This is a genomic window from Tardiphaga sp. 37S4 (genome assembly GCF_021044645.1).
GTDB classification, from domain to species: domain Bacteria; phylum Pseudomonadota; class Alphaproteobacteria; order Rhizobiales; family Xanthobacteraceae; genus Tardiphaga; species Tardiphaga robiniae.
The window spans coordinates 862,430-919,552 of record NZ_CP088008.1 but is presented as its reverse complement, the minus strand read 5'-3'; the positions used below and the strand labels follow the sequence as shown (position 1 = coordinate 919,552).

Below are 57,123 nucleotides of genomic sequence, written 5' to 3'. Positions count from 1 at the left end.
TGGGTGATGGCGATGGCCAGCGCGTCGGCCGCATCGGCGGATTTCGGCTCAGCCTTCGGCAGCAGGATCTTCAGCATCACCTGGATCTGGTTCTTGTCGGCGTGGCCCGCGCCGACCACGGTCTTCTTCACCTGATTGGGCGCGTATTCGGCGACGGCAATGCCGAACATCGCCGGCGTCATCATGGCGATGCCGCGCGCCTGGCCGAGCTTCAGCGTCGCGACGCCGTCCTTGTTGACGAAGGTCTGCTCCACCGCAGCTTCGGCCGGTTGGAAGTCGCCGAGGATCTTGGCGAGACCTTCATGAATGCCGAGCAGCCGGCTTGCCAACGGCAGATTGTCCGGCGGTTCCACCGAACCGCAGCCGATATAGGTCAGCCGGTTGCCATCGATCTCGATCACGCCCCAGCCGGTGCGGCGCAGGCCCGGATCGATGCCGATGATACGGACAGGAGGGCGAATCGGAGGGTTTGTCATCCCACAGGGATAACGCCGGAGGGCAGGGAACGAAATAGAAACGCGAAGCCGTCCCAAAGGAAAGAGAGGGAAGCTGAGCCCCTGCTCAGCCGCCCATCTTGGCCATCAGCGCGTCGGACACCTCGAAGTTGGCATAGACGTTCTGCACGTCGTCATGCTCGTTCAACAGGTCCATCAGCTTGATCAGCTTTTCGCCGGTCTCGTCATCGACCGAGAGCGTGTTCTGCGGCTTCCAGATCACCGCCGCCTTGCGGGCTTCGCCGAATTTGGCTTCCAGTCCCTTGGCAACTTCGCGAAAGGTTTCCTGCGAGGCATAGACCTCATGGCCGCCCTCGCCCGACACGACGTCGTCGGCGCCAGCCTCGATGGCGGCTTCGAGCATGTCATCGGCCGAGGCCTTGTCGGCGTCATATTCGATCACGCCGACATGGTCGAACATGAAGGAAACTGAGCCGGTTTCGCCCAAATTGCCGCCGGATTTGGTGAAGTAGGAACGGATGTCGGAGGCGGCGCGATTGCGGTTGTCGGTCAGCGCCTCGACGATGACGGCGACGCCGCCGGGGCCGTAGCCCTCGTAGCGGATTTCATCGTAGTTCTCGCCGTCGCTACCGATCGCCTTCTTGATGGCGCGCTCGATGTTGTCGCGCGGCATGTTCTCCTGCCGGGCGGCTATCACGGCGGAGCGCAGCCGGGCATTCATCGACGGGTCGGGCGTCCCCATCTTGGCAGCGACGGTGATTTCGCGCGCCAACTTGCTGAACAGCTTGGACTTCTGGGCATCCTGCCGGCCCTTGCGATGCATGATGTTCTTGAATTGGGAATGTCCGGCCATGCGGTCTCTCTTGAAGCGTCAGGGTAGTTAGGGCTGCGGCGCGGGGTTATAGGCCGCGAAATCGGCAAAATCAAAAATTTGCAGCCGAATCCGGCAGATCTTCGCAATACCGCGACCGACCTTAACCATCACTTCACGCCGAGGTGCAAGGTTACCCGCATAGATTGTATTCATTGGGGTCACCGATGGCGTTTGGACTGTTCCGCAAGCGGCGGCCGGAAGCGGCTGAAGTGGTGATGATTGCTGAAAACACAGCACCTTCTGTGGCACCGCAGCATCCTGAACCAGATACCGCTCGGGACATCCTTGAGTTGCTGGAACTCGAGCTGGGCGCGCTTATCCGCCAGCTCGAGCGTGCCGCGACATCCGTCGCCGGCGGCGCCGAATCGACCGCCGCCACCCTCTCCGCCATCCGCGCCCGCACCGACGTGCTGGCCGACCGCAGCAGCGCCGCGCAATCCACCGCCACAACCTTTGCGCAGGCCGCCGACAAATTCACCCATTCGGCCGAGGGCATCGGCACCCAGGTGCGCGATGCCAGCCGGCTCGCGGACGAGGCCGGCGCCGCCGCCCATGAAGCCAGCGCCAATGTGGACCGCCTGCGCGACTCCTCCGCTGCAATCAGCAATGTGTTGGAGTTGATCGCGCAGATTGCCCGGCAGACAACGATGCTCGCGCTGAACGCGACCATCGAGGCGGCACGCGCCGGCGCTGCAGGCCGCGGTTTCTCGGTCGTCGCCACCGAGGTCAAGGCGCTGGCAGTGCAGACTCAGAACGCCACCGAAGAGATCAGGAAGAAGATCGACACCCTGCAGCGCGACGCAGCGAGTTCGGTCGATGCGGTGCATCGCATCTCCACCGCCATCGACGCGATCCGCCCGGTTTTTGCCAATGTCAACGGCGCGGTCGCCGAGCAGAACGCAACGACCAGCGAGATGTCGCACAACGCCACCACCGCCTCGCAATTCATCGTCTCGGTCGGCAACAGTGCCGCGGAAATCGATAGCGCTGCAAAGGAAGCGGCTGCCCATGGCGAGCATGTCGCGCAGGCCGGCCAGGCCGTCACGATGTTTGCCTCACGGCTGAAGTCGCGCTGCGCGGTACTGCTCAAACAAAGCGAGCGCGAAGACGAGCGACGACGCGAAAAGCTGCCATGTCACCTCAACGTCGATCTTCAGGCACGCGGCGGCCAGATCAGCGCGCCGGTCTATGAAATCTCGATGGACGGCATTCTCATCGGCGGACCGGACGCGAACCGGCTTCCGTTGCACGACATCGTTGCTGCTGAACTCAGCGAGGTCGGCCCCTGCCGCCTGCGCATTGCCGAACATTCCCCCGCCGGCGCACAGGCACTGTTCGTCGCGCCCGACGGGGCTCTCATCAGCCGGATCGAAGACCGACTATGGGCGATCCATGACGAGAACACCGAATTCGTCACCCGCGCCATCGACGCCGGCGCACTGCTCAACAAGATCTTTGCCGACGGTATTGCATCCGGTGCTATCAGTATCGACGACATGTTCGACGACAACTACGTCGAAATCCCTGGCTCCAGTCCGGTACAGTACCGGACAAAGATTCTCGGCTGGGCCGATCGCGCACTGCCCGAATTCCAGGACGCGTTTCTGGCCAAGGACACCCGCATGGCGTTCTGCGCCATGATCGACCGCAACGGCTATCTACCGGTGCATAACAGCATCTATTCGAAGCCGCAGCGCCCAGGCGATGCGAGCTGGAACACTGCCAACTGCCGCAACCGCCGCATCTTCAACGATCCGGCTGGATTGGCCGCCGGTCGCAATACACGTTCCTACCTGATCCAGAGTTATGCCCGCGACATGGGCAACGGTCAGACCGTGATGATGCGCGAGATCGACGTGCCTGTGCGCATACAGGGACGCCATTGGGGCGGCTTCCGCACGGCGTACAAGTTATGATGGGTTTGCACACGGCGCTGCGCTGCCACCTGAGACCTGGCGCAGCGCCGCATATTCCGTCTGCGAGTGGGTTAGCAGCCAAAACTGCCAAGCCCTCCTAGCCGCCGCTCGTTCGGCCTTCCGCATTGTCATCTCCGCCGTATGAACCGCCGCCATATCCATATGGCGCGCTGTATCCATATGAACCGGGGCCGGCACCAAATCCGCGATAGACCGTTACGGGGGCGCTTCCCTCATACCGCGCGTGAGAGGACATGATCCGTCGATGCTTGCTGGCAGCGCTATGCCCGTCTTTGGCCTGCGCGGTCCAGCTCGCAGTGCCGGCGATCAGTAAAGCGGCGCCCAACAGAATGAATTTATTCATCACATTTGTCCTTGGTCAACGAGCCCCGCGACCTCAGATGCGCACGCTTGGCTCTCAAGGTAGCGCCAATCACGCGTAGTTGAATTTCGGCTTGCGGTACCCCGTCCTGCATGGACAGCGGCGGCGAGACCCATTGGGGCCCATTTGCCCATTCGCCCCGGGCCTGGGAGGCAGTGTCACACCGCTGACATTTGCATCGGTCCATAACCGTGAACCCATTCGATACAAGCGGAGCTGCCATGACCGAACATTCCCTCGACGACGCGCAAGCAATCCACGACCGCATTCGTGCAGAGATGCTGGACGGCTTCGATGAAGAACTCGAGCTCGAGATCGACGACGATCGTCTCGACGCCCTGACCAACGAAATGTCCGACCACAGCCCGGCGGAGACCATCGAGCGACGCCTCTATTTCAAGGAACTGTTCCGCCTGCAGGGCGAATTGGTGAAGCTGCAGAGCTGGGTGCAGCAGAACAAGCTCAAGGTCGTGGTGATCTTCGAGGGTCGCGATTCCGCTGGCAAGGGTGGCGTTATCAAGCGGATCACCCAGCGGCTTAATCCGCGCGTCTGCCGCGTTGCCGCACTCCCCGCGCCGAATGAGCGCGAACGCACCCAATGGTACTTCCAGCGTTACGTCTCGCATCTCCCCGCCGGCGGCGAGATCGTGCTGTTCGATCGTAGCTGGTACAACCGCGCCGGCGTCGAGCGCGTGATGGGTTTCTGCACCGAAGATGACGTGGAGGAATTCTTCCGCTCGGTGCCGGAATTCGAACGCATGCTGGTGCGCTCGGGCATCATCCTGGTCAAATACTGGTTCTCGATCACCGACGAAGCGCAGCACTTGCGCTTCTCGATGCGTATCGCCGACCCGCTCAAACAGTGGAAGCTCAGCCCGATGGATGTCGAGGCGCGCACCCGCTGGGAGCAATACACCAAAGCCAAGGAAGCGATGCTCGAGCATACGCATATTCCGGAAGCCCCGTGGCATGTGGTGCAGGCCGTCGACAAGAAGAAGGCGCGCTTGAACTGCATCGCGCATCTGCTCGAACAGCTTCCCTATCAGGAGGTCGAGCATCCGCCCGTGGTCCTGCCTGCACGCGTGCGCAATCCCGACTATCACCGCACGCCGGTGCCAGCCGAAATGTATGTGCCGGAGCGGTACTAGCCCCACAGTCGGCAGATTGCGTAACGTTTTTCGGGCAGGCCGAGCCTAACGCAACCGCAATATTCTTTTGAATAAAAGTCATCCGACGCCCACGAAGAGGGCGTCGGATGACGTCGCGCAGATTTTACCGCGATTTATCCGACAGACACGCTCGCGCGACATACAAACCAATGTATAGTCCTGCTGCATCTTATTGCTGCTTTTGAAATGATGACCGTACGCCTATAGTACCGTCGTTGGTCGATGACGAACCATTCGCCATTGCATCATCGAGTCGAGCAAACGGGGGTCTCACTGTGGCAAATCTCAATATCAACGGCGAGCAGAAGTCCTTCGACGCACCAGACGACATGCCCCTGCTCTGGGTGCTGCGCGATATTCTCGGCATGACCGGCACAAAATTCGGCTGCGGCGTTGCGCTATGCGGGGCATGCACCGTGCATGTCGACGGCAAGGCCGTGCGCTCCTGTCTGCTGCCGGTCAGTGCGGTGAGCGGACGCGCCATCACCACAATCGAAGGCGTCGGCACCACACCGGTCGGCGCCAAGGTGCAGAAGGCCTGGCTCGATCTCGAAGTCATTCAATGCGGTTACTGCCAGTCCGGGCAGATCATGTCGGCGGCCGCGCTCCTCGCTTCTACGCCGACCCCAGACGATTCTGACATCGATGCCGCCATGGCCGGAAATATCTGTCGCTGCGGCACCTATGTCCGGGTGCGTGAAGCCATCAAGCATGCTGCCTCCGAACGGCAAACCTAGGAGTCGGTCATGAAACTTGCAGACAACATGCTTGTCGCGGCCAGTCCTGCAAACAAGCCTTCTGGCCTGTCACGGCGCAATCTGCTCGCTGGCGCCTTTGCCGGTGGCTTTATGTTTGCCTTCCAGCTTCCGGTCCGCGCGGCCAATGAGCCGACGCAACCTCCCGATACGACGGAGGGCAAATTCGCCCCCAACGCCTTCATCCGCATCGACACTACCGGCAAGACGACACTGGTGATGCCGCAAGTCGAGATGGGGCAAGGCATCTATACCGCCATCGCCATGATCCTCGCCGAAGAGCTCGACGCCGAATATGCGCAGATCACGCTGGAACATGCACCGCCCAGCGACAAGCTCTACGGCAATCCAATTTTCATCATCCAGGCGACCGGCGGATCGACTTCGGTGCGCGCATTCTGGAAACCGCTGCGCAATGCCGGGGCAACCGCGCGTGCGATGCTGGTGCAAGCCGCAGCCGAACAGTGGCAGGTCGAACCTGCGAGCTGCACGGCGTCGAATGGGCAAGTGATGCATACGGCCAGCGGGCGCAAATTGTCCTATGGCGAGTTGTGCGACGCCGCCGGCAAACTCACGCCGCCGAAGGACGTCGCGCTCAAGGACCCGAAAGACTTCTCGGTGATCGGCAAGCCGCTGAAGCGCTTCGACACGCCGGACAAGGTCAACGGCAAGACGATCTACGGTATCGACGCGATGGTGCCGGGCATGACATTCGCGACACTGGCACAATGCCCGGTGTTCGGCGGCAAAGTCGCCAAGGTCGATGACCGCGCGGCGAAGAAGATTCCGGGCGTGCGGCAGATCGTGGTGCTCGACGACCTCGTGGCCGTGGTCGGCGACCACATGTGGGCCGCCAAGTCTGGGCTCGAAGCACTCGACATCACCTGGGACGAAGGGCCCAACGCGAAGATCAGTTCGAAGGACATCTGGGCGCATTTGCGCACGGCCAGCGAGACGGACGGCGTAATCGCCAAATCCGTCGGCAACATCGCCAAGGGTCTCGCGACCGGCGAACGGATCGACGCGTCCTACGAGATGCCGTTCCTTGCGCACGCGACCATGGAGCCCTTGAATTGCACGGTGCACTTCAAGGGTGATTCCTGCGAGGTCTGGACGGGCACGCAGATCATGTCGCGGGTGCAATCCGAAGCCGCCAAGGCCGCGAGCCTACCGATCGACAAGGTCACAGTAAATCAGCACATGATTGGCGGCGGCTTCGGCCGGAGGCTTGAGCCCGACATGGTCGTGGCGGCGGTGCGCATCGCCAAACAGGTCAATGGACCGGTCAAGGTGGTGTGGACCCGCGAAGAGGACATCCAGCACGACATTTATCGCCCCGTCTATCGCGACAACATTTCGGCGACACTGTCCAACGGCAAAGTGGTCGGCTTCAAGTACAAGATCGCAGGCTCGGCCGTGATCGCGCGTTGGCTGCCGCCTGCGTTCCAGAAGGGCATTGACATCGACGCCATCGATAGTGCCGCGGACCAGCCCTACGACTTCCCGCATTTCCAGTGTGAATATGTCCGTGTCGAACCACCGGCGGTGCCGACCGGCTTCTGGCGCGGCGTCGGCCCGAACAATAACGTGTTCGCGATCGAGAGCTTCATGGATGAGCTCGCTCGCAAGGCCGGCAAGGATCCCGTCGTGTTCCGGCGTGAATTGCTCGGCAAGGCACCACGGATGCTGGCGGCCCTCAATCTCGCGGCGGAGAAGGCCAACTGGGGTCAGCCGCTGCCAGCGCGCGTCGGACGCGGCGTGAGCATCCAGCCCACCTTCGATACTTCGATCGCGACTGTGGTCGAAGCGGAGGTGGATTCTCAGGGCGAGATCCGTCTGCGTCAGGTCAACGTGGCGGTCGACACCGGCATCGCTGTCAATCCCGACACCATCGTGGCGCAGATCGAAGGCGGCATCGTGTTCGGCCTCACCGCCGCGCTCTATGGCGACATCACCATCGAGAAGGGGCGCGTGCAGCAGTCCAATTTCCACGACTATCGCATGCTTCGGATCGACCAGATGCCGAAAATCAATATCCACCTCATCAAGAGCGGCGAGGCGCCCGGCGGCATAGGCGAGTGCGGCGTGATCGGCGGACCGCCGGCACTGCGCAATGCGATCTATGCCGCGACTGGCGTTGCGCTGCGGAGGATGCCGATCGACCGCGATGCGATCGCCGAAAGGAAGAAGTCATGACGCCCGCCGCACGTCGCATTCTCGGCAGCGTCATTGTGATCGGTGTCGTGGCTGCAGCCAGCGCCGCGCTCTATGTTCGCGGTCCCGGACCGATGTCGTTCTCTGGTGGGCCGAAAGTAGCGCTGGCCGACTACAAGGGCGCCAATCCCACCGGCGTTCCCGCCATCATGACCAACGCCAGCCCGATCGAACGCGGTGAATATCTCGCGCGTGCGGCGGATTGCATGGTCTGCCACACTGCACCCGGCGGCAAGGAATATGCTGGCGGCTTCGCATTCAAACTGCCGTTCGGCACGCTGTATTCGACCAACATCACGCCGGACAAAGAGACAGGCATCGGCAACTACACCGATCAGCAGTTTCTCGACGCCGTTCGAAGCGGCAAGCGCCACGACGGCGCCCGGCTCTATCCGGCGATGCCCTATACGTCCTACACTTACATGACCGATGCGGACACGCTCGCGGTCAAGGCCTATCTGTTCAGCCTCGCACCGGTGCGCGCAGCGCCGCCTGAGAATACGCTTGCCTTTCCGTTCAATCAGCGCTGGGCAATGACGTTCTGGTCGGCATTGTTCAATTCCGATACGCGCTTCGAACCCGATACGTCGCAAAGCCCGGAATGGAACAGGGGCGCCTATCTCGTCGAAGCGCTGGCGCATTGCGGCGAATGCCATACCCCGCGCAATCTCGGCTTCGCACTCGACAACCGCAAGAAATTCGCTGGCGCCCTGACCGCCGGATGGCGGGCCTTCAATATCACCTCGGACAAAACGACAGGCCTTGGCAACTGGAGCGACGACGATGTCGTTTCCTATTTGTCGATCGGACATGCCAAAGGTCACGGCACCGCTTCCGGGCCGATGGGCGAAGCGGTGGACCACAGTTTCAGCAAGATGGCGCCGACGGATATCAAGGCGATGGTCGCATTCCTGCGCACAGTGCCGGCGCTGCCCTCACCTGATCTGCCCACGAAACTCGCGCCACCCGCACCGCCCTCGCACAGGGACGGCATGACAGCGAACGCGCTTGGCAAGACGGTCTTCCAGGGCGCCTGCGTGAGCTGCCATGGCTGGACAGGCGAGAGCGCACTCTCGCCCATGGCCACGCTGACTGGCGCGTGGGCCGTTAACGATCCCGGCGCGACGAACGTGGCGCAGATCGTGATCTCCGGCACCAAGCGGCATACGCCGCAAGGCGCACTCTCGATGCCAGCTTTCGGCAAGAGCCATTCAGACATGGAGATCGCGGCTGTCGCGAATTACGTGACCGCGCGCTTCGGCAGCAAGGGATCGCAGATCACGGCAAGCGATGTCGCGGATTTGCGCAAGCAGACGGAGCAGTAGGCTGAACTAGTTCAGCCAGAACTCGGGCACGGCCTGCGACAGCCGGCCACCGAGCCGCACCGGCGCAATGCGTGATGCGAGGCCGGTCTTGTCATCGGTTTCGACCGCAACGCCCGACAAGGTCGCCGGGCCGAAGGCGGGCTCGAAACGGCCGGAGGGAATGCCGGTCGTGAAGCGCCTGACAGGCTCCTCCTTCTGCATGCCGATCACGGAATCATAGTCGCCGGTCATGCCGGCATCGGTCATGTAGGCGGTGCCGCCTGCGAGGATCTGATGATCAGCGGTCGGCACATGCGTATGCGTGCCGACGACAAGGCTCACGCGGCCATCACAGAAGTAACCCATGCCCTGCTTTTCGCTCGAGGCTTCGCCGTGGAAATCCACCACGATGGCGTCCGCGGCTTCCACCAGCGGACAGGCATCGATCTCTTTGCCGACAGCGCTGAACGGATCGTTGAGTGGCTCCATGAAGACACGCCCCATGGCGTTGATTACAAGCGCACGCGCACCGTTCTTGGCGTCGATCAGCGCAGCGCCGCGGCCCGGCGTGTGGCGCGGGAAATTCAACGGACGGATCAGACGCGGCGCGCGTTCGATGAAGACCAGCGCCTCTTTCTGATTCCAGGCGTGATTGCCGAGCGTCACCGCATCGGCGCCGGCGTCGACAAGATCATTATAGATCGTCTCGGTGATACCGAAGCCGCCGGCGGCGTTCTCGCCATTGATGATGACAAGATCGAGCTTCCAGTCGCGGATCAGACCCGGCAGTTTTTCGAGGATCACCACGCGGCCGGTTTTGCCGACCACGTCGCCGATGAAGAGAATACGCAAGTCAGATGCTCCGAAAATCGATCGTCCGGGTTTCGGTTAGCACATAATCCAGCGCCACGTCGTGTGGTTGCATGGGAATGGCCTCGATTTCCTGGGTGTCGAAGGCCACGCCCACGGCGATAAATGGCTTGATGGCGTGCAGTTGCGCGAAGGTGCGATCGTAATGCCCCGCGCCATAGCCAATGCGGTGGCCGGCGCGGTCGAATGCCGCGAGTGGTACCAGCAGGATATCGGGGATCAGTGGCGGCGCGTCCGGTGCTGGTTCCGGAATGCCCAGTGAACCGCGCACCAACGCATCGTTCGGGCTCCAGATCCGGAACATCAGGGGCTCATCACGGGCGATGATCACCGGGAGCGCCAGTCGCGCCCCCTGGGCGGCGAGATGCTGCATCAGCGGAATTGGATCGATCTCGCTGCGGATGGGAGAATAGCCGGCGACGATGTCGCCGGCCCTGACCGGAAAAGGCAGCCCACGCGCTGCGATGGCTTGTGCGGCTGCCGACCGTTCGGCCTCGCTCAGCGCCGTGCGGCGTGCCAGCGCGGCGATGCGGAGCTCAATCTTTGTTGGAGTGGGCGGCGTGTCGGACATGCCATACGATATGCTGTCCGCAGGGCCTGCGGAAGCGCAGCACCGGTCTTCGCGATCATATTTGGCGATCGAGGCTAAGATTGCACGGCAAACGCCACGCAAGGCCACAGCCATCAAAAAAGTAAAAGTGCGAAGCCACGATGGCCGTTGAAGCACTCGATCCCGGAGCACCTACGAAAGTAGGTGGGCACCATGTGACCAGGTCCACGGACCTGGTCAGGGACAGTTCCCTGAAGGATCGATAAGGCCCCGGGGATATATGGCTCCTGACGCGCGACGCAGCCTCGCCTGAGCAATGTAGGGGTTATGAGACGGATGCGCCAGTGCCCGCTTGGCATCAAAGCCTGCGTTATCCAATAGCAACGCCGCCGCCGATGGTGCGGTTGAGCACCTGGGTGGTCTTCTCGATCCGCTCTGCCGCAGCATTCAGGGCCGCGGCAACCGCCGTCTGCGTCGCCCGTGCGCGATCTGCGGCGACAACGCGCACATCGCGCAATGCGGCGAGTTCTTCCTGCAGGGCACGGATCTGCTGATTGGCATCGACCAGTTCGTCGGCAATGGTCAGCGCCGCCATCACCGTCAACCGCGCATCACCGATCTCACCGAATTTGCCGCGCAGGTTTTCGACGCGGGATTCAAGACTTTCCGCCAGCCGCAGCAGGCGGGTCTCCTGCCCCTCCTCGCAGGCCATGCGATATTGCCGGCCATTGATCGTAACGTTGACGTGGCTCATCTCGCTTTACTCATGCGCGTTGTCAGTCGCCAGTACCGCGCGGATGGTGCCGATGGCGGTGTCGAGCTTGTCGGCGATGTCGCGGTTGGCACGCTCCAGCCGGCGCGATTTCACCAGCGTGCCATCAAGCTCATCCGCCAGCCGGGACCGGTCGGCGCCAAGCGCCTGAATGCGGGTGGCCAGCTCATCCTCGTCGCGATCCGCCTCACGGCGGCGCTCGACCGCACTTTCCAGAGCATCCAGCGCTGCCATCAACCGCCGCGTGGCAGAGTCGATCTCGGCCGCACCGCCATTAGCGGGATCGGAGGCTGTGAGATGGGCGGGTCGTTCGATCATACTGGGTTACGCGGGACCTTGGGTGTGATGCGACGGGAGCTCAAAAACCACGGCTCCGCAAGCCTTTAGGCCCTGAAACTTAGGTTGCAAGCGAGCCGGACGCAACAAAGCTTAAAAGCTATGCACCGCAAAGCCGACAAAAACCGCCGGTAGATATCCACAGACCAGAACTGTCCGGGAGACCTTGGACTCCCAGGAACCCAGATGCTATCCACCAGTTTCTCCTAAGCGATCCCAACATCTCGCTGCAGACCGCCCCTCTTGCGGACGCAGAATATTCCATTCCCTTCAATTTAGACGGAAACCGACATGGCGCAGGTTGATCACTCGAAAATGGCCAACGCGATTCGTGCCCTCGCCATGGACGGCGTGGAAAAGGCCAAATCCGGTCACCCTGGGCTGCCGATGGGCGCCGCCGACGTCGCCACCGTGCTGTTCACACAGTTCCTCAAATTTGACGCAGCCGATCCGAAGTGGCCGGATCGCGATCGCTTCATCCTCTCGGCCGGTCACGGCTCGATGCTGCTCTATGCCCTGCTCTATCTGACGGGCAACAAGGAGATGACGCTCGACCAGCTGAAGAACTTCCGCCAGCTGCATTCCAAAACTCCGGGTCATCCCGAGAATTTCCACACCTCAGGCGTCGAGACCACCACGGGTCCGCTCGGTCAGGGCATCGCCACCTCCGTTGGCTTCGCGCTCGCCGAGCGCATGCTGGCCGCCGAATATGGCGATATCGTCGATCACTACACTTACGTGCTGTGCTCCGACGGTGACCTGATGGAAGGTGTCAGCCACGAAGCTCTGGCCATGGCCGGTCATCTCAAGCTGTCGAAGCTGATCTTCCTCTATGACGACAACGGCATTTCCATCGACGGTCCGCTGTCGCTTGCCGACAGCGTCGATCAGGTCGCACGCTTCAAAGCCCATGGCTGGAATGCCGTGCATGTCGATGGCCACGACCAGGTCGCCATCGCCGCTGCGATCAAGCAAGCGCAGGCGTCCGACCGCCCATCGATGATCGCCTGCAAGACCAAGATTGGCTTTGGCGCACCAACCCGCGCCGGTACCTCGAAGGCCCACGGCGAACCGCTCGGCGCGGAAGAACTCGCAGGCGCCAAGAAGGCACTGGACTGGAATTACGGCCCGTTCGAGGTGCCCGATGATATCCTGCAGGCCTGGCGCAATGTCGGCAAGCAGGGCGCATCGGCGCACGCGGACTGGCAGAAGCGTTTTGATGCCCTTCCGGACGACAAGCGCAGCGAATTCACCCGCCGCAACGATCACGTTCGACCGACAGCCATGGCGGACGCGATCCTCACGCTGAAGAAGAAGCTGATCGCCGAGCCGCAGACCGTCGCGACTCGCAAGGCGAGCGAACTCGCGCTCGAAGCGCTGGTACAGGTCGTGCCGGAAATGGTGATCGGTTCGGCCGATCTCACGCCATCGAACAACACCCGCACCAAGGGCGCCATCGAAGTGAAGCCCGGCGAATTCAAGGGTCGCTACATTCACTACGGCATTCGCGAAATGGGCATGGCCGCAGCCATGAACGGCATCGCGCTGCATGGCGGCTTCATCCCGGCCGGCGCGACCTTCATGTGCTTCACCGACTATGCGCGACCGGCGATGCGCATCTCGGCGCTGGCGCAGATCCCGGTCATCTACATCATGACCCATGACTCGATCGGTCTCGGCGAAGACGGCCCGACCCACCAGCCGGTGGAGCATCTGGCCGCGATGCGCGCGATGCCGAACATGCGCGTGTTCCGCCCCGCGGACACCGTCGAGACCGCCGAATGCTGGCAGCTCGCCATGGAGAAGACCAACGGCCCAACCATGCTGGCCCTGTCGCGCCAGAACCTGACGCCGGTGCGCACCACCCATCACGACGACAATCTCTGCGCCGCCGGCGGCTATGAGTTGATCGCGGCCAAGGGCAAAGCCGCCGTGTCGATCTTCGCCTCGGGTTCGGAAGTCGAGATCGCAGTCGCTGCGCAGAAGCAACTGGCCGACAAGGGCATCGCGACGCGGGTCGTATCGGTCCCCTCGCTCGAACTACTGCTGGAGCAGCCTGAAGAGCGCCAGAAGGCGATCATTGGCGACGCGCCGATCAAGATCGCCGTCGAAGCCGCGGTCCGGTTCGGCTGGGATGCCGTGATCGGACACGATGGCACCTTCATCGGCATGAAGGGCTTCGGCTCGAGCGCGCCGGCCAAGGAGCTTTACAAGCTGTTCGGCATCACGGCCGAGGCCGTGGTCGAGGCTGCAACCAGCAAGCACAACGCGGCTTAACTCTATCGGAACGCTGGTAAATTTGACACATTGCACCAGCGTTCCATTCAGGGCATGAAACGCCCGTCACACGTCACTATATGAAGGCCCTCACGCGAGGTTTGAGCCTAATAAAAGGGAGAAGTTGAATGGCAGTCCGGGTTTCGATCAACGGTTTTGGCCGCATCGGCCGCAACGTCCTGCGGGCGATCTACGAGTCCAAGCGCACCGACATCGAAGTCGTCGCCATCAACGATCTGGGGCCGGTTGAAACCAACGCCCACCTGCTGCGCTTCGACAGCGTGCATGGCCGCTTCCCCGGCGACGTCACCGTCGACGGCGACAGCATCCAGCTTGGCAACGGCAACAAGATCAAGGTCACTGCGGTGCGCGATCCGAACACGCTGCCGTGGAAGGATCTCGGCATCGATATCGCGCTCGAATGCACCGGCATCTTCAGCGCCAAGGCGAAGGCGACGTCGCATCTGACCGCAGGCGCCAAGCGCGTGCTGGTTTCGGCTCCGTCCGATGGTGCTGATGCCACGATCGTCTACGGCGTCAACCACAAGACCCTGACCAAGGAGCATCTGGTCGTTTCCAACGGTTCGTGCACCACCAACTGCCTGGCGCCTGTCGCCAAGGTGCTGAACGAGACCGTCGGTATCGAAACCGGCTTCATGACCACGATCCACGCTTACACCGGCGACCAGCCGACGCTGGACACGCTGCATAGCGATCTCTATCGCGGCCGCGCCGCTGCGATGTCGATGATTCCGACCTCGACCGGCGCCGCGAAGGCCATCGGCCTTGTGATGCCCGAACTGGCCGGCAAGCTCGATGGCGTTTCGATCCGCGTGCCGACCCCGAACGTCTCGGTGGTCGATCTCAAGATCATCGCCAAGAGGAGCACCACCAAGGAAGAGATCAACGAAGCGATCAAGAAGGCTGCGGCCGGCGAGCTGAAGGGCGTGCTCGGCACCACTTCGCACCCGAACGTGTCGATCGACTTCAATCACGATCCGCATTCGTCGACCTTCGCCTTCGACCAGACCAAGGTGCAGAACGGCACGCTGGTGCGCGTGCTCTCCTGGTACGACAACGAGTGGGGCTTCTCCAACCGCATGGCCGATACCGCCGTCGCGATGGGCAAGCTGCTCTAAAATATACTTGGCAACGAACAGGAGACTGGAATGGCACTTCCGTGGTGGATTGTTATTCCAGTCGGCATCCTTTTCGTTGCCTTTATCGTTTTCGCGCTCCGCCAAGGCGCGACGGTGAATACTGACCCTGAAAGTACACCGCCGAGCTATCCGGGCGAGCAACCTTAAACTTCAAGAACGGCCCAATCTCGCATGGCAACATTTCGCACCCTCGACGACGTCGATGTGAAGTCCAAGCGCGTTCTCGTGCGCGTCGATCTCAACGTACCCATGGATGGTGGCAAGGTTACCGACGCAACGCGGCTTGAACGCATCGCGCCGACCATCACCGAAATTTCCGACAAGGGCGGCAAGGTCATCCTGCTCGCGCATTTCGGCCGCCCCAAGGGCCGCGACGACAAGAACTCACTGAAGCCCGTTGCTACGGCACTTGCCGATGTGATCAAGAAGCCGGTCGCCTTTGCCGACGACTGCGTCGGCGACGTCGCAGCCAAGGCCGTTGGCGCCATGAAGGACGGCGACATTCTCTGCCTCGAGAACACGCGCTTCCATTCCGCTGAGGAGAAGAACGATCCGGCTTTCGTCGCCGAACTCGCCAAGCTTGGCGATATCTGGGTCAATGATGCATTCTCGGCTGCACATCGCGCCCACGCCTCCACCGAAGGCCTCGGCCACAAGCTGCCCGCCTATGCCGGCCGCACCATGCAGGCCGAGTTGGACGCCCTCGGCAAGGCGCTGGACGCGCCGACCAAACCGGTGATCGCCATCGTCGGCGGCGCCAAGGTCTCGTCGAAGATCGATCTCCTCGAAAATCTCGTCACCAAGGTCGATGCGCTCGTGATCGGTGGCGGCATGGCCAACACCTTCCTGCATGCGCAGGGTGTCAAGGTCGGCAAGTCGCTGTGCGAGAAAGATCTTGCCGCCACCGCGCTGCGGATCATCGACAAAGCTGAAGCGTCGGGCTGCGCCATCATCCTGCCGGTGGACGCCATCGTCGCATTCCACTTCGCCGCCAATACCCCGTCTCACGCCTACGGCCTTGATGCGATCCCAGATGAGGGCATGATCCTCGACGTTGGTCCGCAGTCGATCGAACGCATCAACTCGGCCATCGACGATGCCGCCACGCTGGTCTGGAACGGTCCGGTCGGCGCGTTTGAAATGACGCCGTTCGATCGCGGCACGGTTGCCGGCGCCAAACACGCCGCGGCGCGCACCAAGGCGAAGAAGCTGATTTCAGTAGCCGGCGGCGGCGACACGGTGGCCGCGCTCAATCACGCCGGCGTCGCCGATGACTTCTCCTACATCTCGACCGCCGGCGGCGCCTTCCTCGAATGGATGGAAGGCAAGCCGCTGCCGGGCGTGGAAGTATTGAAGAAGTAGCAGCGGTACATTTTTGCCCGCAAGACTTGTGGGCGCCGCAATGTTTATGGTATGTTCTTTCTATGAGCGAGAATGTGCAAACAGCAATGTTCGAGATCCTGAAGAAAATTCAGGGTGATGTTGCTGCGTTTCGCGGGGCGGCCGATAAACGTTTCGAGCAAGTCGATAGCCGTCTGGAGCGCGTCGAGACGTTAGTGCGCAAACAACGCCGTGATGGCGCTGCGATGCTGGTCATGATGCGTTCAGCAGCCGGTGATTTCGAAGAGCGGCTTGCAGCCGTAGAGCAGCAGATCGCTTTGCTAGACGCCAGCGAGCACTGACGTTCGGAAATACTAACGCGTTGGGAATTCCATTAGCTGGAACGCTGGGCCATCGTGGCGATTAACGTCGGCTTGTATGCGCGACTGATGGCGTCTTGGATTCGCCGTCTCCTCGCGCTAAGAGCCATATATCCCTCGGCGCGGCGTTTGCGCCTGTCCCAATTTACAAGGAGCTTCCTGCATGGCCCGTATTACGTTGCGTCAACTGCTCGATCACGCGGCAGAACACGATTACGGAGTGCCGGCCTTCAATATCAACAATATGGAACAGGCGCTGGCGATCATGGACGCGGCCAACTCCGTCGATGCGCCGGTGATCATCCAGGCCTCCCGCGGCGCCCGCTCCTACGCCAATGACATCATGCTCAAGCACATGATGGACGCGGTCACCGAAATCTATCCGCACATTCCCGTCTGCGTGCATCTCGATCACGGCAACGAAGCAGCAACCTGCATGACCGCAATCCAGGCCGGCTTCACCTCGGTGATGATGGACGGTTCGCTGAAAGCGGACGGTAAGACGGCGGCGGACTGGGACTACAATGTCGGCGTGACCAAGACCGTCACTGATATGGCGCATCTCGGCGGCATCTCGGTGGAAGGCGAACTCGGCGTGCTCGGCTCGCTGGAGAGCGGCATGGGCGAGGCCGAAGACGGCCATGGCGCCGAAGGCCAACTCAGCCATGACCAGTTGCTGACCAATCCCGATGAGGCCGTGAAGTTCGTCAAAGAAACTCAGGTCGACGCGCTGGCGATTGCCATGGGCACTTCGCACGGCGCCTACAAGTTCACCCGCAAGCCGGACGGCGATATTCTCGCCATGAACGTGATCGAGGAAATCCACCGCAAGCTGCCGAACACCCATCTGGTGATGCACGGCTCATCCTCGGTCCCGCAGGACCTGCAGGATATCATCAACAAGTTCGGCGGCCAGATGAAGCCGACCTGGGGCGTCCCGGTGTCGGAAATCCAGCGCGGCATCAAGCACGGCGTGCGCAAGATCAACATCGACACCGACAACCGGATGGCCATGACCGGCCAGATCCGCAAGGTGCTGAGCGAGAACCCCAGCGAATTCGACCCGCGCAAATATCTGAAGCCGGCGATGGAAGCGATGGTCAAGCTCTGCAAGCAGCGCCTGCAGGAATTCAATACCGCCGGCCAGGCCAGCAAGATCAAAAAGGTGCTGACCACGGCCGAAATGGCCAAGCGTTACGCATCGGGCGAGCTGAACGCGAAGATCGCCTGAGCCCAAACTGCCAATTGACTGTGTTTCAGCCTGCCATACAGCCTATGGCAGGCTGAATTTTTGCCGGAATCGGATGCGGACGGGCTCATTGGCCAGCCAGATGCTCGGATTTTGCCCGAGAACGGTCTAGATTGACCTGCAGGACTAGCCCGCTCAGGACATGCCCATGAATCTCGCCGAACTCAACAAAATCGCCCGCGCCATGACCGCGCCGGGCAAGGGCTTGCTTGCCGCAGATGAATCGTCAGGCACGATCAAGAAGCGCTTCGATGCGATCAGCGTCGAGTCGACCGAGGACAACCGCCGCGATTACCGTGAAATGCTGTTTCGCTCGCGCGAGGCGATGAGCAGCTACATTTCCGGCGTGATCCTCTACGACGAGACCATCTGGCAAAACGCCAAGGATGGCACGCCGCTGGTGCGGCTTATCGAGGAAGCCGGCGCCATTCCCGGCATCAAGGTCGATGAGGGCACGCAGGCCTTGCCGAACTGTCCCGGTGAGCTCGTCACAGCGGGCCTCGACAAGCTCGCCGAGCGTCTTGCCAAATATTACGCGCGCGGCGCGCGCTTCGCAAAGTGGCGCGCGGTGATCGATATCGGTGCCGGGATTCCCTCGATGACCGCAATCTCCGTCAACGCGCACGCGCTCGCTCGCTATGCAGCACTATGCCAAGCAGCTCAGATCGTCCCGATCGTCGAGCCCGAAGTGCTGATGGACGGCGATCACGACATCGACCGCTGCGTTGAGGTGACGCAGCGCGTACTCAACAAGACGTTCCAGGAATTGCGGGTCCAGCGGGTCGCGCTGGAAGGCATGATCCTGAAGCCGAACATGGCCGTCTCTGGCAAGAAGTCGAAGACGCAGGCTGGTGTGGCTGAAGTGGCCGAGAAGACCGTGCGCATGCTGAAGAACTGCGTGCCCGCATCGGTGCCCGGCATCGCATTCCTCTCCGGCGGCCAATCTGACGAAGATGCGACCGCGCATCTCGACGCCATGAACAGGATCGGCAGCCTGCCCTGGCCACTGACATTCTCCTATGGCCGCGCGCTCCAGGCAGCGCCGCAAAGGGCATGGTCCGGCAAAGCCAACAATGTGCCCGCCGGTCAGCAGGCCTTCACCCATCGTGCACACATGAATTCACTCGCCAGCAAGGGCGAGTGGACGACTGATCAAGAACAGAAGGCACTATAATCTTGGCTTCCAAACCCGTCCCGCCACCGCCGATGCCGCGCCTCTATCTCGCGACGCCCGTCGTCGAGGATCCGTCAGTGCTGGCGGCGAACCTACCTGCTCTTCTTGAGAGAGCAGATGTCGCTGCCGTCCTGGTGCGACTGGCGACGACCGACCAGCGCACCATGATCACGCGCATCAAGGCGCTGGCGCCTGTCATCCAGACCAACGGCGCCGCGATGCTGGTCGAAGGCAATGTCGAGCTCGTCGCACGCGGCGGCGCCGATGGCGCGCATCTGCCCGGTCTCGCTCCCCTGCAGGATGCACTCCCCTCGCTGAAGCCTGATCGCATTGCAGGCTGCGGCGGATTGTCGACGCGCCATAATGCGATGGCAGCGGGCGAGGCCGGTGCCGATTACGTGCTATTCGGCGAACCCGACCCGAACGGCCAGCGCCCATCGGCTGACGCCATTGTCGAGCGCCTTCAGTGGTGGGCCGAATTGTTCGAACCGCCTTGCGTAGGCTTTGCCACAACGCTCGATGAGGCCAGGGAATTCGCAGCTGCCGGCGCTGACTTCGTGCTGGTCGGCGACGTCATCTGGAACGACGCGCGCGGTGCTGCTGCAGCCTTGATGGACGCAGAGAAGGCAATCCAGCAGGGATACGCGACGCTCGTCTCGGGGCAGTCCAAGGTCGAACAGGAATAACGCCGGAATGAAAATTCTGCGTTCCCTCACTGTAATTGCCGGCTGCCTGACCTGGGCAGCCAGCGCGACCGCGCAGATTTCGCTGACACCGCCGGGGGTGCAAACGCCACCACCGGCTGCAAGCAAGGCAGCTCCAAAAAAGGCGCCGGCACCGGCGAAAGCGCCAACAGCAGCGAAGAAAGCTCCTGCGCCGCCTGCTGAAAAGCCCGCGCAGCCTGCAGAAGCCGCACCAACCGACCCCAATGCCGACCTGGTCTATGGCGCCTATCAACGCGGTCAGTACAAGACCGCTTTCGACCTCGCGAGCAAACGCGCGCAGGAGAACAACGATCCGAAGGCGATGACCATGCTTGGCGAACTCTACGCCAATGCACTGGGGGTAAAACGCGACTATGCGAAAGCTGCAGAATGGTATCAGCGCGCGTCGGAACGCGGCGACCGCGAGGCCATGTTCGCACTGGCGATGCTGCGACTGTCGGATCGCGGCAATGTCGGCAAACGCGATGAGGCCGTGAAGCTGCTGGCATCCTCCGCCAAGCTCGGTAATCCGAAGGCCGCCTACAATCTGGCGCTGCTCTATCTCGACGGACAGACGCTGCCGCAGGACGTCAAGCGTTCGGCCGAATTGCTCCGCGTCGCCGCCGATGCCGGTAACCCCGAAGCGCAATACGCGCTGGCGACGTTCTACAAGGAAGGGACCGGGGTCGAGAAAAGCATCGACAAGGCGGTCCGTCTACTCCAGGCGGCATCCTTGGCCGACAATGTCGACGCCGAGGTCGAATATGCCATTGCGCTCTATAACGGCACGGGAACCCCCAAGAACGAGGCTGCGGCCATCGCCCTGCTTCGCAAGGCCTCCAAACAGAACAGCCCGATCGCCCAGAACCGCCTCGCCCGGGTGCTGGCGCTCCGCACCAATACAGACGACCGGCTGGAAGGTCTGAAATGGCACATCGTCGCCAAAACCGCCGGAAAGGGGGACCTGATGCTCGACGAGCTTCTGGCCCAGGCCACCCCCGAGGAAAAGACCAAGGCCCAGGAAGCCGCCAAGAAGTGGCTGGGCACGACCCAGAAATGACCCCTGTAGCGATCTTGCCTTGACGAGATGCCGCCCGCAGGGCACCCATCGCCTCAGCAACCCCCAATCAGACCTGCCGTCAGGTCGTCGTGAGACGAACGCATGATCAATTCAGCCCTTATGAACGTGATGGTGAAAGCCGCGCGCCGCGCCGGCCGTAGCCTGAAGCGCGACCTCGGCGAGATCGAGAACCTGCAGGTCTCGATGAAGGGCCCCGCCAATTTCGTCAGCCTCGCCGACAAGCGGGCCGAGGAGATGCTCTATACGGACCTCAACAAGGCCCGCCCGGGCTATGGCTTCCTCGGTGAGGAGGGTGGCAACCGTGACGGCACCGACAAGAGCCACACCTGGATTGTCGATCCGCTCGATGGCACCACCAACTTCCTGCACGGCATCCCGCAATTCGCAGTCTCGATCGGTCTGGCGCGCGAAGGTCAGGTGATTGCCGGCCTGATCTACAATCCGGCCAATGACGAACTCTATATGGCCGAGAAGGGCTCGGGCGCGTTCCTCAACGACACCCGCCTGCGCGTCGCCGGCCGCAAGCAACTCAACGAATGCGTCATCGCCTGCGGCCTGCCGCATATCGGCCGCGGCGACTTCGAATTGTCACGCAACGAAATGGCCGCGTTGCAGCCAAAGGTCGCGGGCCTGCGCCGCTTCGGCGCGGCCTCGCTCGATCTGGCTTTCGTGGCAGCCGGTCGCCTCGATGGCTATTGGGAGCGCAACCTGCAGCCTTGGGACATCGCTGCCGGCCTGATCCTGATCAAGGAAGCCGGCGGTACTGTTGGCGATATCAATGGCGGTGATGTGCTGACGACCGGCAACATCGTTGCCGGCAACGAGTTCGTCCACGGCGCTCTAACGAAGATCCTGCGGCCGCTGACGAAGTAAGATTGATCGCTCGAATACAAAAAGCCCGGATGGCGTTGCGCCATTCGGGCTTTTTGTATGATTGCCTTAGCTGTGCGACACGGACGGCGATGCGCTCGGCTCGTCCTGCTTTGCCTCTTCCGTCTTCGGCGCCTTGTCCGGCGAGAACAGCCTCTGCACCGACACGAAGAACACCGGCACCATCAGCAGCGCCAGGATCACCACCGCGATCATGCCGCCGGTGACCGATGTACCTAGCGCCTGCTGGCTGGCACCGCCGGCGCCCGATGCAACGACCATTGGCAACACACCGCAGATAAAGGCGAGACCGGTCATCACGATCGGCCGGAACCGCAGGAAGCACGCTTCCATCGTGGCATCCACCAGCGACTTGCCCTGCGCGCGCAGGTCCTTGGCGAATTCGATAATCAGAATCGCGTTCTTGGCCGCGAGACCGATGATCGTAATCAGACCCACCGTGAAATACACGTCGTTCGGCAGGCCCCGCAAATTCGCCGCCAGCACGGCGCCAACGATGCCGAGCGGCACCGTCATCAGCACGGCCACCGGGATCGTCCAGCTCTCATAAAGCGCTGCGAGCACCAGGAACACCACCAGCGCTGACAGCGCGAGCAGGAACGGCGCCTGCGAGCCGGACAGCTTCTCCTGCAGCGACTGGCCGGTCCACTCGAAGCCGAAACCGCGCGGCAACAGGCCAGCCAGACGCTCCATCTCCTTGATGGCGTCGCCCGAGGTGAAACCGGGCCGTGCCTCGCCGGAGATTCGCACCGCCGGATAGAAGTTGAAGCCGGCAATCTGGGTCGGACCCTTCGCCCATTCCACAGTGGCAAAGGACGAGAACGGCACCAGCTGCCCGCGGCTATTCTTGACATTGTAGTTCAGAATGTCGGCGGCGTTCATCCGGTTGGCGGCCTCGGACTGCACCACGACGCGCTGCATACGGCCGCGGTTCGGGAAGTCGTTGATGTAGTTCGAACCGAGATTGGTCGAGATCGTGCTGTTGATATCCTCGAAGGTGACGCCGAAGGCGCCTGCCTTTTCGCGGTCGATCATCAGATTGACCAATGGCGCTGGTGGCAGACCTTCGACGAACACCTTCTGCAACACCGGGCTGGCATTGGCGTCTGCAATCAGCTTGTCGGATGCAGCATTAAGCGCGACGAACCCCTTCTGGCCGCGGTCCTGGAGGCGGAAGCTGAAGCCTGAAGAGTTGCCGAGGTTATCGATCGGCGGCGGCTGCAAAGCGGAGATCTTGGCGTCGCGGATCGACGACAATTCCCGATTGATATCGTTGACAAGCGCCGCGGCGGAATCGCCGGGCGGGCGTTCAGCCCAGTCCTTCAGGGTGATAAAGGCCTGCGCGGTGTTCATACCCTGCCCGAGGAAGCTGAAGCCGGTGAGGAACACGACGCTCTCGATGCCGGAACGCTTCTTCAGATATGCCTCGACCTTCTCGATGGCGCCCTCGGTGCGAGCGAACGAGGAGTCCGACGGCGTCTGCACGTCAGTGGTGATGAAGCCCTGATCGTCGATCGGCAGAAAGCCGCCGGGCATCCGCATGAAGCCCCAGGTCAGTCCGACGAGCAGCGCGACATAGACGATCAGCAAGCGTCCGGTGCGCTGAATCGACCAGCCCACCGTCCTCGAATAGCCGTCGCGGGTAGCGTCGAGCTTGCGGTTGAACCAGCCGAACACGCCCTTCTTGGCATGGCCGCGTCCTTCCTTGATCGGCTTTAGGAAGGTTGCGCAAAGCGCCGGCGTCAGCGACAGCGCCAGCAGCGCGGAGAACGCAATCGAGGCGACCATGGTGACCGAGAACTGGCGGTAGATGATGCCCACTGAGCCGGGGAAGAACGCCATCGGCACGAACACGCCGATCATCACCAGCGTGACACCGATGATGGCGCCAGAGATCTGGCCCATCGCCTTCTTGGTGGCTTCCTTCGGCGGAAGCCCCTCCTCGCTCATAATGCGCTCGACGTTCTCGACCACGACGATGGCATCGTCGACGAGGATGCCGACAGCCAGCACCATGCCGAACATGGTCAGCATGTTGATCGAATAGCCGGCCAACAACAGCATCGTACAGGTGCCGAGCAGCGCGATGGGCACGACGATGGTCGGGATCAGCGTGTAGCGGAAATTCTGCAGGAAGATGAACATCACGATGAAGACGAGGACAACCGCCTCGATCAGCGTCATCACCACCTTCATGATCGATGCTTTGACCACCGGTGTGACATTGTACGGAATGTCATAGGCGATGTTCGCAGGGAAGAAGTTCGACAGCTCCTTCATCTTGGCTTCGATGGCGGAGGCCGTCGCCAGCGCGTTGCCCTTCGGGGACATCAGCACCGACAGACCGGCCGTCGGCTGGCCGTTCAGGCGCGTGGTGAACTGGTAGCTGAGGCCGCCGATCTCGATACGGGCGACGTCGCGGAGCCGCACGGTCGAGCCATCGGAATTGGCGCGTAGCACGATGGCGCCGAATTCTTCCGGCGTGGAGAGCTGGCCTTTGACGAGCACCAGCGACGACGTCTTGGTGGTCGCTGTCGACGGCTCGGCACCGACGCTGCCGGAGGCAACCTGGGCGTTCTGCGCCGTGATCGCCTTGTTCACGTCGTCGGAGGTCAGATTGTAGCCAACGAGTTTGGCGGGATCGACCCAGACGCGCAGCGAGCGCTCGGTGGAATACAGCGAGGCACGGCCGACGCCCGGAATACGACGAATTTCACCGAGGATGTTACGGATCATGAAGTCGCCGAGGCCGACTTCATCCAGGCCGTTATCGGTGGAGCGCAGCGTGATGATGTTCAGCACCGCGGCAGAAGCTTCCTCGACCAGGATGCCCTGCTGGATCACTGCACGCGGCAGACGCGCTTCCACGCGCTTCAGGCGGTTCTGCACTTCGACCGACGCCTGGCTGGTATCGGTGCCGGGCTGGAAGTTCGCGATGATTTCGACGGCACCCAGCGAGTCGCTGGTCGATTCGAAGTTCAGGATGCCCGCAGCGCCGTTGAGCTCCTCTTCAATCAGCCGCGTCACGCTGTTGTAGAGATTCTCCGGAGACGCACCGGGATAGCTGGTCGAGATCGAAATCGATGGCGGCGCTATGATCGGATACTGCGCAATCGGCAGCTGCGGAATCGCGATGGCGCCGAAAAGACAAATGAAAAGCGCGACGACCCAGGCAAAAATCGGCCTGTCGATGAAAAAACTAGCCATGTCGATTTACTCAGGGACGCGCTTGAGTGGTTTTCTGCCCCTCGGGCGGCAGACCCGCAGTGGCATTCGCATCAGTCCAGGCGGTCGCCTTGACCTTGTCGCCTGCAGCGAATTTCTGGAAGCCCTCAACCACGACGCGCTCGCCGCCCTTCAGGCCTTCAGTCACGAACCACTGACCGTCCTGCACGGCACCCGTTCGTACCATCTGGACCGCAACATGACCGTCATCCTTGACGACGAAAACTTCGGCGCCGCCACCGCCATTGCGCTGCACTGCCTGCTGCGGAACGGCAATGGCGTCGGTGTCGATACCCTGCTCAATCTGCACGCGGACATACATACCCGGTAACAGCTCACGCTTCGGGTTCGGAAATTCGCCGCGCAGCGTTACCTGACCCGTAAAGGTGTCGACCTTGGCTTCGGAGAACAGCAGCTTGCCCGGCAGCGAATAGAGCGTGCCGTCGTCAAGCATCAGTCTCACCTTGGCCGCGCCAGGCGCGATCCGCTCGAGATCGCCGGTCTCGAAAGAGCGGCGCAAGTTATTCAATTCGGACACCGACTGCGTGAAATCAGCATAGATCGGATCGAGCTGCTGAATGGTGGCGAGATTCGTATTGTCGTTCTGCGCGAGCAGCGCACCTTCGGTCACCAGAGCGGCTCCGACAATGCCGTCGATCGGCGCGCGGATGGTTGCATAGTCCAGATTGAGGCGCGCACGCGCGACGTCGGCTTTCTTGGATGCAATCTCGGCTTCAGCCTGACGCTGCGCACCGACTGCTTTCTCGGCTTCCGCTTCGGAGACTGCTTTTTGCAGTGCAAGACCCGACACGCGCTTGGCCTGCATCGATGCGAGGTCATAGGCAGCTTCCGCCTTGTGAAGCGACGCCTTTGCGGACTGCAATTCCACCTCGAACGGCTTCGGATCGATGCGATACAGCGTGTCACCCGCCTTCACCTCGGTGCCCTGATGAAACGCGCGCTCGATGATAATACCCGACACACGCGAACGCACATCGGCAACGCGCGTCGGCGCAATACGTCCGGGCAATTCGCGAACCAGCGCACGTCGCTGTTGCGTAACGGAAATGATGCTGACTTCAGGCTCACTCACCTGCGGCGGCGCTGACGCCACCGCGTCCTTGGGTTCGTTGCATCCTGCGAGCACGGGCGCGAGTCCCGCCAGCAGAAGCGCGAAGCCTGCAGAGCGTGCGTTCAACATCGTCATTTACTTTGATATCCCAAGTTGCGAATTCGAACATGCATCAACGGATACGCCGGACCGCTGTGGTCTTCATGCGCGTAGCCGGATTTATCGAACTTCTTTGATAGCCTAGAATAAAAACCGCGGTGCTGCGGCGCAATACATATCGAGGCGGCGCATTGCCACACGGCCTATCGTATTGAACTCACAAAGGCTTTCGAGGCTCACGCGAACGTGAATCGGATGGAACCAGCACACGTTTAGTTAACGGCGGCCATTCGATAGTGGCTCACGCCCCCATTTGCTTCCATCCGCATAGACAAACAAGCCCGCGGTTGCAGAAAGAACCAGCCAGCGCCGCATCCATATGTGGTGTTGCGTCCATAGACCGGACGTAGGATGCGTTCGATCTCGTCGCGATGGCGATCGAAATTGTCGAGCCAGTCATTCGCCATGCGTGCGTAGCGCGTGCCGCTCCAGCGCCACTCCCTCTCCACAAACGGCTCAACAAAAAGGTCTTTTCTAAATACGCGGCAGATCGCGCCGGGTCTCAACTGGAAGTTCCCGGTGACATCGCTGATTCCGGCGGTATCCGATCTTTTTTTGTCGCTGGGCTGTGCCATATTGCGCGTCGAACCTTTCCTCGCATGCAGATGATCAGCACATGGCGCCTGGCTCCTCCTCCCGCTCCGCGATGGAAATCGAACTGACCAAGCTCTCATCGCCGCGGATCTTCCTGGTCCGAATGCTGGTGTTTCTGGTGCTCTGCGGTCTGATCATGACCGTGCTCTACAAGCAGATCGTTCTCGCTTTCTTTGCCAATCCCGGGCTCAACGCGCTGATCGGCGCGGTATTGGCGATCGGCATTATCCTGTCGTTCCGGCAGGTCATCCGGCTCTATCCGGAAGTCTCGTGGGTCAACAGTTTCCGGATTTCCGATCCAGGCCTCGCACTGGACCGTCGCCCGACCCTGTTGGCCCCAATGGCCGCGATCCTTGGCGGCGAGCGCACCGGCCGCATGACCATCTCGCAGCAGACCATGCGGCATCTGCTCGATTCGATCGCGACGCGCCTCGACGAATCCCGTGACATCTCGCGCTATATGACCGGCCTCCTCGTATTTCTCGGGCTGCTCGGCACCTTCTGGGGCCTGATCGAGACCGTCGGCTCCGTCGGCAAGGTGATCGAAGGCCTCAAGGTCGGCGGCGATGCCGGCTCGCTGTTCGACACGCTGAAGGAAGGCCTCGCCGCGCCGCTCGCCGGCATGGGCATCTCGTTCTCGTCATCGCTGTTCGGCCTCGCCGGCTCACTGATCCTCGGCTTCCTCGACCTGCAATCCAGCCAGGCGCAGAACCGGTTCTATACGGATCTGGAAGACTGGCTCGCCTCCACCGTGAAGGAATATTCCGGCGAGACAGCCCCCGTTACCTCATCTGGCACCCCGGCCGAGTTACAGGATGCCATCGAGCGCCTGCGTCGCTCCATCGAGGACGGCAACAACAACCGTGGCACCACGACCGCCATGGCCAATCTCGCCGATGCGATCCAGAGCCTTGTGGCGCATATGCGCAGCGAGCAGGAGATGATCCGCGAATGGGCCGATGGCCAGGGCGAACAGAGCCGCGAGATCAAGAAGCTGCTGGAACACATCGCTCGCCAACCTGAGAAGAACTGATCCATGGCATTGGCACGCAATCGCCGCGGCTCTTCCGAATTCAACTACTGGCCGGGCTTCGTCGACGCGCTGTCGACGCTGGTGCTCGCAATCGTCTTCCTGCTGTCGATCTTCCTCGTCGTGCAATTCTACCTGTCGCAAGAAGTCACCGGCAAGGACAAGGCGCTGGAGCAACTCACCGCCAAACTGGCTCAGCTGAACGATCTGCTGTCGCTGGAGAAGCTCGGCAAACTCAATCTCGACGAGCAGCTATCTCAGATGCGCGCCGGGCTGTCCGCTGCGGAATCCGAGCGCGACCGGATCAAGGGCCTGTATGACGGCCTCGCCGGTGCCGGCTCCGATGCCGCAGGCCGCAACACCGAGCTCAACAAGGCGCTGGATTCCGAGAAGCAGCTTTCGGCCCGCGCGCTGGCGCAGGTCGAGGTGCTGAACCAGCAAATCTCGGCGCTGCGCCGCCAGCTCGCGGCACTCGAAGAAGCGCTGGAAGCGTCCGAGAAACGAGACAAGGAATCGCAGGGACGCATCGTCGATCTCGGCCAGCGCCTCAACGTCGCGCTCGCGCAGCGCGTTCAGGAGCTGTCGCGCTATCGTTCCGAATTCTTCGGACGCCTGCGCGCCATTCTCGGCAACCGCCCCGACATTCGCGTTGTCGGCGATCGCTTCGTGTTCCAGTCCGAAGTATTCTTCGATGTCGGCCAAGCGGCTTTGCTTCCCGAAGGCCGCGCCGAACTGGACAAGGTCGCCAGTGCCCTGATCGAACTCGACAAGCAAATCCCGGCCGAAATCGCCTGGGTGATGCGCGTCGACGGCCACACCGACTCGCGGCCGATCCTCAACAGCCCGCTGTTCAAATCGAACTGGGAACTGTCATCGGCGCGTGCAATCTCGGTGGTGCAGTATCTGATTTCGCTCGGCGTCCCCGCACAACGCCTCGTCGCCGCCGGCTTCGCCGAAAACCAGCCGCTGGATACGGCGCAGACTGAGGAAGCCTACAAGCGCAACCGTCGCATCGAACTCAAGCTCACCGAGCGCTGACGGCATGCCTGAGCCATTCGAGCTGCGCCCCTATCGCGAGAGCGATGAAGACGCGTCCATCACTTTGTGGCTGGAGACATGGCGACAGGCCTATCCCTCGATCAATTTCGACGCCCGCGTAAACTGGTGGCGCAACCGATGGCGCACCGAACTGGTACCCGTAGCGCAGATCGTAGTTGCGGAGCAGGACGGCGCACTGGTCGGCTTCGTCACCATCGACGGCACGGGTTATCTCGACCAGTTGGTGGTCAGCCCCGCTCAATGGGGATCAGATGTCAGCCGCGCGCTGGTCGATGAAACCAAACGACTATCGCCCACCGGCGTGACGCTGAAGGTCAATGCCGACAATATCCGCGCAATCAAATTCTATATGCGTAACGGCTTCGTCAAAACGGGCGATGAAGTGAACACGTCAGGCCGTGCCGTCGACCTGATGGAATGGAAGCCGTAGCAAGCCTCCCATCGTCAACACTCACACCCCGAACTGCAACCGCGCCAGCCTGGCATAAAGCCCGTTCGCGGCAACCAGCGACGCGTGGGTGCCCTGCTCGACGATGCGGCCATGATCCATGACGAGGATGCGATCGCAGGATAACACGGTGGCGAGCCGATGGGCGATCACCAGCGTGGTGCGGTGCTTCATCAGCTCTTCCAGTGCGGTCTGCACCAGCGTTTCGGATTCGGCATCCAGCGCAGACGTTGCTTCATCGAGTAGCAGCAGCGGTGCATCGCGCAGGATCGCGCGTGCGATGGCGATGCGCTGACGCTGGCCGCCCGAGAGCGTGACGCCCCGTTCGCCCAACTGCGCCTCGAATCCATCAGGCAGGCGGCGAATGAATTCCGTGGCATGCGCCAGTGATGCCGCATGCTCGACTTCAGCGTCCGTCGCATCGGGACGACCGAAGCGGATGTTCTCGCGGGCGGTTGTAGCGAACACGACGGAGTCTTGCGGCACCAGTGCGATACGCTTGCGGAGCTCGCGCGGATCGGCATCACGGATTGGCACGCCATCGACCGAGATGGCGCCGCCCTTAGGATCGTAAAAGCGCAGCAGCAAATGAAACAGCGTGCTCTTGCCGGCGCCGGACGGGCCGACGATGGCAACCTTTTCGCCAGCCTTCACCGATAGCGATACGCCAGCGGCCGACAGGATGTCCGGCCGGGTCGGATAGGCAAAGGAGACATTGTCGAACACGACGTCGCCGCGTGCGGGCTGCGGCAATGGCCGCGGCGATGCCGGGGCCACCACGGCGGACTTGACGTTGAGGATTTCGAACAGTCGTTCCGCCGCGCCTGACGCCGCCGAAATCTCGCCCCAGACTTCGCTGAGCTGGCCGAGGCTGGAGGCCGCGAAGGCCGCATAGAGCACGAACTGTCCGAGACGGCCGGGCGTCAACGAGCCTGTCAGAACATCGTGCGAGCCGACCCAGAGAATGCCCACGACACTGGAGAACACGATGAAGATGATGACCGCGGTCAGCACAGCGCGCGCGCGCGTAGAGCCACGTGCGGCGTCATAGGCCTGCTCGACCTCCTTGCCAAAGCGCGCATTCGCCAACTGCTCATTGGTATAGGCCTGCACCGTACGGATCGAACCGACGAGTTCGCCGGCATAGGCCGAGGCTTCCGCCAGCGTATCCTGCGCGTTGCGCGACAGACGCCGCACCCAACGCCCGAAGGCCACCAGCGGGATCACGATCAGCGGGATCGCCGCGAGCACGAAGCCGGAGAGCTTGGGGCTAGAAACCACCATCATGGCTGCCGCGCCGAGAAACAGCACAAGGTTGCGCAACGCGATGGATACGGACGCGCCGACCGCAGACTTGATCTGCGTAGTATCGGCCGTGAGCCGCGACACCAGTTCGCCGGAGCGCGACGTATCGAAGAACGACGGCGACAGCGCGGTGAGATGCTGGAACACGTCGCGGCGCAGATCGGCGACGATGCGCTCGCCGATGGTCATGACGAGGTAGTAACGAGCCGCGCTGGCCAGCGCGAGCACAACCACCACAGCGATCATGACGCTGAAATAGTTGTTGATCATCGCGATGCCTTCGGGGCTGAAGCCGAAGTCGATCATCCGCCGTGCCGCGACAGGGACGACGAGCGTGGTCACAGCCGCAACGGTCAACGACACCAGCGCCAGCAGGGCCCGGCCGCGATACCGCGCCACATAGGGCGCCAACGCCAGAAGCGGCCGCAATTTGGCTCGGCTGGGTGGTACCTGGGGCTCCACAACGGTATCCGCCAGCGACGGCTCCGGAAGCACCGGATCGGGCTGCGGAAGCGTCGGCTTGGCCGCGCGGGGGATCTCAAGCCGTTCGACTGCACTCATGATTTATAACCGTTCTTGCCGTTGCCCTGAGATAGGCCGGAGCGGGCCCCGAGGCAAATGACCTAGGTCAATTGCAGAGGCAATGATCCACGACGGGAGTCCTTGTCTCCCGCACGTTCCTGCGATATAGAGCGGCCAAATCCGCCATCGAAATCACAGAGATTCAGGCGCCGGCGCGCCGAAGGAACCGTCATGAAAGCCGAAATTCACCCGGATTATCATAACATTACGGTCGTTATGACCGATGGTACGGAGTATCAGACCCGTTCCACCTGGGGCAAGGAAGGCGACAAGCTGAACCTCGACATCGATCCGAGGTCGCACCCAGCCTGGACCGGTGGCACCACCCAGCTTCTCGACCGCGGTGGCCGCGTGTCGCGCTTCCAGAAGAAGTTCTCGGGCTTCCTCAAGAAGGAAGATTGATCTTCACAAGGAAGATCGGCCTTTCAGGCTTATCCGATTGCCTTTCAAAACGCCTCTGCAGCCAGCAGGGGCGTTTTTCGTTGCTGGCCGACATTGGCCATGGCGGTACCTTAAAACCGCCTCCGTTGCCCTCCCTATAAGGTGCGCCACATCATCTTGCGCGGGGGCGCAACGAGACCATGCCGACCAATACCGGGCACCACCGCAAGAAGCCGCGTCAGGCGCGCTCCGTTGCGACCGTGGGCATCCTCCTGGACGCCGCTGCCCTCGTGCTGGTGGACGAAGGATACGACCGGGCCACCACGAACCGGATTGCGGAGCGCGCCGGGGTCAGCATCGGATCGCTCTATCAATATTTTCCAAACCGGGACGCGCTGTTCGGGGCCCTCCATGGCCGGACGGAAGCCCAAATGTCCGAAAATATCTGGCAGACCATTTCAGGCTTCGAAGGGTTGGATCTGCGCGGATTCGTCCGCTCCGGTTTGAACACCGCGATCAGCCAGCATGCACGCGTGCTGCCGCTGCTGAAGGTCTTGATGGAGACCGCCTCCGGCCGTCCCCCTGTTCAGTGGCCATTCGACCGCTTTCCGCAGCGGCAAGGCCTCTTGCGTGGCATGTTTGACAGCCATGCCGACGAGCTACGCCCTGGCTTCAATCGCGAAGCCGGAAGTTTCTTCATTCCGAGAATGGTCGGCTCGGCACTCGATGCGGCGATCGCATTCCGTCCGGATGCCTTCGCCAATGGCGAGCTGGAACAGGAGCTGGATACGATGTTGTCGTACTATCTGATCGGGGAGCGCTAGAAGCGTGAGCTAGCGTGCGCCGTATTGGCCACGCTGTGCAATCGCACGTGCTATCGCACGCCGACGTCGAACGAATAGGCCACGCCGACGCCGTAGGTGACCTGATTGGTCGACCCACGGAATTTCACCAGCGGACTGTCGGCGATGCTGCCGAGCAGCTTGTCGTATTCGACATAGCCGCGCACTTCCCATTGCGGATCGAGCTTGTAGCGCAATTGCGCGCCCGCACCGACCGAACTCGAACCGCCCTTGGCGTCGTAAACCGGCAAACCTGACGCAAGCGCCTCGATATTGTTGACGCTGAAGTAAGTCTCCGCATATTTCGCATCCGTCACCCGGTAGCGTGGGCCGGCAGCAAAGGTCATCCGCTCGTTGATCGGCACAATCACGTCAGCCGAGAAATCCGCGACGATGCCTTCGTGGCCACCGAGACCGCGGCGCAGTTCGGAGCGTAGGCGCAGCCAGTCGAAGGCATAGTATTCGGCGAAACCACCGAGTTCGACCGCGAAATCGACGTCCCTCAAACCGCGCAGCTCGCTGTGATCAGCGGCCTTACGCGCTGCTTTATAGTTGCCAACGGGACCGGCGCGAAAGCCGCCCACGTCGATCAGGGCGAAGCTTGCATTGTCGCGCATGCTCTTGAAGCGGGCCGGCGTGCCGGCACGGCGAATCGAGATGATCGGCTTTGCCGCAAGTTCAGAACTCCCGGCGCCTTCATAGGATGGCTGCATCTCGCCGCCGATCCCGACGGTCACGGTCCAGCCACCGGAAGCCGAGGGCACGAAGGGCACCGATGGCAGCATCACCACGGGATCAGCCGCAACCGCAACCGCCGGACAAGCCAACACACCAATGAGACCGAACAGACGAGGAGACAAAGACATCAGATTCCTACTTGGATCGGCGCGGAATTTCGGTGTGGCCGCGCTTCAATGCCACATCGTTGCGATTGCTCCCGTGCGACATGGAGTCACCGCAACAATGCGAAGATAGCTGGCGCGACGCCTCCTCCAAACTCGCATTGGCTCGGCATCAGAAGTGTAGCTCTCTGGCGAGAAACCCTATTCAGGCAAGGCTTTGCGATAAATGACGCTATGCCTGCGGCGTCATCGCTCACATTTCCGGGCAGCGTGGCAGTAATATCTGAAAGAATGGATCGCCGCCGTCTGCGGCATCGCGCCGCACTACCGACTTGATAGCCCCGATGCCTACGCCTTCACCGGCGCGTCGCTTCTCCGCGGGATGAATCGCTGCGTGATCCAGTTGCGGCCGGGCATTTCGACGAAGCGATAGCTCGCTTCCGCCAGCGCCCAGATGATGGCGAAACAGACCAGCGATGCAGCGATATAGACAACCTCAGTCTGGCCTAAATGCCGCCAGGTCCTGATAGCGAAACTGACGAACAGCGGATGGATCAGATAGATCGAGTACGAGATGATGCCGAGCCGGTAGACCAGCGCGTTGCCGAACAGCAGTTGCGCCATCCGGCCATCACGCGAGAGCACCGCGACCAGCGGGATGTACAGCAGATACATCAAGCGATCGCTCGTATCGGCCAAACCGACGGCGATGATGGCGAGCGGAAGCGCGACGACCAGACCATCCTGCACGGTTGCCGACAGGCGATCGACGAGGCCACCAAAGCGAAAGATCGCAAGGCCCAGCGTGAAACCCGCCACCGCGCGCAGCAGCGGATAAAGCGAATTGCCGTTGACCACATCGAGCGGTCCGCCCGACCCGCGGCCACTGACGCTCACCGCATAGATGCCGAGCAACGCCACGATCACGGCGAGACCCGCGATCCACTTACTGCCGCGCTGAGTGAAGGGCATCAGGATCGGCAGCAGCAGATAGGAGCCCATTTCGGCGCTCGCCGCCCAGGCTACGCCGATGATCGGGAAAATGTAGAGACCCCAGCCGGTCATCATCAGCAGGTTGCCGGTCCAGTCCCAGGCCGAATACATCTCCAGCTTCTCGCCGGACAGACCGGCTGCGATCTTGGCCACATAGAACAGTCCGATAATGAAATAGGCCGGGTATAGCCGCGCGACCCGCTTCAGCATGAAATGCGCAAACGCCTTGCCGGTAAGACGCAGGAACGCGCCGCGATAGGTCAGCGCCATCACATAGCCTGACAGCATGAAGAACAGGTCGACGAGCAAATAGCCGTAGGGAATGCGGAAGAATGAGCCGGTGCCACCGGTTGCGAGCTGCACGTCACCGAAATGATACACGACGATGACAGCGGCTGCGACGCCGCGCACCCCGGTCAATGCCCTGATATCGTCTGCCATCGCAAATGCCCCCGCTGCGCCTAGCTCATGTTTAGCGCATGAGCGGCGAGCGAGGAACAGCGTTCAGGAATGTGAGGGACGCGCGATTAGCGTTCGAACGCAGCCTTCAGGCGATTGAGCTGCGGCACCAGCGGATTGCCGATCGGCGCATGCGTGGTGGTCGCGGCATGGATCGAGATGTCGAGGCGACGAACCTTGGTCTGCAGCACCATCGAACGCGTGATCAGGATCTGCAGCTGCTCGGGCAGCTTGAGCAGCATTTCTTCCGGACTCGGATCGGCGGCGCTGAGCTTGACCTTGGTCTTTTCACGATTGGCCTGGGTCAACGTCATCTCGCCTTCCTTCACCGCACGGTGCAGCAGCAACCATGAGGCAAGCTGCATGAGGCGGGTGGTGAGGCGCATGCTTTCGGTGGCGTAAGTCAGGCTGACGGAGCGATCCAGTGCCTTGGCCTCGCTACGGCCGACGCCGTCGAGATAGGCCGCGGTCTCTTCGACCAGATCCATCCCCTCGCGAAACAAGGCGCCGAAGGCAGCAGAATTGGTCAGCCGCTCGCTAAACTGAACGAGAGCGGGTTCGCTGTGCAAACGATCCGACATAGTTAACGCCTCACGCAAATGGTTTCGCAGCCAGCTCTGAACGGCGGGCTTATGATGAACAAATCATTACGCGTGCGTGCGTGAGAGTCCAGCGGCGTAAAATTAAAGAAGTATTTATGGTTTCCAACGCGATTTAACGATCGCTGACGCCCCAAAAGAAGACATGAGTACCAAAAAAAGAGCCGCCGTTTCCGGCGGCTTTAAAGTTGATAACAGGGAGGCGTCAAACAGAGTGGACAGGAGCCACTCGGTGTCCAAACAAGGACAATTTAAGTAATATGCGAGAAAGCTTAATTGCGCGTAAATACGCGGGCTTTCTTCACGATCCGTTTGCCATGCGACGCCTCGCAAACTGTATCGGAATGAGACAATGTCGGGATCGCGACTGAGGAAGCGTCGGCGGTATTGCACAGGCCTCTCGTCCGTCATTGCGAGCCGAGCGAAGCAATCCAGTTTTCTTCGCGTATGGCTTCTGGATTGCCGCGTTGCTTCGCTAAGAGGAAAGCTGCAGTACAGCTTTCCTTCACCTCGCAATGACGGCAGAGAGCCGGGAGAGCGCCGTTCAATTGCCCGTCACGATTTGAAAAAGCGATCCGCCGCATCGCGCGTCGCGCGCTTCAAGGTCATGCTCGATTGCAGCCGCGCGATCTCGCCATTGAGCAGCGCGATCCGCTCGGCGAGTTCCTCGACCGATAGCAGCGAGAGGTCCTGCCCGACCTCATGGCTGACCTTCTTCTTCGGTTTGTCGTCGTCGTCGATCGCCATTTGGGGCCCTCCCCGTCTCAAATTCGAATATGCACCGGATGTTGCCAGCATTGATCCGGCTGTTTAATCAGATGGCCAACCGACATCCCGTACGCCGCAAGGACAAATCATGGAAAAGCTGCCCACGCAAATGACCGTCGTTGGTATCAGCAAACCGGGTGGCCCCGAGGTGCTGATTCCCGAGACGCGCCCCGTTCCGAAGCCCGGTCCCGGCGAAATCCTGGTCAAGGTCGCTGCCGCCGGTGTGAACCGTCCGGACGTCGCGCAACGCTCCGGCGCCTATCCGCCGCCGCCTGGCGCCAGCGATCTGCCCGGCCTCGAAATCTCCGGTGAAGTCGTCGCCCTCGGCGAAGGCGCCACCAAACACAAGCTCGGTGACAAGGTGATGTCGCTGGTCGCCGGCGGCGGCTACGCGCAATATTGCATCGCACAGGATGCGCAGGCGATGACGGTCCCCGAAGGCTTCTCGATGACCGAGGCCGGCGCCACCGCCGAAACCCTGATGACCGTCTGGCATAACGTGTTTGAGCGTGGCGGATTGCAGCCCGGCGAGACCGTGCTGATCCATGGCGGCTCTTCCGGCATCGGCACCATGGCGATCCAGCTCGCCAAGGCGCTAGGTTCCAAGGTGATCGTCACCGTCGGCTCCCAAGACAAGGTCGATGCCTGCCTCAAGCTCGGCGCCGATCACGCCATCAACTACAAGACCGAGGACTTCGTCGAACGCGTCAAGGAAATCACCAAGACCGGCGTCGAGCTGATCCTCGATATGGTGGGCGCGGATTATGTGGAGAAAAACTTCGATGCCGCCGCCGTCGATGGCCGCATCGTGCAGATTGCGGTGCTGAACGGCCCGAAAGCCACCATCAACGCCGCCAAGATCATGGTGAAGCGGCTGCACTATACCGGCTCGACTCTGCGCCCCCGCACCAATGCCGACAAGGCCGCCATGGTCAGGGCAATCGAGGCCAATGTCCTGCCGCTACTCAAGTCTGGCAAGGTTAAGCCCCTGATGGACAGCACTTTCCCGCTGGAAAAGGCTGCGGACGCGCACAAACGCATGGAAACCAGCGCACATATTGGCAAAATTGTGTTGGTCGTTTAGGGCTGGAGAACAGCCGGAAACCCTTTGATTTATCTGGCTTTCATGTCATTTATCGCGCGTCGGGAAATGGCCCTGCTTCTGCGTGACGCAGGGTCGATGTTTTGTTGATCGCGGAGAATGACATTGCGTTTGATCAGGTGGCTCGCGCCGCTCGCGCTCGGCCTGATGATTGTTGCTGCCGCAGCACCGGCACAGGCTGTTGACGCCGTCAGCGTCCGCGGTGATGCGCCCGCAATCGATCTCACCGGCATCCTCGAATATCAGCATAGCGACACCGACCGCATCCAGGTCTCCACCGCGCCCGGCACCGACGGCATCGTTCGCCGCATCGAGGTGCGTGGCCGCGAAGCCGGTCAGAACTGGGTGGTGTTCGCGCTCGCCAACAACACCGACGATCAGCTCGATCGTCTGATCGTCGCGCCGCATTATCGCATCGTGTCGTCCGGCCTCTTGTGGCCCGATCTTGGCCTCTCGCGCATTGCGACCATCACGCCGTCAACCGGGGATCGCCCGGAACGTCAGGATAGTGCCACCGCAGATATCTTCCGCGTCACCCTCGACCCCGGCGCTGTCATCACCTTCGTCGCCGAACTGCGCACCAACAAGCTGCCGCAGCTCTATCTGTGGGAGCCGGAAGCCTACAAGGACAAGGTCAACTCCTTCACACTGTACCAAGGCATCGTCATCGGCATCTCCGGCCTACTGGCGCTGGTGCTGACGATCCTGTTCGTCGTGAAGGGCAGCATCATGTTCCCGGCCGCCGCGGCGCTGGCCTGGGCCGTGCTGGTCTATATCGGTGTCGACTTCGGCTTCTGGGGCAAGGTGCTCGACATGTCCCAAGGCGCCGAGCGCGTCTGGCGCGCCTCGGGCGAAGCGATACTGGCGGCGACGCTGCTGGTGTTCCTGTTTGCCTATCTCAATCTTAGTCGATGGCATGTGCGCTACTCGCACATCACGCTGGGCTGGCTGGCTTTCCTTGGCTCTCTCGTAGGTCTGGCGCTGTTCGATCCTGCCGTCGCCTCGGGCATCGCGCGCATCTCGCTGGTGCTGATCGCCTTCGCCGGCTTCGCACTGATCGTCTATCTCTCCACCCATGGCTTCGACCGCGCGGTGTTGCTGATCCCGACCTGGTTCCTGCTTGTGGTGTGGGTTGTTGCCGCCGGCATGACCGTCGCCGGCAGTGTCACCAATGACATCGTCGGGCCTGCGCTGCTCGGCGGCCTCGTGCTGATCGTAATGCTGATCGGCTTCACGGTCATGCAGCACGCTTTCGCGGGCGGCGGCGCCACCAATGGCATCGTGTCGGACGTCGAGCGCCGCGCGCTGGCACTGACCGGCTCCGGCGACCTGATCTGGGACTGGGACGTCTCCGCCGACAAAGTGTTCACCTCGCCCGAGACCGAAGCACTGCTCGGCCTCAAACGCGGCACGCTGGAAGGCCCCGCGGCAAGCTGGCTCGAAGTGCTCCACCCGCTCGATCAGGATCGCTTCCGGGCGGCGCTGGACAGCGTGCTCGACCAGCGTCGCGGCCGCCTCGTGCAGGACTTCCGCCTGCGCACCCCCGACGGTCACTTCATGTGGTTCGCGCTGAAAGCACGCCCGGTGGTTGGCTCCGACGGCGAAGTGTCACGCGTGGTCGGTACCCTCACCGACGTCACCGAGATCAAGAACGCCGAAGAACGCATGCTGCACGACTCGGTGCACGACAATCTCACCGGTCTGCCGAACCGCAAGCTGTTCATCGACCGCCTCAACGCCGTCGCGAATTTCTCCAAGACTGTGCCGACCATGCGGCCGACCATCATGGTGATCGATCTCGATCGCTTCAAACAGGTCAACGATTCCGTTGGCATCGCCGTCGGCGACTCGATCCTGCTGACGCTGGCCCGTCGTCTCACCCGCATCCTGAAGCCGCAGGACACGCTGGCCCGCCTCGCCGGCGACCAGTTCGGCCTGATCCTGATGTCCGAACAGGACGCCGCCAAGATCACGGCTTTCGCCGAAACCATTCGCAAGACCATCCGCGCCCCGATTGCCTTCAATGACCGCGAAATTTTCCTGACGGCATCGATAGGCCTGGCGCTTTCTGATCCAGCTGTGCCGCTGACCGACGAGCTCATCAAGGACGCCGAGCTCGCGATGTATCATTCGAAGCGGATCGGTGGCGACCGTATCGACGTCTACAAACCGGCAATGCGCGCCCGCAAAACGGATCGCCTGACGCTCGAATCCGAACTGCGCCGCGCCATCGAGCGCCAGGAAATCACCATCCTGTATCAGCCCATCGTGCGGCTGGAAGATCGCTCCATCGCCGGTTTCGAGGCGCTGGCGCGTTGGGACCATCCCAAGCTCGGCCGCATGTCGCCGTCGGAATTCATCGCGATCGCGGAAGAGATCGGCCTCATCATCGATCTCGGCATGTTCGTGATGGACCAGACGGCACGCCAGCTCGCGATCTGGCAGCGCGCGATGCGCTCGCGCGAACCGATCTTCGCCAGCGTCAACGTGTCCTCGCGGCAGCTGCTGCGCCACGACCTCCTGCATGACATCCGCACCGTGCTGTCACGCTCGTCAGTCGCGCGTGGCACGCTGAAGCTCGAACTCACGGAATCGCTGGTGATGGAAAATCCGGAACATGCAGCGCAGATGCTGCACCGGATCCGCGAACTCGGTACGGGTCTTTCGCTCGACGATTTCGGCACTGGCCACTCGTCGCTATCCTATCTGCAGCGCTTCCCGTTCGACACGCTGAAGATCGACCAGTCCTTCGTCCGCACCACCTCGCGCGGCACCCGCCCGGTAATCCTCAAATCCATCATCGCGATGGCCCACGATCTCGGCATGGACGTCGTCGCCGAAGGCGTCGAGACAGATTCGGATGCGGTGGAGATGTATCAGCTCGGCTGCGAATACGCCCAGGGCTTTGCCTTCGGCGAGCCGATGGATGCGGATGCGGCGATGCGCATGCTGACAGAAGAGCGATTGGAAGCGGCAAGCTGAGTAGGGCCGTCGCTGAAAGCTGGAAGTCTAGCGGACGCTTACGCGTGGCCGGCCTCGGCCGACAACATCCCCGGGGCGATCCCGATCTTCTGCAGCGCGCGAAGATACTTCTCCTCAACATCACCGCCGAAGATGAGATCCTCATCAGCTGCGCAATGCAGCCAGCCGTTGCCCTGGATTTCGTCTTCCAACTGGCCCGGCGCCCAGCCGGCATAGCCCAGCGCGAGAATCGCGTGCTTGGGTCCACCGCCATTGGCGATGGCGCGCAGGATATCCACGGTCGCGGTGAGGCAGACGCCATCATCGATCGGCAATGTCGCGTCCTTGATGAAGAAATCGCTGGAATGCAGCACGAAACCTCGGCCGGTCTCGACCGGACCGCCCTTCAGCACTTTCATGCTTTCGGCGCTTTCCGGGAGCTTGATGCTGTCGGACTTTTCAATGATGTCCAGTTGAACCAGCAATTCGGGAAAATCGATGCTCCCCGCAGGCCGATTGACGATGATGCCCATGGCACCTTCCGACGAATGCGCGCAGACGTAAATCACCGAACGGGCGAAGCGCTCGTCTTCCATCACAGGCATGGCGATCAGCAACTGCCCGTCGAGGTAGTTGCCAGTGTCGCCGGCGCCGGATTTCGCGCGGCTTTTCCGGGGGCGCTTGCGAGTGGGTTCCATCAGCAAACCGCTCTCATTTCGTTGCCTATCCTGATATTGGGTCTGGGTTCTGTCAATCAGCCTTCCGCAACGCATACGAAAACCGGATCACAAGCAGTTCAATAGCTTAAGACAGGTTTGGCTTTATGACAGGCCCACCCTGTAAGGACGCCCGATGACCGCATCTGTTCCGCACCACATTGTCGCTGTCTGCGCCGCGGGCCTGCTCCTCACCTGCAGCGCGCAGGCGGAGGACACCTCACCTTGGCAGATAGACAGTCATTCGCAGATCAGGCTTGTGGCAGGCTCGCGTAGCGGTCCTGTGATGCTGGGGGGTATAGCGATCCAGCTGCAGCCCGGCTGGCACACCTACTGGCGGAATCCCGGTGATTCCGGGGTGCCGCCCCGCTTCGATTTCTCCAAATCGGAGAACTTGGATACCGTCACTATCCTGTGGCCGGCGCCGAAAAAATTCGAGGATGGAGCTGGTGGCCTGTCGCTGGGCTATGTGAAACAGGTGGTGCTACCGATGCGGGTGATCGCCAAAGACCCCGGCAAGCCGGTGATTCTCCGTGCGGCGATCAATTACGCGGTCTGCGACAAGCTATGCATTCCGGTCGACGCCAATGCCGAACTCGCTTTTACCAGCGTGGCCAGCACTGAAGACGGCGCGCTGACCGCGGCGCTCGATACCGTGCCTAAGCCGGCAACCATGGGCGACACCAGTCCGCTGACGGTGCGCGACCTCAAGCGCGAGGGCAAGAATGTGTTCGTTGACGTCGTGGCGCCCGAAGGCAGCGAACCCAACCTGTTTGTCGAGGGCCCGACGCCGGAATGGGCACTGCCAATCCCCAAACTCGAGGCCAAGAGCCCACCGGGCGTGAAGCGCTTCAGCTTCGAACTCGACGGCGTGCCGCCCGGCGCCACGACCGATGGCGCGGCCCTGAAACTGACGCTGGTCGGTAGCGACCGCGCCTATGAATTCAACGTCAACCTGCCCTGATACCGCTGGCGCGTGACCTGTTGCGCGCAACCTGTACATCTCCGTCCAACCGGATGTTAACGACTGCTTGCTACGCCAGACCGCTGCCGCACGCCTGCGGCTGAGGACCTTGTCGTGGCCGCGATGGACGCAGACTCCGCACCCGCAAGCGAGCCCGCCGGCTTCAAGGCCAGGCTGCGCGCGCTGTTCACCGGCACAGGCGAAGCCTCGCTGACGCGCCGCCTCGCCGGCACCATCTTCCTCATCCGCGTGATCTCGGCCGGCCTCGCTTACTTCTCCCAGATCCTGCTGGCGCGCTGGATGGGCACGTCGGATTACGGCATCTATGTCTATGTCTGGACATGGGTACTGCTGCTCGGCTCGATGATGGATTTCGGCATCGCCGCTTCAGCCCAGAAGATCATCCCGGAGTATCGCGCCAGCGGCGACCACGCGCGGCTGCGCGGCTTCCTCTCCGGCAGCCGCTGGATGACCGGTATCGTCTCGGTGATGGTCTCGCTGCTGCTCGCTGGCCTCGTCAAGCTCATCTCGCCGTGGATCGACGCCGACACGGTGGTGCCGCTCTATCTCGGCTGCCTGACACTGCCGGCCTTCGTCGTCGCCAACACGCAGGATGGCATCGCGCGCTCCCATGACTGGATGCGCCTCGGCCTGATGCCGCAATTCATCATCCGCCAGGCGCTCATCATCGGCTTCACCGCCGGCGCCTTCGCACTGGGCTTTAAGCTGGGTGCGACCATCGCAATGCTGGCCAGCGTCGCAGCCGTCTGGGTTGCGATGATCGGCCAGATGATCGTACTCAATCGCCGGCTTCACACCCATATCGAGCCCGGCCCGAAGGCCTATGACTATCGCGGCTGGCTCGCAGTGTCGTTGCCGATCCTGCTGGTCGAGAGCTTCTATCTGCTGCTGTCCTACACCGACGTGCTGGTGCTACAACAGTTCGTCTCATCTGACGAAGTCGGTGTGTATTTCGCCGTCGTAAAAACCCTGGCGCTGGTGTCGTTCATTCATTACGCGATGTCGGCGACAACGGCGCATCGCTTCACCGAATATCACGCGGCCGGCGACAAGGATCGACTTTCCGCTTACGTCACCCACGCGATCAAGTGGACGTTCTGGCCGTCGCTCGCCGCTACGCTGATCCTGCTCGCTTTGGGCAAGCCGCTGCTATGGCTGTTCGGTCCGCAATTCACCAGCGGTTACGACATCATGTTCATCGCTGCCATCGGCCTCGTGGTCCGCGCTGCCATCGGCCCGGTGGAGCGCCTGCTCAACATGCTCGGCCACCAGCACATTTGCGCCGTGGCCTACGCGTCGGCTTTCGTGATGAACCTGGTGCTGTGTCTCGTGCTGGTGCCGAAATTCGGTGGCCATGGCGCCGCCGCGGCGACGTCGATCGCGCTTACATTCGAGACGATCCTGCTGTTCTGGATCGTGCGACAGCGGCTTGGACTGCACGTGCTCGCCTTCGGAAAGCAAGGCGCCTAGCAACCTCCCCCTGCAAAGCAGGAGGAGGTCAGGAAGCAAACTTATTCCGCCGTCCAACCGCCATCGATCGACAGATTGGTGCCGGTGATCTGCGCCGCATCGTCGCCGCACAGAAACAGCGCCAAGGCTGCGACCTGTTCGGAGGTCACGAATTCCTTGGTCGGCTGTGCTGCCAGCAGCACGTCGTTGATGACCTGTTCCTTGGTAAGGCCCCGCGCCTTCATGGTGTCGGGGATCTGCTTCTCCACCAGCGGCGTCCAGACATAGCCAGGCGAAATGCAATTACAGGTGATTTTGTGAGTGGCCACTTCCAGCGCCACGGTCTTGGTCAGGCCGGCGATGCCGTGCTTGGCAGAGACATAAGCCGACTTGAATGGCGAGGCGACCAGCGAATGCGCTGAGGCGGTGTTGATGATGCGACCCCAGCCGCGCTTTTTCATGCCGGGCACGGCGGCGCGGATGCCATGGAAGGCCGAAGAGAGATTGATGGCGATGATCGCATCCCACTTCTCGATCGGGAATTCCTCGATCGGAGACACAAACTGGATACCCGCATTGTTGACGAGAATATCCACCGATCCATAGGTCTTCTCGCCGAGCGCAATCATTTCGGCAATTTCGGCCGGCTTGGTCATGTCCGCTGGCGAATGGATCGCCTTGACCTTGAAATCGCTCTCGATCGCCGCGCGTTCCTTCTCGATGTCAGCAGGCACGCCCATGCCGTTGATGACGATATTGGCGCCAGCGCTTGCGAAAGCGCGCGCATAAGCGAGGCCGATGCCGCTGGTCGAACCGGTGACGACGGCGGTCTTGCCTGTGAGATTAGCCATTACTTGCTCCTGTTGGACGTCAAATGCTGCGGGAGGTCATTGTAATCGTCGGCGGTGAGCGCATGCGTCACCATCGATTCATCGGATTGCGGTCGCTCGAACCAGTCCTTGTGGCGCATCGAGAGGAATACATCGCGTTCACCGGCACCCCAGTGCTCCACCATCCCGATGCGCGAGAAATTGTAGTCCTTCGACGACGACTCGTAATTCTTGCTCGTATAGATCAGATGCACCACCGTGACGGTATTTTCCTTCGCGGCTTCCGACAGCAGCGCCACTCCAGGATCCTGCTTCAGTTCTGCCGGCAATTTACCAATCAGATCACGCAGCGCCTTGCGGATGTTGTGAATCTTCTTGTTCTTGTCGGTATTCATGCGGGTGCGGCTGGAATAGCGAATGTCCTTTTCGCGTTCCTGCGCTTCCAGGATCGACTGCGGCAATGGCCCGCGCGCGCTGAACAGGTCGACCTGGAAGATCAGCAGGTCGCTGGTGACGTCATCCAGTACGAAATCCAGCGGCGTGTTCGAGGCGATGCCGCCATCCCAGAAATGCTCGCCATCGATGACGATCGAGGGAAACCCCGGCGGCAACGCGCCGGAGGCCATGATGTGCTCGGGCTCGATCCTTTTGCGATCTTTCTTGAAGAGCGTGTTGTCGAAATAAGTGAAGTTGCCGGTGGTCACGCTCACGGCGCCGACGCTCAGCCGGGTCTTGCAATCGTTGAGACGATCAAAGTCGACCAGCCGTTCCAGCGTCGCTTTCAGCGGCGCGGTGTCGTAAAAGCTCTGCGACTGCGGACTGCCGGGCGGCCACAGCGGTGCTGGCGGAATCCGAGGCACGAAAAAGCCTGGCACACCGAATGTAGCAATGACAGCGGCGCCTGCCTCGTAGAAATAAGAGCGCGCGCGATCATCCGTCAGCATCGGGCTCCAGGGGACCGGCGATGCCGCCATCTCCCAGAATTCCTTGAGCTTGCCAATCCGCTTGTCGCGCTCGTTGCCCGCGATGATCGCCGCGTTGATGGCGCCAATGGAAATGCCCGCCACCCATTCCGGCTCGAAATCGTGATGGCATAGCGCCTCATAGGCGCCGGCCTGATAGGAGCCAAGCGCGCCGCCCCCTTGCAGCACCAAGACACGCTTTGCTTCGGCGGGTTTGCTGGCAGCGCTGGACTGAGGCTGATCGGACATATCCATGGGACCACTCGATCCTGTCGGCGACGGGAACCATACCGTGGCGTCCCCTTGCGGCGGCGTCAATCACGGATGGTGCGGGGCACCATCACGCTTCAGCTATCCTGAATGGCTTATTTGGAATCCGTCGAAGCCAGGATCATGGTCCAGAACACCTTGTATTTGGTGTTGGGAGCATAGATCGCGGCAATGCCCAGTTTTGTGACACCGGACTTCAGCATATTGGCCCGATGCGGCGGCGAGTCCCGCCAGCCGGAAAAGGCTTCTGCCATAGTGTGGTAGCCCGCCGAGACATTCTCGACCGCCAGAGTCGCCGGATAACCGCCGGCATTCAGACGCTTGGCCAGCGGCGCCTTGACGTCGTGATCGAGCTTGTTCCGTTTCGCCATGGCGGTGGACTGGTCTTCCGCCAGCGCCATCAATGCGGGATCGACCACAACCGGGCCGAGGCCATTGTTCTGCCGGTACAGCGAGATCATCGAGGCCGCAGCCACAGGATCGAGCTTGGCGCCACCATTGGCCATGCTGAGATACATGGTGGGCTGGTCCGGCACGGTATCGACGGTCCCCGCGCACCCTGCCAGCAACAGAAATCCCAGACTGGCCAGAGCCACCCGCTTCATCGGCAATCCCCCAAATCAAGGGGCCGTTGTTGCACACCAACCGTGGCTGAAAGGTGAACGCAGGGGATTTTTAGAAAGCGCCAGTCACTCCTGCCCGGCAAAGATCCGGTAGCGCCGCGGCTGCAGGCTGATCGCATCGCCCGTGGTGAGCGGACGGTCGCGCGGGGCATCGATCTCCACCAGCGTATCATCGCCGGACAACGCGATGTCGGCGCGCTGGATCGGGCCGAAGGTGCGGACGCGGCGCACGGTGCCTTCGAGGGCTCCCTCGCCGAGCGGACCGATCTGCATGTCGTGACGACGAACAAACAATTTCGACGGTCCGCTTGCACTGCCCGCATCGATGTTGAGCGGGCGATGGCCGAGCTTCACCTGGCCGTCGCTTACATCGACCGGGAGCACGATCGATTCACCTATGAATGAGTGCACGAAAGCCGTTGCCGGGTTATCGTAAACGTCGCCAGGCGTGCCGATCTGTTCGATCTTGCCCTTGTCCATTACCACCACGCGGTTGGCGACTTCGAGTGCCTCCTCCTGGTCATGCGTGACGAAGATCGAGGTGACGTGGATTTCCTCGTGCAACGTGCGCAGCCACTGCCGCAACTCCTTGCGGACCTTGGCATCGAGCGCGCCGAACGGCTCGTCGAGCAGCAGAATGCGCGGCTCGATGGCGAGCGCACGCGCCAGCGCAATACGCTGCCGCTGGCCGCCCGAGAGCTGGCTGGGATAGCGATTGGCGAGCCAGTCGAGCTGCACGAGATCGAGAAGCTCCTTCACCCGCGCGCGGATCTGCGCTTCGCTCTTGCGCACGGCGCGCGGCTGCACGCGCAGGCCGAAGGCCACATTCTCGAACACGCTCATGTGGCGGAACAACGCATAGTGCTGGAACACGAAACCGACGTGGCGCTCGCCGGCGCCCCGCGCCAATGCGTTTTCGCCATCGAACGAGACTTCGCCGGAATCCGGCCAATCGAGCCCTGCGATAATTCGCAGCAATGACGTCTTGCCGGAACCGGACGGTCCGAGCAGCGCGAGCAGCTCGCCATCAGCAACCCTGAGGTCGACATTATCCAGCGCCTTGAAGGCACCGTACTGCTTTACGATATTCCGAACTTCAATCGTCACGGGGCAGCTGTCCTTCTTCAATCTGGCCTTCGAGGATGGTCTTTGCGATCAGCGTCAAGAGCGCCAGCAGAGCCAGCAATGACGCGATCGCGAACGACGCCACCAGTTGATATTCATTATACAGGATTTCCACCAGCAGTGGCATGGTGTTGGTCTCGCCGCGAATGTGGCCCGACACCACCGAAACTGCGCCAAACTCACCCATCGCCCGTGCGTTACACAACAGTACGCCGTAGAGCAGGCCCCATTTGATGTTGGGGAGCGTCACCACAATGAAGGTACGCCAACCACTCGCTCCCAGCGAAATCGCAGCCTCTTCCTCCTGCGACCCCTGTTCCTGCATTAGCGGTATCAGCTCGCGGGCGACGAATGGGAAGGTGACGAAGGTTGTCGCCAGCACGATCGCTGGCACGGCAAATAGAATGTTGATGCCATGCGACATCAGCCATGGCCCAAAGAAACCCTGCGCACCAAACAGCAGCACGAATACCAGACCGGAGATAACGGGGCTGACCGAGAACGGCAGATCGATCAGGGTGACCAGCAAGGTCTTGCCCCTGAATTCGAATTTGGCCACCGCCCAAGCGGCGGCAACGCCGAATACCAGATTGAGGCTGACCGAGATCACTGCTGTGATCAGCGTCAGCCAGATGGCCGAGAGCGCCTCGGAATCTGCCAAGGCCGTCAAATAGAACCCGACGCCCTTGGACAATGCCTCCGAGAATACCAAAATCAGCGGCAGGACCACGAACACTGTCAGGAACATCACTGCGACACCGATAATGATGCCGCGCACGAGCCATGGCTCGGTATGCAGGTCCTGTCGTGCCACGGACTGGGCGCGCTCCACGGTGACTGGCGAATTGATAATTGTAATGGTCATGTCAGGTCAACTCACGGCCAGCGCGCGTGTCTGCGCCCAGCGCTGCAGCCGATTGAGCACGAAGATGATCAGGAATGAGAAGACCAGCATGACCACCGCGATCGCTGTCGCATCGGCGTAGCGGAATTCCGACAGCCGGATGACGATCAAGAGCGGCGCAATCTCCGACACATTTGGAAGGTTGCCGGCGATGAAGATCACGGAGCCATATTCGCCAACGGCGCGGGCGAACGCCAGCGCGAAGCCGGTGAGAATGGCCGGCGTGAGGCTGGGAATGATGACGCGGGTGATGGTTTGCCAGCGGGAGGCACCGAGACAGGCCGCGGCCTCTTCGATCTCGACATCGAGGTCGATCAGCACCGGCTGCACCGTCCGCACCACGAACGGAATGCCAATGAAGACCATCGCCAGGAAAATTCCGAGCGGCGTAAACGCCACCTTGATGCCGAGCGACGCCAGCGGCGCGCCGAGCCATCCGTTCTGCGCAAACAACGTCGTCAGCGCGATGCCTGCCACTGCAGTGGGCAGGGCGAACGGGATATCGACAATGGCATCAAACAGCCGGCGACCGGGAAACCGGTAACGCACCAGGGCCCAGACGATAATCAGGCCAGCGACCAGATTGACCAGCGCAGCCGCGAAGGCCAATCCGAACGAAATCCTGAGCGCGTGTAATGTGCGGTTGCTGGTGACGGTATCGATGAACTGCGAGAGACTGAGATCCGCTGTCTTGACGAACAACCCGGCCAACGGGATCAGAATCAAAAGCGACAGCCATGTCAGGGTCAGGCCCATGCTCAGGCCGAACCCCGGCAACGAACTTCGTTTAGGTGCCGCGCTCACAATGTCCCCTTGCTTTGGTAAAAGCCCCAGACCGGCATACCGGTCTGGATGTTTCGCTGCGAACGATCAGTTCTTGTAGATCTTGTCGAACACGCCGCCGTCGGTAAAGTGCTCGCTCTGCGCCTTGGTCCAACCTCCGAACACGTCATCGATCGTAAGCAGATCAACCTTGGCGAAGGAAGCCTCGTACTTTTTGGCAATATCGGCATCACGCGGACGATAGAAATTGCGCGCGGCGATCTCCTGACCTTCCTTGGTGTACCAGTATTTCAGATAGGCCTCGGCAGCGGCTTTAGTACCCTTTTTATCAGTGACGGTATCAACGACGGCGACCGGCGGCTCGGCGAGAATTGAAAGCGACGGCGCGACGATCTCGAACTTGTCCTTGCCGAATTCCTGGATTGCCAGATACGCCTCGTTTTCCCAGGCCAGCAAGACATCGCCGACGCCGCGCTGGACGAAGGTGATGGTCGAGCCACGCGCGCCGGTATCGAGAACCGGAACGTTCTTGAAGATGTTACCGACGAATTCCTTTGCCTTGTCCTGCGATCCATATTTCTTCAGAGCATAGCCCCAGGCGCCGAGATAGTTCCAGCGCGCACCGCCAGAAGTCTTCGGATTCGGCGTGATGACGCTGACGCCGCTCTTGATCAGATCGTCCCAGTCCTTGATGGCCTTGGGGTTACCCTTGCGCACGAGGAACACGATGGTCGACGTATAGGGTGATGAATTCTGCGCCAGGCGCTTCTGCCAGTCCTTGGCCAGCAGACCCTTATTCGCGATTGCGTCGATGTCATAAGCGAGCGCGAGGGTGACCACATCGGCTTGCAGACCATCGATCACAGAGCGCGCCTGCGCCCCCGAGCCGCCATGCGACTGCTTGATCTCGACGCTCTTGCCGGTTTCCTTCTGATACGCAGCAGCGAATGATTTGTTGAAATCGACATACAGCTCGCGCGTCGGGTCATACGACACGTTGAGCAGCGAAATGTCTGCCGCGTGCGCCGATGTTGCAATTAAGAGACCCGCAATGACGGGAAGAATACGACGGACCATTTTGATCTCCATCCAACCTCACGACACGATCGTCATGAGGTGGGGGCAAAATCTTGAAGAAGCACCGCTAAGTCAACGAAACCAGATTCCAATGTTGGCGGCATGACGGCAGCAATGTGCTATGAATATGCCTTCGTATGGAGACCGTATCGCGCGCTGGTCATTTGTCATCAACCAACGCTGCGAAAGCCGTCGACATGCGGCGAATTAGCGCGCGTTCTCCGCATGACGCAACTGCATGCGCTGATGCAGCGCCGTGATGCGACCATCGCCGGTCGGCTGATAGAACACCGTGTAACGCTTCACTGTGGCCGCGAAGGCTTCCGCGTCGGCATCCTTCTTCACTTCGAATGAATCGAAACCGGCGCGCAGCATGATGACGAACTGATCGCGCAACACCTGGCCGGTTGCCCGTAATTCGCCCTTGTATTTGTAGCGCTCGCGCAGCAGGCGCGCCTGGCTGTAGGCTCGGCCGTCGCGGAACGACGGGAAGACCAGCGCGACCACCGCGAGCCTGTCGAGATAAGGCACCAGCTCTTCCGGATCGCGGTTATTCGGCCAGATCACACCGGTCGGGCTGCTGCGCTTCAGCAGCGCCTCCGGATCGGCGAGAAAACGCGCAGCCGGAATCAACGCCGCTCCGTCGACCGGAATCTCCGCATCGTCGGCCACGTGAATATAGCCGTCGGCAACGATCTTGCCTTGCTTAACGAGTGGCATAAACGCGCTCCTTGAACGGCTCGACGCCGAGGCGTTCGACAGTCTGGACAAACAATTCGTCCGGCCGGGCACGCAGTGCCAAATAGGCTTCGACGATATCCTCAATGACGTCGGCTACCTCGGCAAAAGGCACCGCCGGTCCGATCAGGGTGCCGACCACGGCATGCTCGTCGGCACGGCCACCGATTGTGATCTGGAAGAATTCCTCACCGTTCTTCTCGACGCCGAGAATACCGATATGGCCGACATGGTGATGGCCGCAGGCATTGATGCAGCCGGAGATGTTGATATGCAGCCGACCGATCAGCTCCGCGAGATCGTGATTGGCGAAACGCCGCGTCAGTTCCTGCGCGATCGGGATCGAACGCGTATTGGCCAGCGAGCAGTAGTCGAGGCCGGGGCATGCGATGATGTCGGTGACCAGATTGACGTTCGGCGTCGCGAGACCGAGCTTGTCGAGCTGCCGCCACAGCGCCGGCAGGTCGCGTTTGGCGACATTCGGCAGCGCGAGGTTCTGCTCGTGGCCCACGCGGATTTCGCCGAACGAGTATTTGTCGGCAAGATCGGCGACCGCATCCATTTGTTCAGCCGTGGCATCGCCGGGCGGGCCGCCCACCGGCTTCAACGACAATGTCACGATGGCGTAGCCGGTCTGCTGATGCGGCGCGACCGAGTTCTTGAGCCAGCGCGCAAAATGCGGATCGGCCGACGCGGCCGCCAGCTCGTCCGGCGTGTCGGAAAGCTTCTGATAGTGCGGATAGCTGAAGCGCGAGCGGATATCCTCGACAACCTCGTTGTCCAGCGTCAGCGCACTCTCGCGCGTCGCCAGCCACTCATCCTCAACTTCGGCGGCGAATTTCTCGATGCCCAGCTCATGAACCAGAATCTTGATGCGCGCCTTGTAGATATTGTCGCGGCGGCCATACTGGTTGTAGACGCGCAGGATGGACTCGACGTAGCTCAGAATGTCGCGGCCGTGCACGAACGGCTTGATCACCTTGCCGATGAATGGTGTGCGACCGAGGCCACCGCCGACCAACACTTCGAAGCCAGTTTCGCCGACCTCGTTCTTGTGAATTCGCAGACCGATGTCATGCACCTTGATCGCCGCGCGATCATGGGCCGACGCAGTGATCGCAATCTTAAACTTGCGTGGCAGGAACGAGAATTCCGGATGCATGGTCGAATACTGCCGCAGCAATTCCGCCCAGATGCGTGGATCCTCGACCTCGCCCGGCGCGACACCTGCCCATTGATCGGTGGTGACATTGCGTGTGCAATTGCCCGAGGTCTGCATCGCGTGGATGCCGACCGAAGCAAGATCTTCCAGCGCATCCGGCAGATCGGCGAGCTTGATCCAATTGAATTGGATGTTCTGCCGTGTGGTGAAGTGGCCATAGCCGCGGTCATAGCGTCGCGCCACATGCGCCATCTTGCGCAGTTGCGGCGATGACAGCGTGCCATAGGGAATGGCGACGCGGAACATATAGGCGTGAAGCTGAAGATAAACGCCGTTCATCAACCGCAGCATCTTGAACTCGTCTTCGGTGAGTTCACCTGCGAGGCGGCGCTTCACCTGATCGCGGAATTCCGAGACACGCTCGTTGATCAGCGTGCGATCGATTTCATCATAAGCATACATAATTCAGGTGCCTTAAGCCGAAGCCGGAAGGTCAATGGTGACGCCCTTGCGGCGAATCTGTTCACGGAGATTGCCGGGCTCGACGGTGCCGTTGTCGTTCACGGCGACCGGCGCGATATAGGGACCGATGGCGCCAACGTCATCGGCTGTGGATTCAGCAAGCAGCGCACGCGCATCATCGGCAGTGCGCACGATGGCAGCCTCTGCGAGGTCGGTGGTCCAGCCTTTATGGGCATCGCGATAAATCACCACGCCGTCCCAGGTACGGTTGGCAGTCACCACCGACGGGCCGGTGATCTTGATTTTCTGTTGCAGCGGAGAGGTCATTCGGCAGCCACCAATAAATCTGAAACGAGCTTGTTGATCTGAGCGGCCCGCCACGGCGCGGAATGCGCCACGACATCGCCAATGATGAGAACCGCCGGACCGCCATCGATCTGGTCGACCAGCGCCGGGAGATCGTCGAGCATACCCACCGCCGCTTGCGCGTCCGGACGCGTCACGCGCGCAAACACGCCAACCGGCGTTTGTGGCGAGCGCCCGGCAGCGAGCAATCCAGCGCGGATCGTGGGGGCAGCGGTCATACCCATATAAACAACGACGGTCATCTTCTCGTCGGTGAGCGTCGACCAGTCGACCTTGTCGGCGTCCTTTTCCTTGTGAGCCGTCAGGAAGGTGATGCGCAGCGCTTCGCGGCGATAAGTCAGCGGCGCCTCGAACATAGCTGCAGCGCCAAGGCCTGCGGTGATGCCGGGAATAACTGAGTAAGCAACACCCGCTTCGCGCAGCGCTTCGATCTCCTCGCCACCGCGCCCGAAGATGAAGGGATCGCCGCCCTTCAAGCGCACGGCGCGTTGCCCAGCTTTCGCGGCTTCGATCAGCAATTTGTGGATCGCATCCTGACCGATACCGGGCTTGCCGACCCGGCGACCCACGGGAATGCGCGATGCATCCCGGCGGATGCGGTCGAGCACTTCGGGGGACACCAGTTCGTCGTAAAATACAATGTCCGCGTCCTGCAGCGCACGCAGCGCCTTGATGGTCAGGAGATCCGGATCGCCCGGCCCTGCTCCCACCAGCGTGACGTGACCTTCGACAACGCCGGTCTGCGCTGCACCAGCATAGATCGAGAGATCGGCGATTTCCGTCAGCGCCTTCTCGGCCTCGGTACCACGCCCCGCCAGCACCAGCGCGCCGATCGGACCATCGACGATGCGCTCCCAGAACCTGCGACGCAACGGAGCCTCGACGATCTTGTCGTTGATCGGTTTGCGCCAGCGCCCGATGAAGCCCGCGAGATCGCCGATCCGCGCAGGCAGCATCGCCTCAATCTTTTCGCGTACACGCCGCGCCACCACCGGCGACGCACCGCCGGTTCCAACGGCGACGACCACATCGCCGCGGTCGACGATGGCCGGAAAGATGAAAGTGGAGTGCGCAAGCTCATCCATTACATTGACGGGCACGCCGCTCGCTTTGGCGCGGGCAGCCACCGCGTGACCGAGTTCACCGGTGCCGGCGCAGAGCACCGCGATGCACCCCGAAAGATCGGCGGTCACCGGATCGCCCTCGACATGCTCAATGCGCGCCACGCCCTCGGCATCGAGCCCGGACGTGTCACGATTGCCGTCCGTCGCGTACCAGCGAATCCGCGCACCGGCCGCCAGCAGCAGCCTCAGCTTGGCGCGCACGAATTCGCCCTGGCCGACAAGAATGATCGGCCCGGTCTGCAAATCGAGGAAGACAGGCAGAAACCGCATACATACTCCGCTGCCCCAAAATTCGGGGGTTGACTGGAATTATATTCTATATATCTCTCGATAACGAGGCGCAAAGAGAAGATTTTATCTTCTTCGAGGCGTTCTAACTATAGAATTTTTACCCTCAAACACCAAGCGTCGTAGATGCTTCTTCTCAATAACGGTCGGCCGACGCAGGAGTTGCGTGAAACCGCGCCCGTGCCCGCCCCCGTTGCGCAGCAAATTCCGGACCGTTTGCCGGGCAAAACGCCGCAGCCGCCGCTCCCGGCCATCCGATCGCTCTCACTCACAGGGGACTACACGTGAACCGTTTCATCATCGCTCTCGCCGCCGGACTCGGCATTCTCGCGACTGCACCCGCCCAGGCGCAGACGCCGAACACGCTGCTCAATGTCTCCTACGACATCTCGCGCGAGCTCTATGCCGAGATCAACGTTGCTTTCGCCAAGCAGTGGAAGGCCAAAACCGGCCAGGACGTCACCATCAACCAGTCGCATAACGGCTCGTCGCGCCAGGCGCGCTCGATCCTCGAAGGCCTCGAGGCCGATGTGGTGACCTTCAACCAGGTCACCGACGTGCAGGTACTGTATGATCGCGGCAAGCTCATTCCGGCCGATTGGGCCAAGCGGCTGCCGAATAATTCCTCGCCTTATTACTCGCTGCCGGCCTTCCTGGTGCGCGCCGGAAATCCAAAGGGCATCAAGGACTGGGACGATCTGGTGAAGCCGGGCGTGCAGGTGATTTTCCCGAATCCGAAGACCTCAGGCAATGCGCGCTACACCTATCTGGCCGCATATGCCTTCGCAAAGAACAAGTATGGTGCTGACAAGGCTGATGACTTCATCAAGAAGCTGTTCGCCAATGTCCCGGTGTTCGACACCGGCGGCCGCGCCGCCACCACGACCTTCGTCGAGCGCGGTACCGGCGATGTGCTGATCACCTTCGAGGCCGAGACCTCGTCGATCCGCGACCTCGCGGGCAAAGATGCCGGCAGCAAGGACAAGTATGAAGTGGTGGTGCCACCGACCAGCGTGCTCGCCGAATTCCCGGTGACCGTCGTCGACAAATATGCCGACAAGCACGGCACCAAGGCCCTCGCGACCGCCTATCTTGAATTCCTGTATTCGCCGGAAGGCCAGGACATCGAAGCCAAGGGCTATAACCGCGTCACCGACAAGACCGTGATGGCAAAATACAAGGACAAATTCCCGGAAGTGAAGCTGTACCGCGTCGAGGACGAATTCGGCGGTTGGGACAAGCTGAATGCCGAACACCTCAATCCCGGCGCGAAGCTGGACACGCTGTTCGGCGGGAAGTGAACCACAAACTCCGTCATGCCCGGGCTTGACCCGGGCATCCACGTCTTCGCTGCAAATGGACTAAAGACGTGGATGGCCGGGAACATCTAGCGAAGCGGCGCTTCGCGCTTTGCCCGGCCATGACATGGGAGAGGACGGGCGCCTGCATTAGACGACCTCGCCGCATTCCCTTTCCGTGCAAATCGTCTAAGAGAAGCCCCAACGGCTTCACACACGGACCTTCCCTTGCGACGTAGCGTCATTCCAGGTTTCGGGCTCTCGCTCGGCATTACGCTCTTTTATCTCGGAGCGATCGTGCTGTTGCCGCTCTGCGCGCTGATCCTGAAAGCCTCGGACGTCGGGCTTGCGCAATTGTGGGACATCCTGTCGTCGCCGCGCACACTGTCGGCCATCCGCGTCACGGTGACGATGGCGCTGGCGGCCACCGCATTCAACGCCATCTACGGCCTGCTGCTCGCCTGGGTGCTGGCGCGCTATCAATTTCCCGGCAAGCGCATTCTCGACGCGCTGGTCGACGTGCCCTTCGCGCTGCCGACCGCCGTGGCCGGCCTCGCGCTGACGGCGCTGTTTTCCAAGAAAGGCTGGTTCGGCGCACCGCTCGATGCACTTGGCATCCAGGTCGCCTACGCACCGCTCGGCATCGCCATCGCGATGGCCTTTACCAGCATTCCCTTTGTGGTGCGCACGGTGCAGCCGGTGATCGAGGATCTCGGCTCCGATGTCGAGGAAGCCGGCCGCTCGCTCGGCGCCAATGATCTGCAGATTCTCTGGCGCGTAATCTTCCCGGCGATCTTTCCGGCGTTCCTCGCCGGCTGCTCGCTGTCCTTCGCACGCAGCCTCGGCGAATTCGGCGCGGTGATTTTCATCGCCGGCAACCAGCCGATGAAGACCGAGATCGTTGCCCTGCTGACCTATATTCGGCTCGAGGAATACAACTACCAAGCTGCCGCCGCGATTGCCGTGGTAATGCTGGCGATGGCTTTCGCCATGCTGATTGTCACCAACGCGGTGCAGGCCTGGAACCTGCGTTATCTCGGCCGGGGAGATGTGTGATGTCGCATCCGACGAGTGAACGGGCCCATACCGAATGGATGGTGACGCCCGTCGGTGCCGGCCCGGTGACGCGCCGCGTGGTACTTGGCATCGTCGCGATCCTCACATTGCTGTTCCTGATCGCACCGCTGGCTTTGATCTTCAGTTCAGCGCTGTCGCAAGGCATCGGCACGTTCTTCAACAGCCTCACCGAGCCCGGCACGCAGCATGCCATTCTGTTGACAGTCACCACCGCGCTGATCGCTGTGCCGATCAACATCGTGTTCGGCCTCGCCGCGGCGTGGACAGTGACCAAGTTCGTCTTCCCAGGCCGCACGCTCCTCATTTCGCTGATCGAACTGCCCTATTCTATCTCGCCGATCGTCGCCGGCGTCGCCTATATCTTCGTCTATGGCTCGCAGGGCCTGTTCGGCCCGCTGATCGAGGCCATGGGCATCAAGGTGATGTTCGCGCTGCCGGCGATCGTGCTCGCCAGCATGTTCGTGACCGCGCCCTTCGTGGCGCGTGAGTTGATCCCGCTCATGCAGGTGCAGGGCACCGATGAGGAAGAGGCCGCCGTCACACTCGGCGCTTCCGGCTTTGCGACCTTCATGCGGGTCACGCTGCCGAATGTGCGCTGGGCCGTGCTCTATGGCGCGATCCTGTGCAATG

At 61.5% G+C, this 57,123-nt stretch carries 54 protein-coding genes, 1 other RNA gene and 1 pseudogene (2 of these 56 only partly in view); 27 read left to right on the top strand and 29 right to left on the bottom strand.

Annotated elements, in window-relative coordinates:
• The 3 genes from ruvC to LPB73_RS04410 all read right to left on the bottom strand — a co-directional run.
• Positions 1–476: the 5' portion of a crossover junction endodeoxyribonuclease RuvC gene (gene ruvC / locus LPB73_RS04420; RefSeq protein WP_089265379.1), read on the bottom strand. The gene continues 52 nt to the left of window position 1, outside the view; the window shows 476 of its 528 coding nt (coding positions 1–476); the start codon lies at positions 474–476; the stop codon falls past the left edge of the window.
• Positions 477–561: 85 nt separating this feature from the next.
• Positions 562–1,308 (bottom strand): YebC/PmpR family DNA-binding transcriptional regulator, encoded by a 747-nt coding sequence (locus LPB73_RS04415; protein ID WP_089265380.1) that lies wholly within the window; start codon positions 1,306–1,308, stop codon positions 562–564.
• Between the two features lie 27 nt (positions 1,309–1,335).
• Positions 1,336–1,482, bottom strand: a complete 147-nt coding sequence (locus LPB73_RS04410; protein ID WP_158596842.1) for a hypothetical protein — start codon at positions 1,480–1,482, stop codon at positions 1,336–1,338.
• Positions 1,483–1,544: 62 nt separating this feature from the next.
• Here LPB73_RS04410 and LPB73_RS04405 point away from each other — a divergent pair, with 62 nt between their 5' ends.
• Positions 1,545–3,245, top strand: a complete 1,701-nt coding sequence (locus tag LPB73_RS04405) for a methyl-accepting chemotaxis protein (protein ID WP_414716899.1) — start codon at positions 1,545–1,547, stop codon at positions 3,243–3,245.
• 97 nt (positions 3,246–3,342) lie between these two features.
• On the opposite strand, the gene LPB73_RS04400 is transcribed toward LPB73_RS04405, so the two are convergent.
• Positions 3,343–3,609: a hypothetical protein gene (locus LPB73_RS04400; RefSeq protein WP_231079734.1), complete on the bottom strand. Its 267-nt coding sequence runs from the start codon at positions 3,607–3,609 to the stop codon at positions 3,343–3,345.
• Positions 3,610–3,848: 239 nt separating this feature from the next.
• Between LPB73_RS04400 and ppk2 the strand changes: the two genes are divergently transcribed.
• The 4 genes from ppk2 (at position 3,849) to LPB73_RS04380 (ending at position 9,090) form a co-directional block, all read left to right on the top strand.
• On the top strand, positions 3,849–4,775 hold the full coding sequence (gene ppk2 / locus LPB73_RS04395; RefSeq protein ID WP_092144861.1) for a polyphosphate kinase 2: 927 nt from the start codon (positions 3,849–3,851) through the stop codon (positions 4,773–4,775).
• Between the two features lie 296 nt (positions 4,776–5,071).
• Positions 5,072–5,533, top strand: a complete 462-nt coding sequence (locus LPB73_RS04390) for a (2Fe-2S)-binding protein (protein WP_199712107.1) — start codon at positions 5,072–5,074, stop codon at positions 5,531–5,533.
• 9 nt (positions 5,534–5,542) lie between these two features.
• Complete coding sequence (locus LPB73_RS04385; protein ID WP_231079733.1) at positions 5,543–7,747, top strand: xanthine dehydrogenase family protein molybdopterin-binding subunit; 2,205 nt, start codon at positions 5,543–5,545, stop codon at positions 7,745–7,747.
• Positions 7,744–9,090: a cytochrome c gene (locus tag LPB73_RS04380; RefSeq protein ID WP_231079732.1), complete on the top strand. Its 1,347-nt coding sequence runs from the start codon at positions 7,744–7,746 to the stop codon at positions 9,088–9,090. The genes LPB73_RS04385 and LPB73_RS04380 overlap by 4 nt, the downstream gene beginning before the upstream one ends.
• A 6-nt stretch (positions 9,091–9,096) precedes the next feature.
• Here LPB73_RS04380 and LPB73_RS04375 read toward each other — a convergent pair whose 3' ends face one another.
• The 5 genes from LPB73_RS04375 to LPB73_RS04355 form a co-directional block, all read right to left on the bottom strand.
• Positions 9,097–9,921: a TIGR00282 family metallophosphoesterase gene (locus LPB73_RS04375; protein WP_092144867.1), complete on the bottom strand. Its 825-nt coding sequence runs from the start codon at positions 9,919–9,921 to the stop codon at positions 9,097–9,099.
• A gap of 1 nt (position 9,922) precedes the next feature.
• Positions 9,923–10,510, bottom strand: a complete 588-nt coding sequence (locus LPB73_RS04370) for a 5-formyltetrahydrofolate cyclo-ligase (RefSeq protein ID WP_092144869.1) — start codon at positions 10,508–10,510, stop codon at positions 9,923–9,925.
• 128 nt (positions 10,511–10,638) lie between these two features.
• Positions 10,639–10,798, bottom strand: a non-coding RNA gene (gene ssrS / locus LPB73_RS04365) — 6S RNA.
• Positions 10,799–10,859: 61 nt separating this feature from the next.
• Positions 10,860–11,243 (bottom strand): cell division protein ZapA, encoded by a 384-nt coding sequence (locus tag LPB73_RS04360; RefSeq protein ID WP_068735170.1) that lies wholly within the window; start codon positions 11,241–11,243, stop codon positions 10,860–10,862.
• 6 nt (positions 11,244–11,249) lie between these two features.
• Entirely contained in the window at positions 11,250–11,579 is a 330-nt protein-coding gene (locus LPB73_RS04355; protein WP_089265387.1) for a DUF4164 domain-containing protein, read from the bottom strand.
• A gap of 309 nt (positions 11,580–11,888) precedes the next feature.
• Between LPB73_RS04355 and tkt the strand changes: the two genes are divergently transcribed.
• The 10 genes from tkt (at position 11,889) to LPB73_RS04305 (ending at position 21,815) form a co-directional block, all read left to right on the top strand.
• On the top strand, positions 11,889–13,874 hold the full coding sequence (gene tkt, locus LPB73_RS04350; protein WP_092144871.1) for a transketolase: 1,986 nt from the start codon (positions 11,889–11,891) through the stop codon (positions 13,872–13,874).
• Positions 13,875–14,002: 128 nt separating this feature from the next.
• The gene (gap, locus tag LPB73_RS04345) at positions 14,003–15,013 is read left to right on the top strand and encodes a type I glyceraldehyde-3-phosphate dehydrogenase (RefSeq protein ID WP_092144873.1); all 1,011 of its coding nucleotides are present in this window, start codon (positions 14,003–14,005) and stop codon (positions 15,011–15,013) included.
• A 30-nt stretch (positions 15,014–15,043) separates the two neighbouring features.
• Entirely contained in the window at positions 15,044–15,181 is a 138-nt protein-coding gene (locus LPB73_RS04340) for a hypothetical protein (RefSeq protein WP_231079731.1), read from the top strand.
• A gap of 24 nt (positions 15,182–15,205) precedes the next feature.
• Positions 15,206–16,396, top strand: coding sequence for a phosphoglycerate kinase (locus LPB73_RS04335; protein WP_231079730.1), 1,191 nt, complete (start codon positions 15,206–15,208; stop codon positions 16,394–16,396).
• An 86-nt stretch (positions 16,397–16,482) separates the two neighbouring features.
• Positions 16,483–16,716 (top strand): hypothetical protein, encoded by a 234-nt coding sequence (locus tag LPB73_RS04330; RefSeq protein WP_120291709.1) that lies wholly within the window; start codon positions 16,483–16,485, stop codon positions 16,714–16,716.
• A gap of 181 nt (positions 16,717–16,897) precedes the next feature.
• Complete coding sequence (gene fba, locus LPB73_RS04325) at positions 16,898–17,965, top strand: class II fructose-bisphosphate aldolase (protein WP_093756799.1); 1,068 nt, start codon at positions 16,898–16,900, stop codon at positions 17,963–17,965.
• A 166-nt stretch (positions 17,966–18,131) separates the two neighbouring features.
• Positions 18,132–19,157: a class I fructose-bisphosphate aldolase gene (locus LPB73_RS04320; protein ID WP_231079729.1), complete on the top strand. Its 1,026-nt coding sequence runs from the start codon at positions 18,132–18,134 to the stop codon at positions 19,155–19,157.
• Between the two features lie 2 nt (positions 19,158–19,159).
• Complete coding sequence (locus tag LPB73_RS04315) at positions 19,160–19,843, top strand: thiamine phosphate synthase (protein ID WP_231079728.1); 684 nt, start codon at positions 19,160–19,162, stop codon at positions 19,841–19,843.
• A 7-nt stretch (positions 19,844–19,850) separates the two neighbouring features.
• Positions 19,851–20,921 (top strand): tetratricopeptide repeat protein, encoded by a 1,071-nt coding sequence (locus LPB73_RS04310; RefSeq protein ID WP_231079727.1) that lies wholly within the window; start codon positions 19,851–19,853, stop codon positions 20,919–20,921.
• 102 nt (positions 20,922–21,023) lie between these two features.
• Positions 21,024–21,815, top strand: coding sequence for an inositol monophosphatase family protein (locus LPB73_RS04305; RefSeq protein WP_231079726.1), 792 nt, complete (start codon positions 21,024–21,026; stop codon positions 21,813–21,815).
• A 66-nt stretch (positions 21,816–21,881) separates the two neighbouring features.
• Here the strand turns inward: LPB73_RS04305 and LPB73_RS04300 are convergent, their stop codons facing one another.
• From LPB73_RS04300 to LPB73_RS04290, 3 genes and pseudogenes are all read right to left on the bottom strand, one after another.
• Positions 21,882–25,040 (bottom strand): multidrug efflux RND transporter permease subunit, encoded by a 3,159-nt coding sequence (locus LPB73_RS04300; protein ID WP_231079725.1) that lies wholly within the window; start codon positions 25,038–25,040, stop codon positions 21,882–21,884.
• A 10-nt stretch (positions 25,041–25,050) separates the two neighbouring features.
• The gene (locus tag LPB73_RS04295) at positions 25,051–26,265 is read right to left on the bottom strand and encodes an efflux RND transporter periplasmic adaptor subunit (RefSeq protein WP_089265398.1); all 1,215 of its coding nucleotides are present in this window, start codon (positions 26,263–26,265) and stop codon (positions 25,051–25,053) included.
• 236 nt (positions 26,266–26,501) lie between these two features.
• Positions 26,502–26,738 (bottom strand): annotated as a pseudogene (locus tag LPB73_RS04290) (class I SAM-dependent methyltransferase); the annotation flags it as partial.
• A gap of 167 nt (positions 26,739–26,905) precedes the next feature.
• On the opposite strand from LPB73_RS04290, the gene LPB73_RS04285 reads away from it, so the two are divergent.
• Genes LPB73_RS04285 through LPB73_RS04275 form a run of 3 tightly spaced genes read left to right on the top strand, consistent with a single transcriptional unit; the run spans position 26,906 to position 29,402 of the window.
• Positions 26,906–27,916, top strand: coding sequence for a flagellar motor protein MotA (locus tag LPB73_RS04285; RefSeq protein WP_089265399.1), 1,011 nt, complete (start codon positions 26,906–26,908; stop codon positions 27,914–27,916).
• Positions 27,917–27,919: 3 nt separating this feature from the next.
• On the top strand, positions 27,920–28,951 hold the full coding sequence (locus LPB73_RS04280; protein WP_089265400.1) for a peptidoglycan -binding protein: 1,032 nt from the start codon (positions 27,920–27,922) through the stop codon (positions 28,949–28,951).
• Positions 28,952–28,955: 4 nt separating this feature from the next.
• Positions 28,956–29,402: a GNAT family N-acetyltransferase gene (locus LPB73_RS04275; protein ID WP_231079724.1), complete on the top strand. Its 447-nt coding sequence runs from the start codon at positions 28,956–28,958 to the stop codon at positions 29,400–29,402.
• A gap of 21 nt (positions 29,403–29,423) precedes the next feature.
• On the opposite strand, the gene LPB73_RS04270 is transcribed toward LPB73_RS04275, so the two are convergent.
• Positions 29,424–31,286: an ABC transporter ATP-binding protein/permease gene (locus LPB73_RS04270; protein WP_231079723.1), complete on the bottom strand. Its 1,863-nt coding sequence runs from the start codon at positions 31,284–31,286 to the stop codon at positions 29,424–29,426.
• Between the two features lie 192 nt (positions 31,287–31,478).
• Between LPB73_RS04270 and rpmE the strand changes: the two genes are divergently transcribed.
• Both rpmE and LPB73_RS04260 read left to right on the top strand, forming a co-directional pair.
• Entirely contained in the window at positions 31,479–31,709 is a 231-nt protein-coding gene (rpmE, locus tag LPB73_RS04265) for a 50S ribosomal protein L31 (protein WP_089265403.1), read from the top strand.
• Positions 31,710–31,888: 179 nt separating this feature from the next.
• Complete coding sequence (locus LPB73_RS04260) at positions 31,889–32,512, top strand: TetR/AcrR family transcriptional regulator (protein ID WP_231079722.1); 624 nt, start codon at positions 31,889–31,891, stop codon at positions 32,510–32,512.
• A gap of 50 nt (positions 32,513–32,562) precedes the next feature.
• Here LPB73_RS04260 and LPB73_RS04255 read toward each other — a convergent pair whose 3' ends face one another.
• The 4 genes from LPB73_RS04255 to LPB73_RS04240 form a co-directional block, all read right to left on the bottom strand.
• Positions 32,563–33,396, bottom strand: coding sequence for a MipA/OmpV family protein (locus LPB73_RS04255; RefSeq protein ID WP_231079721.1), 834 nt, complete (start codon positions 33,394–33,396; stop codon positions 32,563–32,565).
• A gap of 324 nt (positions 33,397–33,720) precedes the next feature.
• A complete protein-coding gene (locus tag LPB73_RS04250; protein ID WP_231079720.1) occupies positions 33,721–34,806 on the bottom strand; it encodes an acyltransferase family protein in 1,086 nt (361 codons plus the stop codon).
• 86 nt (positions 34,807–34,892) lie between these two features.
• Entirely contained in the window at positions 34,893–35,405 is a 513-nt protein-coding gene (locus LPB73_RS04245) for a DUF1465 family protein (protein ID WP_089265407.1), read from the bottom strand.
• 573 nt (positions 35,406–35,978) lie between these two features.
• Positions 35,979–36,170 (bottom strand): DUF1192 domain-containing protein, encoded by a 192-nt coding sequence (locus tag LPB73_RS04240; protein ID WP_089265408.1) that lies wholly within the window; start codon positions 36,168–36,170, stop codon positions 35,979–35,981.
• Between the two features lie 109 nt (positions 36,171–36,279).
• On the opposite strand from LPB73_RS04240, the gene LPB73_RS04235 reads away from it, so the two are divergent.
• Together LPB73_RS04235 and LPB73_RS04230 are read left to right on the top strand one after the other, a co-directional pair.
• Positions 36,280–37,275, top strand: a complete 996-nt coding sequence (locus LPB73_RS04235) for an NAD(P)H-quinone oxidoreductase (protein ID WP_093756808.1) — start codon at positions 36,280–36,282, stop codon at positions 37,273–37,275.
• Between the two features lie 123 nt (positions 37,276–37,398).
• Positions 37,399–40,275, top strand: a complete 2,877-nt coding sequence (locus LPB73_RS04230; protein ID WP_231079719.1) for an EAL domain-containing protein — start codon at positions 37,399–37,401, stop codon at positions 40,273–40,275.
• A 38-nt stretch (positions 40,276–40,313) separates the two neighbouring features.
• Here LPB73_RS04230 and LPB73_RS04225 read toward each other — a convergent pair whose 3' ends face one another.
• On the bottom strand, positions 40,314–40,952 hold the full coding sequence (locus LPB73_RS04225) for a YqgE/AlgH family protein (RefSeq protein WP_089265410.1): 639 nt from the start codon (positions 40,950–40,952) through the stop codon (positions 40,314–40,316).
• A 154-nt stretch (positions 40,953–41,106) separates the two neighbouring features.
• On the opposite strand from LPB73_RS04225, the gene LPB73_RS04220 reads away from it, so the two are divergent.
• Both LPB73_RS04220 and LPB73_RS04215 read left to right on the top strand, forming a co-directional pair.
• Complete coding sequence (locus LPB73_RS04220) at positions 41,107–41,934, top strand: protein-disulfide reductase DsbD domain-containing protein (protein WP_089265411.1); 828 nt, start codon at positions 41,107–41,109, stop codon at positions 41,932–41,934.
• Positions 41,935–42,057: 123 nt separating this feature from the next.
• The gene (locus LPB73_RS04215; protein ID WP_231081069.1) at positions 42,058–43,425 is read left to right on the top strand and encodes a flippase; all 1,368 of its coding nucleotides are present in this window, start codon (positions 42,058–42,060) and stop codon (positions 43,423–43,425) included.
• Positions 43,426–43,466: 41 nt separating this feature from the next.
• On the opposite strand, the gene LPB73_RS04210 is transcribed toward LPB73_RS04215, so the two are convergent.
• The 11 genes from LPB73_RS04210 to cysG all read right to left on the bottom strand — a co-directional run bounded on the left by LPB73_RS04210 (position 43,467) and on the right by cysG (position 54,100).
• Entirely contained in the window at positions 43,467–44,255 is a 789-nt protein-coding gene (locus tag LPB73_RS04210; RefSeq protein ID WP_231079718.1) for a 3-hydroxybutyrate dehydrogenase, read from the bottom strand.
• Complete coding sequence (locus LPB73_RS04205; protein WP_093756813.1) at positions 44,255–45,451, bottom strand: DUF3734 domain-containing protein; 1,197 nt, start codon at positions 45,449–45,451, stop codon at positions 44,255–44,257. Before LPB73_RS04205 ends, LPB73_RS04210 begins: the two co-directional genes overlap by 1 nt.
• Before the next feature lie 110 nt (positions 45,452–45,561).
• Positions 45,562–46,071: a CAP domain-containing protein gene (locus LPB73_RS04200; RefSeq protein WP_231079717.1), complete on the bottom strand. Its 510-nt coding sequence runs from the start codon at positions 46,069–46,071 to the stop codon at positions 45,562–45,564.
• 84 nt (positions 46,072–46,155) lie between these two features.
• On the bottom strand, positions 46,156–47,196 hold the full coding sequence (locus LPB73_RS04195; RefSeq protein WP_089265416.1) for a sulfate/molybdate ABC transporter ATP-binding protein: 1,041 nt from the start codon (positions 47,194–47,196) through the stop codon (positions 46,156–46,158).
• Positions 47,186–48,079 carry a sulfate ABC transporter permease subunit CysW gene (gene cysW / locus LPB73_RS04190; protein ID WP_231079716.1) on the bottom strand — a complete coding sequence of 298 codons (894 nt, stop codon included), beginning with the start codon at positions 48,077–48,079 and terminating at the stop codon, positions 47,186–47,188. The genes LPB73_RS04195 and cysW (LPB73_RS04190) overlap by 11 nt, the downstream gene beginning before the upstream one ends.
• A 6-nt stretch (positions 48,080–48,085) precedes the next feature.
• Entirely contained in the window at positions 48,086–48,922 is an 837-nt protein-coding gene (gene cysT, locus LPB73_RS04185; RefSeq protein WP_089265418.1) for a sulfate ABC transporter permease subunit CysT, read from the bottom strand.
• A 66-nt stretch (positions 48,923–48,988) separates the two neighbouring features.
• Positions 48,989–49,978 carry a sulfate ABC transporter substrate-binding protein gene (locus LPB73_RS04180; protein ID WP_231079715.1) on the bottom strand — a complete coding sequence of 330 codons (990 nt, stop codon included), beginning with the start codon at positions 49,976–49,978 and terminating at the stop codon, positions 48,989–48,991.
• A 207-nt stretch (positions 49,979–50,185) separates the two neighbouring features.
• The gene (locus LPB73_RS04175; RefSeq protein ID WP_231079714.1) at positions 50,186–50,698 is read right to left on the bottom strand and encodes a DUF934 domain-containing protein; all 513 of its coding nucleotides are present in this window, start codon (positions 50,696–50,698) and stop codon (positions 50,186–50,188) included.
• The gene (locus LPB73_RS04170; RefSeq protein WP_231079713.1) at positions 50,685–52,340 is read right to left on the bottom strand and encodes a nitrite/sulfite reductase; all 1,656 of its coding nucleotides are present in this window, start codon (positions 52,338–52,340) and stop codon (positions 50,685–50,687) included. Before LPB73_RS04170 ends, LPB73_RS04175 begins: the two co-directional genes overlap by 14 nt.
• Positions 52,341–52,352: 12 nt before the next feature.
• On the bottom strand, positions 52,353–52,667 hold the full coding sequence (locus tag LPB73_RS04165; RefSeq protein WP_089265421.1) for a DUF2849 domain-containing protein: 315 nt from the start codon (positions 52,665–52,667) through the stop codon (positions 52,353–52,355).
• A complete protein-coding gene (gene cysG / locus LPB73_RS04160) occupies positions 52,664–54,100 on the bottom strand; it encodes a siroheme synthase CysG (protein ID WP_231079712.1) in 1,437 nt (478 codons plus the stop codon). The genes LPB73_RS04165 and cysG overlap by 4 nt, the downstream gene beginning before the upstream one ends.
• A gap of 302 nt (positions 54,101–54,402) precedes the next feature.
• Between cysG and cysP the strand changes: the two genes are divergently transcribed.
• The 3 genes from cysP to cysW (LPB73_RS04145) all read left to right on the top strand — a co-directional run.
• Positions 54,403–55,419: a thiosulfate ABC transporter substrate-binding protein CysP gene (gene cysP, locus LPB73_RS04155; RefSeq protein WP_231079711.1), complete on the top strand. Its 1,017-nt coding sequence runs from the start codon at positions 54,403–54,405 to the stop codon at positions 55,417–55,419.
• 225 nt (positions 55,420–55,644) lie between these two features.
• On the top strand, positions 55,645–56,472 hold the full coding sequence (cysT, locus tag LPB73_RS04150; protein WP_089265424.1) for a sulfate ABC transporter permease subunit CysT: 828 nt from the start codon (positions 55,645–55,647) through the stop codon (positions 56,470–56,472).
• Positions 56,472–57,123: the 5' portion of a sulfate ABC transporter permease subunit CysW gene (gene cysW / locus LPB73_RS04145; RefSeq protein ID WP_093756819.1), read on the top strand. The gene runs 236 nt beyond the window's last position; 652 of the gene's 888 nt are visible here — the first part of the coding sequence; the start codon lies at positions 56,472–56,474; the stop codon falls past the right edge of the window. Before cysT (LPB73_RS04150) ends, cysW (LPB73_RS04145) begins: the two co-directional genes overlap by 1 nt.

Excerpts from the sequence above, each read along its gene's own strand:
- LPB73_RS04310 (WP_231079727.1), top strand. The coding sequence starts at position 19,851 with ATGAAAATTCTGCGTTCCCTCACTGTAATTGCCGGCTGCCTGACCTGG.
- LPB73_RS04270 (WP_231079723.1), bottom strand. The coding sequence starts at position 31,286 with ATGAGTGCAGTCGAACGGCTTGAGATCCCCCGCGCGGCCAAGCCGACG.
- LPB73_RS04415 (WP_089265380.1), bottom strand. The coding sequence starts at position 1,308 with ATGGCCGGACATTCCCAATTCAAGAACATCATGCATCGCAAGGGCCGG.
- LPB73_RS04320 (WP_231079729.1), top strand. The coding sequence starts at position 18,132 with ATGAATCTCGCCGAACTCAACAAAATCGCCCGCGCCATGACCGCGCCG.
- LPB73_RS04405 (WP_414716899.1), top strand. The coding sequence starts at position 1,545 with ATGATTGCTGAAAACACAGCACCTTCTGTGGCACCGCAGCATCCTGAA.
- LPB73_RS04300 (WP_231079725.1), bottom strand. The coding sequence starts at position 25,040 with ATGGCTAGTTTTTTCATCGACAGGCCGATTTTTGCCTGGGTCGTCGCG.
- LPB73_RS04245 (WP_089265407.1), bottom strand. The coding sequence starts at position 35,405 with ATGTCGGATCGTTTGCACAGCGAACCCGCTCTCGTTCAGTTTAGCGAG.
- LPB73_RS04260 (WP_231079722.1), top strand. The coding sequence starts at position 31,889 with ATGCCGACCAATACCGGGCACCACCGCAAGAAGCCGCGTCAGGCGCGC.
- LPB73_RS04355 (WP_089265387.1), bottom strand. The coding sequence starts at position 11,579 with ATGATCGAACGACCCGCCCATCTCACAGCCTCCGATCCCGCTAATGGC.
- LPB73_RS04385 (WP_231079733.1), top strand. The coding sequence starts at position 5,543 with ATGAAACTTGCAGACAACATGCTTGTCGCGGCCAGTCCTGCAAACAAG.
- LPB73_RS04210 (WP_231079718.1), bottom strand. The coding sequence starts at position 44,255 with ATGGCTAATCTCACAGGCAAGACCGCCGTCGTCACCGGTTCGACCAGC.
- LPB73_RS04370 (WP_092144869.1), bottom strand. The coding sequence starts at position 10,510 with ATGTCCGACACGCCGCCCACTCCAACAAAGATTGAGCTCCGCATCGCC.
- LPB73_RS04295 (WP_089265398.1), bottom strand. The coding sequence starts at position 26,265 with ATGACGATGTTGAACGCACGCTCTGCAGGCTTCGCGCTTCTGCTGGCG.
- rpmE (WP_089265403.1), top strand. The coding sequence starts at position 31,479 with ATGAAAGCCGAAATTCACCCGGATTATCATAACATTACGGTCGTTATG.
- LPB73_RS04175 (WP_231079714.1), bottom strand. The coding sequence starts at position 50,698 with ATGCCACTCGTTAAGCAAGGCAAGATCGTTGCCGACGGCTATATTCAC.
- LPB73_RS04305 (WP_231079726.1), top strand. The coding sequence starts at position 21,024 with ATGATCAATTCAGCCCTTATGAACGTGATGGTGAAAGCCGCGCGCCGC.
- LPB73_RS04400 (WP_231079734.1), bottom strand. The coding sequence starts at position 3,609 with ATGAATAAATTCATTCTGTTGGGCGCCGCTTTACTGATCGCCGGCACT.
- LPB73_RS04225 (WP_089265410.1), bottom strand. The coding sequence starts at position 40,952 with ATGGAACCCACTCGCAAGCGCCCCCGGAAAAGCCGCGCGAAATCCGGC.
- LPB73_RS04330 (WP_120291709.1), top strand. The coding sequence starts at position 16,483 with ATGTTCGAGATCCTGAAGAAAATTCAGGGTGATGTTGCTGCGTTTCGC.
- LPB73_RS04170 (WP_231079713.1), bottom strand. The coding sequence starts at position 52,340 with ATGTATGCTTATGATGAAATCGATCGCACGCTGATCAACGAGCGTGTC.
- LPB73_RS04280 (WP_089265400.1), top strand. The coding sequence starts at position 27,920 with ATGGCATTGGCACGCAATCGCCGCGGCTCTTCCGAATTCAACTACTGG.
- LPB73_RS04200 (WP_231079717.1), bottom strand. The coding sequence starts at position 46,071 with ATGAAGCGGGTGGCTCTGGCCAGTCTGGGATTTCTGTTGCTGGCAGGG.
- ppk2 (WP_092144861.1), top strand. The coding sequence starts at position 3,849 with ATGACCGAACATTCCCTCGACGACGCGCAAGCAATCCACGACCGCATT.
- LPB73_RS04220 (WP_089265411.1), top strand. The coding sequence starts at position 41,107 with ATGACCGCATCTGTTCCGCACCACATTGTCGCTGTCTGCGCCGCGGGC.
- LPB73_RS04335 (WP_231079730.1), top strand. The coding sequence starts at position 15,206 with ATGGCAACATTTCGCACCCTCGACGACGTCGATGTGAAGTCCAAGCGC.
- LPB73_RS04255 (WP_231079721.1), bottom strand. The coding sequence starts at position 33,396 with ATGTCTTTGTCTCCTCGTCTGTTCGGTCTCATTGGTGTGTTGGCTTGT.
- cysG (WP_231079712.1), bottom strand. The coding sequence starts at position 54,100 with ATGCGGTTTCTGCCTGTCTTCCTCGATTTGCAGACCGGGCCGATCATT.
- LPB73_RS04205 (WP_093756813.1), bottom strand. The coding sequence starts at position 45,451 with ATGGATATGTCCGATCAGCCTCAGTCCAGCGCTGCCAGCAAACCCGCC.
- LPB73_RS04235 (WP_093756808.1), top strand. The coding sequence starts at position 36,280 with ATGGAAAAGCTGCCCACGCAAATGACCGTCGTTGGTATCAGCAAACCG.
- tkt (WP_092144871.1), top strand. The coding sequence starts at position 11,889 with ATGGCGCAGGTTGATCACTCGAAAATGGCCAACGCGATTCGTGCCCTC.
- LPB73_RS04215 (WP_231081069.1), top strand. The coding sequence starts at position 42,058 with ATGGACGCAGACTCCGCACCCGCAAGCGAGCCCGCCGGCTTCAAGGCC.
- LPB73_RS04360 (WP_068735170.1), bottom strand. The coding sequence starts at position 11,243 with ATGAGCCACGTCAACGTTACGATCAATGGCCGGCAATATCGCATGGCC.
- LPB73_RS04410 (WP_158596842.1), bottom strand. The coding sequence starts at position 1,482 with ATGAATACAATCTATGCGGGTAACCTTGCACCTCGGCGTGAAGTGATG.
- LPB73_RS04340 (WP_231079731.1), top strand. The coding sequence starts at position 15,044 with ATGGCACTTCCGTGGTGGATTGTTATTCCAGTCGGCATCCTTTTCGTT.
- gap (WP_092144873.1), top strand. The coding sequence starts at position 14,003 with ATGGCAGTCCGGGTTTCGATCAACGGTTTTGGCCGCATCGGCCGCAAC.
- LPB73_RS04240 (WP_089265408.1), bottom strand. The coding sequence starts at position 36,170 with ATGGCGATCGACGACGACGACAAACCGAAGAAGAAGGTCAGCCATGAG.
- LPB73_RS04180 (WP_231079715.1), bottom strand. The coding sequence starts at position 49,978 with ATGGTCCGTCGTATTCTTCCCGTCATTGCGGGTCTCTTAATTGCAACA.
- LPB73_RS04165 (WP_089265421.1), bottom strand. The coding sequence starts at position 52,667 with ATGACCTCTCCGCTGCAACAGAAAATCAAGATCACCGGCCCGTCGGTG.
- cysW (WP_231079716.1), bottom strand. The coding sequence starts at position 48,079 with ATGACCATTACAATTATCAATTCGCCAGTCACCGTGGAGCGCGCCCAG.
- fba (WP_093756799.1), top strand. The coding sequence starts at position 16,898 with ATGGCCCGTATTACGTTGCGTCAACTGCTCGATCACGCGGCAGAACAC.
- LPB73_RS04250 (WP_231079720.1), bottom strand. The coding sequence starts at position 34,806 with ATGGCAGACGATATCAGGGCATTGACCGGGGTGCGCGGCGTCGCAGCC.
- LPB73_RS04380 (WP_231079732.1), top strand. The coding sequence starts at position 7,744 with ATGACGCCCGCCGCACGTCGCATTCTCGGCAGCGTCATTGTGATCGGT.
- LPB73_RS04275 (WP_231079724.1), top strand. The coding sequence starts at position 28,956 with ATGCCTGAGCCATTCGAGCTGCGCCCCTATCGCGAGAGCGATGAAGAC.
- LPB73_RS04285 (WP_089265399.1), top strand. The coding sequence starts at position 26,906 with ATGGCGCCTGGCTCCTCCTCCCGCTCCGCGATGGAAATCGAACTGACC.